The 57,671-nt window shown below is 70.4% G+C and carries 49 protein-coding genes (2 of these 49 running past the window's edge); 30 read left to right on the forward strand and 19 right to left on the reverse strand.

Going from position 1 to position 57,671, the window contains the following annotated elements:
* The 3 genes in view from ORI60_RS27845 to ORI60_RS27855 are tightly spaced (at most 8 nt apart) and all read right to left on the reverse strand, a layout consistent with a single transcriptional unit that may run on beyond the window.
* Positions 1–777, reverse strand: the 5' portion of a protein-coding gene (locus ORI60_RS27845) for an alpha/beta fold hydrolase (RefSeq protein ID WP_266040959.1). It extends 102 nt beyond the left edge of the window; only the first 777 of its 879 coding nucleotides appear in the window; the start codon lies at positions 775–777; the stop codon falls past the left edge of the window.
* An 8-nt stretch (positions 778–785) separates the two neighbouring features.
* Positions 786–2,117: a hypothetical protein gene (locus ORI60_RS27850; protein ID WP_266040960.1), complete on the reverse strand. Its 1,332-nt coding sequence runs from the start codon at positions 2,115–2,117 to the stop codon at positions 786–788.
* A 4-nt stretch (positions 2,118–2,121) separates the two neighbouring features.
* On the reverse strand, positions 2,122–3,750 hold the full coding sequence (locus ORI60_RS27855) for a DEAD/DEAH box helicase (RefSeq protein WP_416234503.1): 1,629 nt from the start codon (positions 3,748–3,750) through the stop codon (positions 2,122–2,124).
* A gap of 214 nt (positions 3,751–3,964) precedes the next feature.
* On the opposite strand from ORI60_RS27855, the gene ORI60_RS27860 reads away from it, so the two are divergent.
* Together ORI60_RS27860 and ORI60_RS27865 are read left to right on the forward strand one after the other, a co-directional pair.
* Positions 3,965–4,606 (forward strand): ferritin-like fold-containing protein, encoded by a 642-nt coding sequence (locus ORI60_RS27860; RefSeq protein ID WP_266040962.1) that lies wholly within the window; start codon positions 3,965–3,967, stop codon positions 4,604–4,606.
* Between the two features lie 43 nt (positions 4,607–4,649).
* Complete coding sequence (locus ORI60_RS27865; RefSeq protein ID WP_189158308.1) at positions 4,650–4,874, forward strand: DUF3107 domain-containing protein; 225 nt, start codon at positions 4,650–4,652, stop codon at positions 4,872–4,874.
* Between the two features lie 58 nt (positions 4,875–4,932).
* Here the strand turns inward: ORI60_RS27865 and ORI60_RS27870 are convergent, their stop codons facing one another.
* Complete coding sequence (locus ORI60_RS27870; RefSeq protein ID WP_266040963.1) at positions 4,933–5,241, reverse strand: DUF4873 domain-containing protein; 309 nt, start codon at positions 5,239–5,241, stop codon at positions 4,933–4,935.
* Entirely contained in the window at positions 5,241–5,924 is a 684-nt protein-coding gene (locus ORI60_RS27875) for a TetR/AcrR family transcriptional regulator (RefSeq protein ID WP_266040964.1), read from the reverse strand. Before ORI60_RS27875 ends, ORI60_RS27870 begins: the two co-directional genes overlap by 1 nt.
* Before the next feature lie 61 nt (positions 5,925–5,985).
* Between ORI60_RS27875 and ORI60_RS27880 the strand changes: the two genes are divergently transcribed.
* On the forward strand, positions 5,986–6,873 hold the full coding sequence (locus tag ORI60_RS27880; RefSeq protein WP_266040965.1) for an AurF N-oxygenase family protein: 888 nt from the start codon (positions 5,986–5,988) through the stop codon (positions 6,871–6,873).
* Positions 6,846–7,625 carry an alpha/beta fold hydrolase gene (locus ORI60_RS27885; protein WP_266040966.1) on the forward strand — a complete coding sequence of 260 codons (780 nt, stop codon included), beginning with the start codon at positions 6,846–6,848 and terminating at the stop codon, positions 7,623–7,625. Before ORI60_RS27880 ends, ORI60_RS27885 begins: the two co-directional genes overlap by 28 nt.
* Positions 7,626–7,662: 37 nt before the next feature.
* On the opposite strand, the gene ORI60_RS27890 is transcribed toward ORI60_RS27885, so the two are convergent.
* Positions 7,663–8,292, reverse strand: a complete 630-nt coding sequence (locus tag ORI60_RS27890; protein WP_030480925.1) for a TetR/AcrR family transcriptional regulator — start codon at positions 8,290–8,292, stop codon at positions 7,663–7,665.
* A 126-nt stretch (positions 8,293–8,418) separates the two neighbouring features.
* Between ORI60_RS27890 and ORI60_RS27895 the strand changes: the two genes are divergently transcribed.
* The 11 genes from ORI60_RS27895 (at position 8,419) to ORI60_RS27945 (ending at position 22,188) form a co-directional block, all read left to right on the forward strand.
* Positions 8,419–9,372 carry an alpha/beta fold hydrolase gene (locus ORI60_RS27895; RefSeq protein ID WP_266040967.1) on the forward strand — a complete coding sequence of 318 codons (954 nt, stop codon included), beginning with the start codon at positions 8,419–8,421 and terminating at the stop codon, positions 9,370–9,372.
* Positions 9,373–9,412: 40 nt separating this feature from the next.
* Complete coding sequence (locus tag ORI60_RS27900; protein ID WP_266040968.1) at positions 9,413–10,408, forward strand: DUF3152 domain-containing protein; 996 nt, start codon at positions 9,413–9,415, stop codon at positions 10,406–10,408.
* 79 nt (positions 10,409–10,487) lie between these two features.
* Entirely contained in the window at positions 10,488–11,660 is a 1,173-nt protein-coding gene (gene moeZ / locus ORI60_RS27905; protein ID WP_090065715.1) for an adenylyltransferase/sulfurtransferase MoeZ, read from the forward strand.
* Positions 11,661–11,903: 243 nt separating this feature from the next.
* A complete protein-coding gene (locus ORI60_RS27910) occupies positions 11,904–12,701 on the forward strand; it encodes a TIGR02569 family protein (protein WP_266040969.1) in 798 nt (265 codons plus the stop codon).
* A 105-nt stretch (positions 12,702–12,806) separates the two neighbouring features.
* The gene (locus tag ORI60_RS27915; RefSeq protein WP_266041063.1) at positions 12,807–14,726 is read left to right on the forward strand and encodes a molybdopterin oxidoreductase family protein; all 1,920 of its coding nucleotides are present in this window, start codon (positions 12,807–12,809) and stop codon (positions 14,724–14,726) included.
* Complete coding sequence (locus ORI60_RS27920) at positions 14,723–16,180, forward strand: FAD-dependent oxidoreductase (protein WP_266040970.1); 1,458 nt, start codon at positions 14,723–14,725, stop codon at positions 16,178–16,180. The genes ORI60_RS27915 and ORI60_RS27920 overlap by 4 nt, the downstream gene beginning before the upstream one ends.
* A gap of 97 nt (positions 16,181–16,277) precedes the next feature.
* Positions 16,278–17,579 carry an MFS transporter gene (locus ORI60_RS27925; RefSeq protein WP_266040971.1) on the forward strand — a complete coding sequence of 434 codons (1,302 nt, stop codon included), beginning with the start codon at positions 16,278–16,280 and terminating at the stop codon, positions 17,577–17,579.
* Positions 17,580–17,691: 112 nt separating this feature from the next.
* Positions 17,692–20,148, forward strand: a complete 2,457-nt coding sequence (gene nirB, locus ORI60_RS27930) for a nitrite reductase large subunit NirB (protein ID WP_266040972.1) — start codon at positions 17,692–17,694, stop codon at positions 20,146–20,148.
* A complete protein-coding gene (nirD, locus tag ORI60_RS27935; protein WP_090065721.1) occupies positions 20,145–20,456 on the forward strand; it encodes a nitrite reductase small subunit NirD in 312 nt (103 codons plus the stop codon). Before nirB ends, nirD begins: the two co-directional genes overlap by 4 nt.
* Entirely contained in the window at positions 20,453–21,544 is a 1,092-nt protein-coding gene (locus ORI60_RS27940) for a uroporphyrinogen-III synthase (protein ID WP_266040973.1), read from the forward strand. The genes nirD and ORI60_RS27940 overlap by 4 nt, the downstream gene beginning before the upstream one ends.
* Positions 21,541–22,188, forward strand: a complete 648-nt coding sequence (locus ORI60_RS27945; protein WP_266040974.1) for a sirohydrochlorin chelatase — start codon at positions 21,541–21,543, stop codon at positions 22,186–22,188. The genes ORI60_RS27940 and ORI60_RS27945 overlap by 4 nt, the downstream gene beginning before the upstream one ends.
* A gap of 405 nt (positions 22,189–22,593) precedes the next feature.
* Here the strand turns inward: ORI60_RS27945 and ORI60_RS27950 are convergent, their stop codons facing one another.
* Genes ORI60_RS27950 through ORI60_RS27960 form a run of 3 tightly spaced genes read right to left on the reverse strand, consistent with a single transcriptional unit; the run spans position 22,594 to position 25,251 of the window.
* Positions 22,594–22,917 carry an MGMT family protein gene (locus ORI60_RS27950; RefSeq protein ID WP_266040975.1) on the reverse strand — a complete coding sequence of 108 codons (324 nt, stop codon included), beginning with the start codon at positions 22,915–22,917 and terminating at the stop codon, positions 22,594–22,596.
* Between the two features lie 13 nt (positions 22,918–22,930).
* On the reverse strand, positions 22,931–23,923 hold the full coding sequence (locus tag ORI60_RS27955; RefSeq protein WP_266040976.1) for an alpha/beta hydrolase: 993 nt from the start codon (positions 23,921–23,923) through the stop codon (positions 22,931–22,933).
* Between the two features lie 17 nt (positions 23,924–23,940).
* Positions 23,941–25,251, reverse strand: coding sequence for a cytochrome P450 (locus ORI60_RS27960; RefSeq protein ID WP_266040977.1), 1,311 nt, complete (start codon positions 25,249–25,251; stop codon positions 23,941–23,943).
* Positions 25,252–25,430: 179 nt separating this feature from the next.
* On the opposite strand from ORI60_RS27960, the gene ORI60_RS27965 reads away from it, so the two are divergent.
* Both ORI60_RS27965 and ORI60_RS27970 read left to right on the forward strand, forming a co-directional pair.
* Positions 25,431–26,249 carry an SAM-dependent methyltransferase gene (locus ORI60_RS27965; protein ID WP_266040978.1) on the forward strand — a complete coding sequence of 273 codons (819 nt, stop codon included), beginning with the start codon at positions 25,431–25,433 and terminating at the stop codon, positions 26,247–26,249.
* 174 nt (positions 26,250–26,423) lie between these two features.
* Positions 26,424–28,436 (forward strand): putative bifunctional diguanylate cyclase/phosphodiesterase, encoded by a 2,013-nt coding sequence (locus ORI60_RS27970; RefSeq protein WP_266040979.1) that lies wholly within the window; start codon positions 26,424–26,426, stop codon positions 28,434–28,436.
* On the opposite strand, the gene ORI60_RS27975 is transcribed toward ORI60_RS27970, so the two are convergent.
* The gene (locus ORI60_RS27975) at positions 28,433–29,431 is read right to left on the reverse strand and encodes an alpha/beta fold hydrolase (protein WP_266040980.1); all 999 of its coding nucleotides are present in this window, start codon (positions 29,429–29,431) and stop codon (positions 28,433–28,435) included. The two genes, ORI60_RS27970 and ORI60_RS27975, sit on opposite strands and share 4 nt — an antisense overlap.
* A gap of 17 nt (positions 29,432–29,448) precedes the next feature.
* Positions 29,449–30,762: a cytochrome P450 gene (locus tag ORI60_RS27980; protein ID WP_266040981.1), complete on the reverse strand. Its 1,314-nt coding sequence runs from the start codon at positions 30,760–30,762 to the stop codon at positions 29,449–29,451.
* 164 nt (positions 30,763–30,926) lie between these two features.
* Between ORI60_RS27980 and ORI60_RS27985 the strand changes: the two genes are divergently transcribed.
* Together ORI60_RS27985 and ORI60_RS27990 are read left to right on the forward strand one after the other, a co-directional pair.
* The gene (locus tag ORI60_RS27985) at positions 30,927–31,742 is read left to right on the forward strand and encodes an SAM-dependent methyltransferase (protein WP_266040982.1); all 816 of its coding nucleotides are present in this window, start codon (positions 30,927–30,929) and stop codon (positions 31,740–31,742) included.
* Positions 31,743–31,847: 105 nt separating this feature from the next.
* On the forward strand, positions 31,848–33,968 hold the full coding sequence (locus tag ORI60_RS27990) for a putative bifunctional diguanylate cyclase/phosphodiesterase (protein ID WP_266040983.1): 2,121 nt from the start codon (positions 31,848–31,850) through the stop codon (positions 33,966–33,968).
* Positions 33,969–34,010: 42 nt separating this feature from the next.
* Here ORI60_RS27990 and ORI60_RS27995 read toward each other — a convergent pair whose 3' ends face one another.
* Positions 34,011–34,958 carry a chitinase gene (locus ORI60_RS27995; RefSeq protein ID WP_266040984.1) on the reverse strand — a complete coding sequence of 316 codons (948 nt, stop codon included), beginning with the start codon at positions 34,956–34,958 and terminating at the stop codon, positions 34,011–34,013.
* Between the two features lie 197 nt (positions 34,959–35,155).
* On the opposite strand from ORI60_RS27995, the gene ORI60_RS28000 reads away from it, so the two are divergent.
* Both ORI60_RS28000 and ORI60_RS28005 read left to right on the forward strand, forming a co-directional pair.
* Positions 35,156–38,293: an ATP-dependent helicase gene (locus ORI60_RS28000; RefSeq protein ID WP_266040985.1), complete on the forward strand. Its 3,138-nt coding sequence runs from the start codon at positions 35,156–35,158 to the stop codon at positions 38,291–38,293.
* Positions 38,294–38,390: 97 nt separating this feature from the next.
* Complete coding sequence (locus ORI60_RS28005) at positions 38,391–41,753, forward strand: ATP-dependent helicase (protein WP_266040986.1); 3,363 nt, start codon at positions 38,391–38,393, stop codon at positions 41,751–41,753.
* A 652-nt stretch (positions 41,754–42,405) separates the two neighbouring features.
* Here ORI60_RS28005 and ORI60_RS28010 read toward each other — a convergent pair.
* Both ORI60_RS28010 and ORI60_RS28015 read right to left on the reverse strand, forming a co-directional pair.
* A complete protein-coding gene (locus tag ORI60_RS28010; RefSeq protein WP_266040987.1) occupies positions 42,406–42,945 on the reverse strand; it encodes a hypothetical protein in 540 nt (179 codons plus the stop codon).
* A 76-nt stretch (positions 42,946–43,021) separates the two neighbouring features.
* Entirely contained in the window at positions 43,022–43,402 is a 381-nt protein-coding gene (locus ORI60_RS28015; RefSeq protein ID WP_266040988.1) for a MauE/DoxX family redox-associated membrane protein, read from the reverse strand.
* Between the two features lie 62 nt (positions 43,403–43,464).
* On the opposite strand from ORI60_RS28015, the gene ORI60_RS28020 reads away from it, so the two are divergent.
* The 3 genes from ORI60_RS28020 (at position 43,465) to ORI60_RS28030 (ending at position 46,651) form a co-directional block, all read left to right on the forward strand.
* The gene (locus ORI60_RS28020) at positions 43,465–44,907 is read left to right on the forward strand and encodes a M20/M25/M40 family metallo-hydrolase (RefSeq protein ID WP_266040989.1); all 1,443 of its coding nucleotides are present in this window, start codon (positions 43,465–43,467) and stop codon (positions 44,905–44,907) included.
* Positions 44,904–45,947, forward strand: a complete 1,044-nt coding sequence (locus tag ORI60_RS28025) for a potassium channel family protein (protein ID WP_266040990.1) — start codon at positions 44,904–44,906, stop codon at positions 45,945–45,947. The genes ORI60_RS28020 and ORI60_RS28025 overlap by 4 nt, the downstream gene beginning before the upstream one ends.
* Positions 45,948–46,015: 68 nt before the next feature.
* Positions 46,016–46,651, forward strand: a complete 636-nt coding sequence (locus ORI60_RS28030; RefSeq protein WP_266040991.1) for a hypothetical protein — start codon at positions 46,016–46,018, stop codon at positions 46,649–46,651.
* Here ORI60_RS28030 and ORI60_RS28035 read toward each other — a convergent pair.
* Positions 46,620–47,075, reverse strand: coding sequence for a hypothetical protein (locus tag ORI60_RS28035; protein ID WP_266040992.1), 456 nt, complete (start codon positions 47,073–47,075; stop codon positions 46,620–46,622). The genes ORI60_RS28030 and ORI60_RS28035 overlap by 32 nt on opposite strands.
* A 43-nt stretch (positions 47,076–47,118) precedes the next feature.
* Positions 47,119–47,700, reverse strand: coding sequence for a hypothetical protein (locus ORI60_RS28040; RefSeq protein WP_266040993.1), 582 nt, complete (start codon positions 47,698–47,700; stop codon positions 47,119–47,121).
* Positions 47,701–47,780: 80 nt separating this feature from the next.
* Here ORI60_RS28040 and ORI60_RS28045 point away from each other — a divergent pair, with 80 nt between their 5' ends.
* From ORI60_RS28045 to ORI60_RS28055, 3 genes are read left to right on the forward strand one after another with little or no spacing between them, the layout of a single operon-like run.
* Positions 47,781–48,449, forward strand: coding sequence for a response regulator transcription factor (locus tag ORI60_RS28045; RefSeq protein ID WP_266040994.1), 669 nt, complete (start codon positions 47,781–47,783; stop codon positions 48,447–48,449).
* Positions 48,446–49,723, forward strand: coding sequence for a sensor histidine kinase (locus ORI60_RS28050; protein ID WP_266040995.1), 1,278 nt, complete (start codon positions 48,446–48,448; stop codon positions 49,721–49,723). The genes ORI60_RS28045 and ORI60_RS28050 overlap by 4 nt, the downstream gene beginning before the upstream one ends.
* Before the next feature lie 12 nt (positions 49,724–49,735).
* The gene (locus ORI60_RS28055; protein ID WP_266040996.1) at positions 49,736–50,215 is read left to right on the forward strand and encodes a hypothetical protein; all 480 of its coding nucleotides are present in this window, start codon (positions 49,736–49,738) and stop codon (positions 50,213–50,215) included.
* On the opposite strand, the gene ORI60_RS28060 is transcribed toward ORI60_RS28055, so the two are convergent.
* From ORI60_RS28060 to ORI60_RS28070, 3 genes are all read right to left on the reverse strand, one after another.
* A complete protein-coding gene (locus ORI60_RS28060; protein WP_266040997.1) occupies positions 50,212–51,105 on the reverse strand; it encodes a neutral zinc metallopeptidase in 894 nt (297 codons plus the stop codon). The two genes, ORI60_RS28055 and ORI60_RS28060, sit on opposite strands and share 4 nt — an antisense overlap.
* Positions 51,106–51,117: 12 nt before the next feature.
* On the reverse strand, positions 51,118–52,326 hold the full coding sequence (locus tag ORI60_RS28065) for a neutral zinc metallopeptidase (RefSeq protein ID WP_266040998.1): 1,209 nt from the start codon (positions 52,324–52,326) through the stop codon (positions 51,118–51,120).
* Positions 52,327–52,453: 127 nt separating this feature from the next.
* Positions 52,454–53,491: a neutral zinc metallopeptidase gene (locus ORI60_RS28070; RefSeq protein WP_266040999.1), complete on the reverse strand. Its 1,038-nt coding sequence runs from the start codon at positions 53,489–53,491 to the stop codon at positions 52,454–52,456.
* 372 nt (positions 53,492–53,863) lie between these two features.
* On the opposite strand from ORI60_RS28070, the gene ORI60_RS28075 reads away from it, so the two are divergent.
* The 3 genes in view from ORI60_RS28075 to ORI60_RS28085 are tightly spaced (at most 9 nt apart) and all read left to right on the forward strand, a layout consistent with a single transcriptional unit that may run on beyond the window.
* Positions 53,864–55,513: a DUF2207 domain-containing protein gene (locus ORI60_RS28075; protein WP_266041000.1), complete on the forward strand. Its 1,650-nt coding sequence runs from the start codon at positions 53,864–53,866 to the stop codon at positions 55,511–55,513.
* A gap of 9 nt (positions 55,514–55,522) precedes the next feature.
* Positions 55,523–56,806, forward strand: coding sequence for a M16 family metallopeptidase (locus ORI60_RS28080; RefSeq protein ID WP_266041001.1), 1,284 nt, complete (start codon positions 55,523–55,525; stop codon positions 56,804–56,806).
* Positions 56,803–57,671, forward strand: the 5' portion of a protein-coding gene (locus ORI60_RS28085) for a M16 family metallopeptidase (protein WP_266041002.1). Its footprint extends 520 nt past the window's final position; 869 of the gene's 1,389 nt are visible here — the first part of the coding sequence; it begins with the start codon at positions 56,803–56,805; its stop codon lies beyond the right edge, outside the window. Before ORI60_RS28080 ends, ORI60_RS28085 begins: the two co-directional genes overlap by 4 nt.

The raw sequence follows: 57,671 nt of genomic DNA on the forward strand, positions 1-57,671 counted from the left end.
GTCCGCGTCCAGCCGCTCCGCCATGTCGCGCTGGGCGGCGGGCGTCCACGCGTCGTCCGCGTCGCCGCACACCACCAGGCAGGGCGTGCCGGACGACCGCAGCGCGCGTGCCAGCTTCGCGACCTGGTCCGGTTCGTAGCGCAGGCCGTTGCCCATGCCGAGCAGCGCCGCGGCCTGCGACTTGAGGAACCTGGTGCGGTAGAAGTCCTTCAGCTCCTGCGGGAGCACCGCGTACGCCGGGTTCTGCTGCGCCCGCAGCTCGTTCAGCCGCTGGGTGCCCTCGACGCCCTGCTCGGCCAGCACGTGCTCGCCGACCTCCAGCACCGTGCGGCGATCTCCCGCGGGCAGTTCCGACGGGCCCGACGACATCAGCGTGAGCCCCGCGATCGGAGCCCCCGCGAACACCGCGGCCCGGGACACCAGTCCGCCGTAGGAGTGGCCGAGCAGCAACACCTTGCGGCCGTCCGCCGCGATCTTGCCGATCAGCTCGGCGAGCACCGAGCCGAGCGGGCCCGGCCGGTACAGCGCCTCGTCGTCCGGGCCCGGCGAGTCCTGCTGGCCCGGCAGGTCGATCGCGACGACCTCGAAACCCGCGTCCGCGATCGGGTCGATCATCGGCGCGAAGTCCTCTTTGGAGCCCGTGTAGCCCGGCACGAGCAGCACGGTCGTGCGCATCGCGTCGTCGCCCATCGCGGGCGCGCGCAGCGCCGCGATCGTGCCGTAGCGGCCCGGGAGGTCGACGCGTTGCGCCCGGTGAGGGCTGATCTGCGAGTGCACGAACTGAACTATCGCAGCGCGACCAGGGTTTCGCCACGCTGCTCGAGCACGACAGGACCGGCTGTGGCGAGTTGCACAGGGCCCGTGTGGCCCTCGCGGTTCAGCTTGATCGTGCCCACGACGGCACCCGTGGCCTGCTCGTACACCCGCAGGCCCTCCTTCACCGGGATGACCGCGCGGCCCGCGAGCGTCGTGCCGGCGCCCAGCGCGCCCTCGGCGGTCCACAGTGGAGTGAGCGTCTCCAGCGACAGCGCGACAGTGCGCGAACCGCTGAACCAGAAGGCGTTCGTCTTCGTCGTGAAGACGCGTGCCACGTGGTTCGGCGGATCGGCGAAGTCCGCCTCGGGGATGTCGAGCGGCGCTTCGCCGACCTGGTTGCCGGTCTCCGCGTCGAAGATCAGCAACCGGCTCGGGCTCGGCACGGCCACCGCGACGAGCTTCTCGGTGACGGCCACGACCTGCGCGTTCTTCGCGCCCGTGAGAGGGCTGCCGAACACCTTCGGCTCGTCGGACTTGTCCGGGTTCGGCTTGAGGATCGTCACCCGGTCCGACGCGTCGTCGGGGCAGCGCTCGATCATCGCGAACCTGCCGGAGGTGACGGCGACCGAGCCGTACGTGCAGCCGACCCTCGGTTGCTTGTTCGGGTTCACGATCGCGCGCAGAGCGCCGTACTCGAGCGAGCGCACCAGGTCGTCACGCCGGTAGACCTCGACGAACTTCGAGCCGGTGGTGATCAGGTGCGAACCCTCGTTGAGCAGTGCCGTGCCCGGTTCCGCGTCGCCGTTGCGCTGCGCCCGCCGCTCGCCGGTCACCCCGTCGAGCGAGGTGAGCTCGGAGCAGTTCGTGCCCTTGGAGTACAGGGCCATCGCCCGGCCCCAGCCCGTGCTCACGACGCACAGCGGCAGGTCGCGCTCGTAGGACCACCGCACGTCACCCGTCAGCGGGTCGCGCCCCTCGACCTTGCCGCCGTCGCCGGTGACGACCGTCGACGGCTTCTCCTCGCCCGTGTCTTTCGACGCGGTCTGCACGACCACGGGGGACAGCGAGGCGCCGCTGCGCGCCCGCCACACCTCGGCGAGCGACGGAGGCAGCGCGGCCACTTCGGGCAGCGGCTCCCACGACGACGGCCCGGTGACCGACGTCGTGGCGCGAGCATCGCTGAACGCCCAGGTCAGCACGGACGCCGTGACCGACACCACCGTGATCACGGCGATCGCGATGAAGTCGGCGCGGGTGCGCCAGGACCGGGCGGGCGGACGTTCTGCGACGGGCGCGGCCTCGTGCGAGGGCTCGTCGAGGACGTCCTCGACATCGGTGACGTCGGAACCGGGGGACGACATGTGATCAGTCTGCCGAAGGAGCGGCCTGTTCGGCAGAGCTTCGGCGACGCCGACGCCTGCGCGGCTTGTCGGAGGCCGACTTCTCGGTGGCCTCGGGGGCCGACTGGGTCTGCTCACCCTCCTGCGTCACGCCGGCGCGGCTGCGCGTGCGCGAACGGGACCGCTTCGGCCTGGTCTCCTCGCCCGGCTCGGGCGCCTGCTCGGCGCCGGCGGGGGAGGAACCCGTGCGACGGCCGGTGCCGCTGCTGCTGCGGCGCTTGCGCTTGCCCGTGTCGAGCTTCTCCTCCTCTTCGGCGTCGAGGCCCGCGCGGGTGCGGTGGCTCAGCGGCAACCGGCCCGTGGAACCGGACGGGATGCCCAGGTCGGCGTAGAGGTGCTCCGACGTGGAGTACGTCTCGACCGGCAACGGCTGGCCGAGGCCCAGCATGTCGTTGACCGACGCCCAGCGGTGCGTCTCGTCCCAGTCGACGAACGTGACGGCGACACCCGTGCGTCCGGCGCGGCCCGTGCGGCCGATGCGGTGCACGTACGTCTTCTCGTCCTCGGGGCACTGGTAGTTGATGACGTGCGTCACGTCGTCGATGTCGATGCCGCGCGCGGCGACATCGGTGGCGACCAGCACGTCGACCTTGCCGGCGCGGAACGCCCGCAGCGCCTTCTCGCGCGCGCCCTGACCCAGGTCGCCGTGGACGGCGGCCGCGGCGAACCCGCGCTCGGTCAGGTCGTCGGCGACCTTCTGCGCGGTCCGCTTGGTCCGCGCGAACACCATCGTGAGACCCCGGTCGCGGGCCTGCAGCGCGCGGGCCAGCATCTCCGGCTTGTCCATCGAGTGCGCCCGGTAGACGAACTGCGAGGTGTTCTCGTGCGTCTGACCTGCGTCGTTCTCCTCGGCACGGATGTGCGTCGGCTGGTTCAGGAACGTGCGCGCCAGCGTGATGATCGGGCCCGGCATGGTCGCCGAGAACAGCATGGTCTGCCGCTCGTCGGGAACCATGTTCAGGATGCGCTCGATGTCGGGCAGGAAGCCCAGGTCGAGCATCTCGTCGGCCTCGTCGAGCACCAGCATGCGGACCTTGCCGAGCACCAGGTGGCGCTGTTCGGCCAGGTCGAGCAGGCGGCCGGGCGTGCCGATGATGACGTCGGCGCCCTTGCGGAGCTGCGCGATCTGCCGCTCGTAGGGGATGCCGCCGTAGATCGCGGCGACCTTCACGCCGAGGTGGCGCGACGCGTCGGTGAGGTCGTGCGAGACCTGGAGGCACAGCTCACGGGTGGGCACGACCACGAGGGCCTGCGGGGTGCCGTCGCCCGGCAGGTCGACGCGGTGCAGCAGCGGCACGCCGAACCCGAGGGTCTTGCCCATGCCGGTGCGCGCCTGGCCGATGAGGTCGTCACCGGCGAGAGCGATGGGGAGCGTCAGCTCCTGGATGGCGAACGTGCGCTCGATGCCGGCTTCGCCGAGCGCCTTGACGATCTCGTGACGGACGCCGAGCTCGGCGAACGTGGGGGATTCCGACTGCACCGGGGCGTCTGCCAGCAACGGGTGCGACGTGTCTTCTTCGGGAACTCCGGCCTCGCTGTGTTCCAGGAGAACCGGGTCCAGATGTGCTTCTACTTCAGCGGTCAGGGTGATCAGCCTCTCTCGTACCAAGCGCGTACGAGCCCTGGCCGGGCCTCTCGACCGCGCTCGATGAGCAGCTGCGGGAAAGGTGTACGCGCACCATTCTGGCGCCAGCCCAAGAAGAAATTGGGCAACTGCGTGGTCGTCACACTCGTCACGCCGGGCGTCCGCCCCCATTCTACCTGGCAAGACACTTTTGACCACCTGGCGCGCACTAGAGTTCGGTCTCATGGGTGTTGCAGAGGGTGTTGTCGATCTTCTGGGAGCGCTTGCATATGGCGAGCTCTCGGCTTTCGACCGGATGACGGAGGACTCGCGCACGGCGCCGACCTTGGCGGGACGTGCCGCTCTCGCGCAGATGGCCGCGGCCGAGATCGGCCACTTCACGCTGCTGCAGAAGCACCTCGCCGCGGAGGGCATCACCGTCGAGGACGCGATGACGCCGTTCGTGAAGGGTTTCGACGCGTTCCACGAGTCGACGAGCCCCAAGTCGTGGCTCGAGTCGCTCGTGAAGGCGTACGTCGGCGACGGCCTCGCGGCCGACTTCTACCGCGAGATCGCGGAGTGGCTCGACGCGCCGACCAAGGAGCTGGTGCTCCACGTGCTCGCCGACACGGGTCACTCGGCGTTCGCTGAACGCGAAGTCCTGGCCGCCGTCGAGTCCGATCCGCGGGTGCGCGACCGGCTCGCGCTGTGGGGCCGGCGGCTGCTCGGAGAAGCGTTGACGCAGGCCCAGTACGTGGTGGCGGAGCGGGACGGCCTCTCCGAGCTCATCATCCGGGGCTCCGGCGACCTCGCCGGGATCGGTCAGCTGTTCCGCCGCCTTCAGCAGTCGCACGCGCGGCGCATGACGCAGCTGGGTCTGGGCTAGGTAGGCTCGGGATCAGATTTTTCTCTTGAGCACGGAGGTCAGCGTGGAGGTCAGGATCGGCGTCGCGGACAGCGGGCGCGAACTCGTCGTGACCAGTGAGCTCAACCCGTCCGAGGTCGAGACTCTGGTTGCGGACGCGGTGTCCGGCAAGTCCAGCGTGCTGTCGCTGGTGGACGTCAAGGGTGCGCGGTTCGTCGTGCCCGCTGGCCGCGTCGCGTACGTGGAGATCGGCCCGCAGGACTCGCGCAAGGTCGGGTTCGGCGCCTGAGTCGTCAGCACTGAGAAGGGCCCCGGTCGCGATGACCGGGGCCCTTCTCGTTGTGTGCCTAGGCCGGTTCCTCGATCTTGTAGGGCGGAGTGGAGATGCCGCCGACCCGGTAGCGGCCCCACGGGTCGGGGTCGGTGAGCGTCCCCTCCGCCTCGCCGGTGGGCGTGCGCAGCACCGCGGTCCGCGCGCCTGCCTCGACCCGGCTGGTGACGTCGTCGTGCTTCTTGATCCGGCCGTACCAGTGGTAGCGGCCGTCGATCGGCTGGAAGTACCCCCGCAGATCGACCTCGACCGCCACCTCGTCGGTTCCGAAGACGAGGGTGGCGGCGCCGCTGTAGCCCTCTTCGTCGTGCTCGTGCTCGCTCATCAGTCCACCAATCGCAGGGGGGAGAGTGGCTTTGCGGGGTCTGCCTGGACGCCCGCCGACCGCAGCAGCCCGTCGATGGCGTGCCAGATCAGCGTGGCCAGGTACTCGCTGAGGTTCGCGCGGGACATCGTTTGGCGGTCGAGCCACCAGTCACCGGCGTTCTGCACCATGCCGACGAGCGCGTGCGCCCACGGCTCGGCGCCGCCGGAGTCCATCTCGAAGGAACGCAGGTAGTCGCCCAGGATCCGGGCCAGCGTCGACGCGATGAGGTTCTTGTCCTCGGCGACGACGTCCTTCTCGACCGGGCGGTCCACGAAGGACCCCTTCACCACGAACCGGTAGAGGTTCGGGTTCTCCTCGATCACCGACAGGTAGGCGTCGACGATCCCCAGGATGCGGCCGCGGATCGGGCCGTCGGCGATCAGCGCCGGTCCCATCCGGTCCATCAGCATTTCGGTGGCCTTCTGGCCCACTGCCAGGTACAGGTCGGACTTGTCGGTGAAGTGCCGGTAGAGCACGGGCTTGCTGACGCCGGCCTCCGCGGCCACGTCGTCCATGCCCACGTCCGGGCCCTTCTTGGCCACGGCGGCGATCGTGGCCTCCACGAACTCCGCCCTGCGCTGCTCGCGATGACCCTTCCACCGCTCACGTCGCGCGTCCGGCCCCTTGACAGTGCGTGCCATGTGACGCACGCTACCAGAAGTAACCGTTACCTCAAGTAACACCTACCGGGGAGGGCAACCGATGAGGGTCGCCGATCGGGAGAAGACAGCGGAGCGGCTGCTCAAGTCGTCCGCCGAGAAGTTCTACGACCCCGAGGTGGACATCGACTGGTCCGCACCTCTGGTCGACGGTCTCTTCTACATCCCTGAACAGCGCATTTCGCTCTACGGCACGCCTCTCTACGACTCGCTCTCGCAGGAGCAGCGCATCGAGCTGTCGAAGCACGAGCTGGCGTCGATCGCGTCCGTCGGCCTGTGGTTCGAGCTGCTGCTCATGCAGATGCTCGTGAAGGTCGTCTACAACGCCGACCCGACCACGCGGCACGCCCAGTACGCGCTGACCGAGGTGGCCGACGAGTGCCGGCACTCGACGATGTTCGCGCGCCTGGTCGAGCGGATCGGCTGCCCGGCCTACGGGCCCACGCGCACCACGCACCGCCTGGGCAAGCTGCTGCCGATCATCGGCTACGGCCCCGCGATGTACGGGTCGATCCTGGTCGCGGAGGAGATCCTCGACCGGCTGCAGCGCGAGGCGATGACCGACGACACCATCCAGCCGCTGGTGCGGATGGTGAACCGGATCCACGTGCTGGAAGAGGCCCGGCACGTGCGGTTCGCGCGCGAGGAGCTGCTGCGCGGCATGTCGGAGCTGAAGGGCTACGAGATGCCGTACCAGAAGTGGCTGGTCGGGTACGTCTCGATGATGATCACGCGCGCGATCATCAACCCCGCCGCGTACGCCGCCGTCGGGCTGGACGTGCGCGAGGCCCACCGCCAGGCGCTGGGCAACGAGCGGTTCCAGGAGACCATTCGCTGGTCCGGTGAGCGGATCATGACGTTCCTGGACGAGGCAGGGCTCGTGGGAAGGCCGGGGATGCGCTCATGGCGTCGCTCGTTCTTGATCGGCTGAACGTCGTCACGTCGGGGTCTTCGTCCTCCGACGTGACGGCGGTCCTGCTGCACGGGTGGACCATGGACCTGACCACCTGGGACCGCGTCGCCGCCGCCCTGCCCGGCCGGGTGGTCCGGTACGACGTGCGCGGGCACGGCGGGTCCTCGGGTGCCGGGACGATCTCGGAGCTGGCCGACGACCTGGCGGCTGTGCTGGAGGAGTGCGTTCCGTCCGGGCGGATCGTGCTCGCCGGCCACTCGCTGGGCGGCATGACGATCATGGCGCTGGCCGAGCAGCGGCCCGAGCTGTTCGAGCGGGTGTCCGGGGTGGCGTTGATCGCCACGTCGTGCGGGAACCTGCCGCGGCAGCTCTGGGTGGAGCGGCTCGCCGGGCGGTGGCTGGGCGGACGGCCCAAGGTCGGGTTCGGCCGCGTGCTCGCGCCGGGGCTGCGGATGACGTTCGGGCGGCGGCCCCGGTGGGCCGACGTGCGCGCGGCCGCGGCGATGGCGGGCAACACGACAGGTGAGGCGTTCGTCGGGATCCGCGAGGAACTGACGCTGCACCAGCGGCGAGAGGCCCTGGCCGTGCTGGCGGACATCCCCGCGGTCGTGATGGCCGGGTCGTGGGACGTGCTCACGCCGATGCGGCACTCACGGGTGCTCGCCGAGGCGTTGCCCAGCGCGCAGTTCGTGATCTACCCGAAGACCGGGCACATGCTGCCGCTGGAACGGTCCGAGGACGTGGCGAGACGAATAGCCGCGCTGATGTGAGAAAAGGGCCCGCACTCGCGGGCCCTTTTTCGTCTGCTCAGTGCTGGAGCGGGAAACCGCCACCGATGCCGCGCCAGGCCAGGTTGGAGATCAGGGCCACGGCGTCCTCCTTGGGCACGCGGCGGTTGTCCGCGAGCCACGACCGCGCCGTGACCTGGGACAGGCCGACCAGACCCACGGCCAGCAGACGCGCCCGCTCCTCGTCGAGGCCCGCGTCCGCGGTGATCGTGTCGGTGATCGCGTCCACGGAGTCGGTGGTCGCGCGTTCCACGGCCGACTGCACGGCCGGTTCGGAGCGCAGGTCCGACTCGAACACCATGCGGAACGCCTGGCCCTCGCCGTCCACGAAGTCGTAGAACGCGGCCACGGCGGCGCGGACGCGGAGCTTGTTGTCCGTGGTGGAACCGATCGCGGTGCGCACGCGGCCGACCAGCTCGTCCACATGGGACTCCAGGAGCGCCATGTAGAGCTCCAGCTTGCCCGGGAAGTGCTGGTACAGCACCGGCTTGGACACGCCCGCGCGCTCGGCGATCTCGTCCATCGCCGCGGCGTGGTAACCGTTGGCGACGAACACGTCCTGCGCCGCTGCCAGCAGTTGCGCGCGGCGGGCGGTGCGCGGCAGTCGAACGCCCCTGCCTGCGGGTGCGCTCTGCGCCGTCTCCGTCATGGTGCCTCCAGCACGAGTGATCCGGCCGTCGGACAGGGGTTGCCAGACCGAGGCTGAGCGCAACCTTACTCGCTGGTAGCGGACTTCCGGGAACCATCTTGCCGTTCTTTCCCGCATCCTGGTCCGGTGAGCGCCTTGATTCCCGCCCCGTTGTCCACGGTCGCGCTGCCACCGCTGGACAAGTCGCAGACGCCGTGGCCCGGTCAGTTCCAGCAGGTCGACGACCACGAGGTGCACGTCAGGATCACACCGGGGGACGGCCCCCCGGCCGTCTACGTGCACGGGCTCGGAGGGTCCGCGACGAACTGGACGGACCTGGCGGCCCAGCTGCGGGAACACGTCCGCGGGTACTCGATCGACCTGCCCGGATTCGGGCGGTCGGAACCGATTCCCGGCTACGACTTCAGTCTCGCCACGCACGCGCGCACGGTGATCAAGTATTTGGAAACGCTCTCACAGCCCGTGCACCTGTTCGGCAACTCCATGGGCGGCGCGATCTCGGTCATGGTGGCCGCCAGCAGGCCGGATCTGGTGAGGACGCTCACGCTCGTCTCGCCGGCCGTGCCCGACCTCCGTCCCCGCCTCGACCGCATGTCCGACCCGCGGATGGCGCTCGCCGTCCTGCCGGTCGTCGGGGCCAGGGTGCGTCGTGAGCTCGCGAAGCTGTCCGCGCACCAGCGCACCCGGCAGATGCTGGAGCTGTGCTTCGCCGACCCGAGCGTGGTGCCGGACCACCGCATCGAGGAGTCGATCAAGGAGAACGAGGAGCGCGCCCGGCAGCGGTGGGCGGGGCAGGCGCTCAACCGCAGCACGTTCGGCCTGATGCAGAGCTGGCTCACGCCCGGCCCGAGGTCGCTGTGGCGGCTGCTGCCGCTGGTCAAGGCGCCGACGCTGGTGCTCTGGGGCGAGAACGACCGGCTCGTCAGCGTGCGCAAGGGGCCGCGGACGGCACGTCTGCTGCCCAAGGGGCGACTGCTGGTGCTCCCCAGGACGGGCCACGTCGCCCAGATGGAACGGCCCGCCACCGTGGCGAGGGCGGTGCTGGGCATGTGGGAGGCGGTCGACCGGCACTCATGGTGATGAACGACGGCCATACGGGGGATGTGGGACCCTGGAGCACGTGAATCGCGCCCCCGAGCGAGGACGTACTGCTCCGCCCGCTGACCGCTACCGTCGGGGCGAGCGCCGGACCAGCGCGGAACCGCTCGCGGCCGCCTGGGAACCCGAGGCCACGCAGGCCCTGCGCAGGCCGCCCAAGCGGCGCGGCGTGAAGAAGCTCGTCGCCAACTACGGCTGGCGGATCTACGCGATCCCGGTCCTGCTCGTGCTGACGGCTCTGGTGGTCCTCGACACGGTGCAGCCGAAGGCGCCCGCGACCGGCGGCGGCACCAGCACGAACGCCGCCGAGACGCCCGCGAGCACGCCGGAGGCGCCCGCGTCCGAGCTGCCGGCCAAGAAGCCCGACCTGAAGATCCCGACCGCCGAGCTCCCTGCCGGTCCGGACTTCTCGCAGGACGGCGTCGGCACGTTCAAGGTGATCGCGGGCAGCGGCCCGCGCGTCGGTGAGGCCAACGCGCCGAAGTTCCGCAAGTACGCGATCGCCGTCGAGGACGGTGTGAAGCCCGCCGACTACAACGACGACCCGGCCGCGTTCGCGCGCACGATCGAGGGAATCCTGTCCGACCCGCGCAGCTGGATCGGCACCAAGCAGGTCGCGCTGCAGCGGGTCGAGGCGAACCAGAACCCGGACTTCGTCGTGGCGCTGACCACGACGAAGACGACCCACACGCTGTGCGGCAAGGAGATCCCGTTCGAGACCTCCTGCTTCAACCCCGCCCAGAAGCGCGTGATCATCAACGTCGCCCGCTGGGTGCGCGGTGCCATGGCCTACGGCCCCGACCTGGCCGGATACCGCACGTACGTGATCAACCACGAGGTCGGTCACGCGCTGGGCAGCGGGCACGCGGCCTGCGCCGAGAACGGCGCGCCCGCCCCCGTGATGATGCAGCAGACGTTCGGCGTCTCGAACGACTTCGTCTCGCAGCTCAACGCGGGCCAGGACGTGGTGCCGGCCGACGGCAAGGTGTGCACGCCGAACGCGTTTCCCGCAGGCTGAGACGGCTTTCCAACGGGGAAGAGTCGAGGCAGGGTAGACGTTGTCTCGGACACGGAGACATTCGTCGAGGAGGACCAGCATGGCGCTTCCGCCGCTCGTTGAGCCAGCCGCGGAGCTGACCAAGGAAGAAGTCGCGCGCTACAGCCGGCACCTGATCATCCCGGACGTCGGGGTGGACGGGCAGAAGCGGCTGAAGAACGCGAAGGTGCTCGTCGTCGGCGCGGGCGGCCTGGGCAGCCCGGCACTGCTGTACCTGGCCGCGGCCGGGGTCGGCACGCTCGGCGTCGTGGACTTCGACGTCGTGGACGAGTCGAACCTGCAGCGCCAGGTGATCCACGGCCAGTCCGACGTCGGCCGCCCGAAGGCGGAGTCGGCGCGCGACTCGGTCGCCGAGATCAACCCGTTCGTCAAGGTGATCCTGCACCAGACGCACCTCAACTCCGAGAACGCGCTGGAGATCTTCCGCGACTACGACCTGATCCTCGACGGCACCGACAACTTCGCCACCAGGTACCTGGTGAACGACGCCGCGGTGCTGCTGGGCAAGCCGTACGTGTGGGGCTCGATCTTCCGGTTCGAGGGCCAGGTCAGCGTCTTCTGGGAGGACGCCCCGAACGGCCAGGGCCTCAACTACCGCGACCTCTACCCGGAGCCGCCGCCTCCCGGCATGGTCCCGTCGTGCGCCGAGGGCGGCGTGCTGGGCGTGCTGTGCGCGTCGATCGGCTCGATCATGGTGACCGAGGCGATCAAGCTGCTCACGGGCATCGGCGACCCGCTGCTGGGCCGCCTGATGGTCTACGACGCGCTGGAGATGTCCTACCGGACGATCAAGATCCGCAAGGACCCGGAGTCGCCGAAGATCACCGAGCTGATCGACTACGAGGCGTTCTGCGGTGTCGTGTCCACGGACGCGCAGCAGGCGGCCGCGGGCAACACGATCACGCCTCTGGAGCTCAAGCACAAGCAGGAGTCCGGTGAGGACTTCCTGCTGGTGGACGTGCGCGAGCCGCACGAGTACGAGATCGTCAAGATCCCGGGCTCGGTGCTGATCCCCAAGGACAAGATCCTGTCCGGCGAGGCGTTCTCGGAGCTGCCGCAGGACAAGCCGCTCGTGCTGCACTGCAAGTCCGGCGCTCGTTCCGCGGAGGCCCTCGCGGCGCTGCACAAGGCGGGCTTCAAGGACGCGGTGCACGTCGGCGGCGGTGTGCTGGCGTGGGCCCGCGAGGTCGACCCCAGCCTGCCGACCTACTAGCAGGGCAACCACAGCTCGCCGACGTACCAACAGGCCGACCCGAGCCAGCCGACGCGCTGACTCGGGCCGGCCCGAGCGAGCGAGGGGTTTTCGCGTGTTCGCGCCGGTCGTCCGGTCGCCCCTTCGTGGTGGATTCGGTGAAGCCCAATCCGGCACGAAGCGGTGGCCGGATGGCCGGCTTCCCGGCGAACACGCCCGGAGTCTGCGGAGCAGCGACCAAAAAACACGGTAGCGTGCCCGACCGTGACCCGGTCCCCCGAACCGCCCCCAGCGCACGTGCGTGCGGCGTTCGGGGCACGTGACGCCGAGCCAGAGCTCATCGACGGCGGCCCCGCCTGGCGGTGCGGCGACGCCACGATCAGGCCCGCGCCCAAGCCCGCCGAGGCCACCTGGATCGCCAAGACCCTCGACGGCCTCGACGTCCACCACCTGCGCATCGGCAGACCGTTGCGGTCCACCGACGGCAGATACGTGGTCGGCGGCTGGTCCGCCACCAAGTTCCTCGCCGGCCGGGCCGAGGCGCGGCACGACGAGGTGATCTCCGTCGCCCAGCGCCTGCACCAGGCCACGGCCGAGCTGCCCAAGCCCCGTTTCCTGGACGCCCGCACGGACGTGTTCGCCGTCGCGGACCGCAAGGCGTGGGGCGAGGAGGACGTGCCGCTCGAGGCCGACCTCGGCGGGCGGCTGTTCGACCTGCTGAAGGAACTGCGCAAGCCGATCAACCTCAAGCCGCAGGTCGTGCACGGTGACCTGTTCGGCAACGTGCTGTTCGCGGGCAACGCGCCGCCGGCCGTCATCGACTTCACCGCCTACTGGCGTCCCGCCGAGTGGGCCGCCGCGGTGATCGCGGTCGACGCCGTGGCGTGGGGTGGCGCGGACTCCGGGCTGTTCCACCGGTGGAGCCACCAGGCCGAGTGGGAGCAGGCGCTGGTGCGCGCGACGCTGTTCCGGCTGGCCGTGCACGCGCTGCACCCGTTGTCAACGCCGCAGTCCTTTGCGGGCTTGGAACGTGCTGCTCACCACGTCACCGCACTGCTCTGAGCGGGCCATTTTCCACCGACGAAACATTGCGGAGCATCGGGTTAACGCGAGCTTCTTAGCGTCAGCGGCGTGACCCATTGCCCCTACTGCGCGCTGCAGTGCTCCATGAGCGTCATCGACGGCCAGGTGACACCTGGTCCCGGTGGGCTGTGCCAGAAGGGCTGGACGGCAGGGGAGCTGCTGCGCCATCCCGGCCGCCTCACCACGCCTCTTCTGCACGGTCAGCCGGTGTCCTGGGACGAGGCCCTCGACTTCGTGGCCGCACGGATCACCTCCTACGAGCCCGACGAGGTCGCCGTGTTCGGCGGCGGCGGGCTGACGAACGAGAAGGCCTACGCGCTCGGCAAGTTCGCGCGCGTCGCCCTGAAGACCTCGCAGATCGACTACAACGGCCGGTTCTGCATGTCGTCGGCCGCGGCCGCGGGCAACAAGGCGTTCGGGCTGGACCGCGGGCTGCCGTTCCCCCTGACCGACCTCCGCGGCGCCGACACCGTGCTGCTGGCGGGCTCGAACCCGGCCGAGACGATGCCGCCGTTCCTGCGGCACCTCGAAGGCGCACGGCTGATCGTCATCGACCCGCGGCGCACGCCGACCGCCGAGCGCGCGACGTTGCACCTGCAGCCCGCGCCGGGCACGGACCTGGCGCTGGCACTGGGACTGCTGCACACGGCGGTCATCGAGGGCGTGATCGACAAGGAGTACGTCAACTCCAGGACCTCGGGTTTCGACGAGGCCTGGCGGGTGGCGGCCGCGTGGTGGCCCGAGCGCGTCGAACGCGTGACGGGCGTGTCCGCCGCCGACCAGCGCGCCGCCGTGCACATGCTGGCCGGGCGGTCGTACGTGCTGACCGGCCGCGGCACCGAGCAGCACGCGTCCGGCACCGACAACGTCTCGGCGTGGATCAACCTGGCTCTGGCGCTGGGACTTCCCGGCCGGGCGGGCTCCGGTTACGGCTGCCTGACCGGGCAGGGCAACGGTCAGGGCGGTCGCGAGCACGGCCAGAAGGCCGACCAGCTGCCCGGCTACCGCAAGATCGACGATCCCGTCGCGCGGCGGCACATCATGGACGTCTGGGACGTGTCGTGGCTGCCCGGACCTGGGCGCAGCGCGTACGAGCTGCTGGTCGCGGAAGACATCAAGGCGATGCTGGTGTTCGGCAGCAATCCGGTGGTGTCGGCGCCGCGGGCGTCCGGTGTCGTCGACCGGTTCAAGGCGCTGGACCTGCTGGTGGTGGCGGACTTCGTGATGTCGGAGACCGCCGCGATGGCCGACGTCGTGTTCCCGGTGACGCAGTGGGCCGAGGAAGACGGCACGATGACCAACCTCGAAGGCCGGATCATCAGGCGCCGCAAGGCACTCGACCCGCCGGCCGGGGTGCGCAGCGACCTGGAGCTGTTGCAGGGCCTCGCTTCGCGGCTCGGTGTGGGCGAGAAGTTCCCGGTGGCACCGGCCGAGGTCTTCGAGGAGCTGCGCCGCGCGTCGGCCGGCGGCCTCTCCGACTACTCCGGCATCACCTACGAGCGGCTGGAGTCCGAGCAGCTGCACTGGCCCGTGCCGTCGGTGGACCACCCCGGCACCCCGAGGCTCTTCCTCGACCGGTTCGCGCACCCCGACGGCCTGGCGCGGTTCATCCCGGTCGACCACCGCGGCCCCGCCGAGCCGCCGGACGAGGAGTTCCCGTTGCAGGCCACCACCGGCCGCGTCCTGCAGCACTACCAGTCGGGAGCGCAGACGCGGCGGATCGGCGAGCTGCTCCAGGCCGTTCCCGAGATGTACGTCGAGGTCCACCCGGACACGGCTTCACGGGCGGGTCTCGCTTCCGGCGAGTCCGCGCACGTCGTGTCCAGGCGGGGAACGGTGACGGCGGTCGTGCGGTGCGTGCCGAGCATGCGCGCCGACGCGGTGTTCCTGCCGTTCCACTTCCCCGGTGACGGGCGGGCGAACCTGCTCACCAACCCCGCGCTCGATCCCACGAGCCGGATGCCCGAGTTCAAGGTCTGCGCGGTTCGATTGGAGCGGGCATGAGGCGAGTCGTGATCGTCGGGTACGGCATGGCAGGTGCGCGGCTGGCGGACGAACTGCGCCGCCGGGACCCCGACATCTCCATCACCGTCGTGGGTGCGGAACCGCACGCCGCGTACAACCGCGTGCTGCTGTCGACGGTGGTGGCGGGCACGATGACGCCCGAGTCGACGCGGCTGCACGACGACAGGTGGGCGGAGGAGCACCGGGTCGACCTGCGGCTGGGCTGGGAGGTGGTCGAGATCGACCGCGCCGCCCGCGCGGTGGTGGTCGGCAGGACTGGCGGTGCCGATTCGGAGTCCGGCACCGAGTCCATCCCCTACGACGCCCTCGTCCTCGCCACCGGCAGCGTTCCCTGGGTCCCACCGGCCGAAGGCCTCACCGAGGACGGCAGGCTCGCCCCCGGCGTCGTCGCCTTCCGCACCCTCGACGACTGCGCCCAGATCGAGGCCAAGGCGGACAAGGGCATGCCCGTCGCCGTCCTCGGCGGCGGCCTGCTCGGCATCGAGGCCGCCCGCGGCCTGGCCGGACGCGGCTGTCTGGTCACCGTCGTCCACCCCGTCGGCCACCTCATGGAACGCCAGCTCGACCCCGGCGCCGGTGGCGTGCTCGCCCGCACGCTCGGCAAGCTCGGCATCGAGTTCCGCCTGAACTCGCTGGCCACCAAGTACCTGCCCGGCGACGGCCTGATCCTCGACGACGGCACGCACGTCCCCGCCGAGCTCGTCGTGGTCTCCGCCGGAGTGCGCGCCGAGACGTCACTGGCGGTGCGGGCCGGCCTGACCGTCGACCGCGGCATCGTCGTGGACGACGCGCTGCGCACCAGCGACCCGCGCGTCCACGCGATCGGCGACTGCGCCCAGCACCCCGGCACGGTGTCGGGCCTGGTGCAGCCCGCGTGGGACCAGGCCACCGTGCTCGCGGACCGCCTGACCGGCGCGGACCCGGCCGCGCGGTACCTGGGCACTTCCGTCGTCACGCGGTTGAAGGCGCGCGACGTCGACCTCGCGGCGCTGGGTGACGTGCACACCGATGTGGACTGCCCGGACTCGGAGGTCCTGTGCTTCCAGGAGCCTTCGCGCGGCCGGTACGCGAAGCTCGTGCTGCGCGACGACCGGGTGACGGGCGCCATCGTGCTCGGTGCGCCGGACGCGGCGGCCACGATCACCCAGCTCTACGACCGCGGCATCCCCGCACCGACCGACCGCCTCGCGTTGCTGCTGGGACGCGCGCTGCCCGCCGAGGCCGCGTCGCCCGCCGATCTGCCGTCCAGCGCGGTGATCTGCCGGTGCAACACCGTCTCCAAGGGACAGATCGTGTCGGCCTGGCGTGCGGGTGCCGAGTCGTTGCCGCAGCTCGCGGAGGCCACCCGCGCGACCACGGGCTGTGGTGGCTGCAAGGACGCCGTGTGCGGGCTGCTCGACTGGCTCGGAGCCTCACAGCCCGCCCCTGCCTGATGTGCGGCGGAGTTGCCTTCGCCGTCACCGCCCAGAACGCCTCGGTAATGCGAGGTTCCTAGTTTTTCGGGCAACGCCGACCCCGCGGAGGACTTCAATGAGCTGGATCGACCACTGGGAGCCGGAGAAGCCCGAGTTCTGGGAGAACAAGGGCAAGCGGATCGCCCGCAAGAACCTCGTGTTCTCCATTCTCGCGGAGAACCTCGGGTTCAGCGTCTGGGTGCTGATGAGCATCGTCGTCGTGAGCCTCGGCTCCGTCGGCTTCGACTTCAGCGTCGGACAGCAGTTCTGGCTGCTGATCGTGCCGAACCTGGTGGGTGCCGCGCTGCGGGTGCCGTACACGTTCGCGGTGCCGCGCTTCGGTGGCCGGGTGTGGACGACGATCAGCGCCGGGTTGCTGCTCATCCCGTGCACGATGCTCGCCTACGCGGTGTCGACGCCGGGCACGCCCTACTGGTTCTTCCTGCTCACCTCGGCCGCGATGGGCCTCGGTGGCGGCAACTTCTCGTCGTCGATGGCGAACATCTCGTTCTTCTACCCCGAGGGCAAGAAGGGCCTGGCGCTCGGCCTGAACGCGGCCGGCGGCAACCTCGGTGTCGCGGTCACGCAGCTCCTCGTGCCGATCGTGATCACCATCGGCACCGGGATCCACCTCGCCTACGCGGCGCTGATCTGGATGCCGTTCATCGTCCTTGCCACGGCGTGCGCGTGGTTCTTCATGGACAGCCTCACCCAGGCCAAGCCGGACGGTCAGTCGTACAAGCTGGCGCTGTCGAACCGGCACACGTGGGTGATGTCCTTCCTGTACATCGGCACGTTCGGCTCGTTCATCGGGTTCTCGTTCGCGTTCCCGTCGCTGATCAAGATCAGTTTCGTGGACTACAAGGGCTGGGTGGCGCTCGCGTTCCTCGGCGCGCTGATCGGCTCGGTGGCCCGCCCGCTCGGTGGCTGGCTGGCCGACCGCGTCGGTGGCGCCAAGGTGACGCTGGGCACGTTCGTCGGCCTCGGCATCGGCACGATCGGCGTCATCGTCAGCGTCGACTCGCGGAACTTCGCGCTGTTCTTCAGCTCGTTCATCGCGCTGTTCGTGCTGGCGGGCGTCGGCAACGGCTCGACGTACCGGATGATCCCGGCCATCTTCCGCACCCAGTCCGACGACGACAAGTCCGCGAAGCGCCAGGCCGCCGCCGTCGTCGGCATCGCGGGTGCGATCGGTGCCGCCGGTGGTGTGCTGGTGAACCTGGTCTTCAAGTTCTCGCTGGAGGGGTCGAAGACCCTGACGCCCGCGCTGACCGCGTTCCTGGTCTTCTACGGGCTCTGCGTCGGCACCACGTGGTGGTTCTACCTGCGACGCAACGTGTTCGCGACGCGTCCGTCGCTCGCCTACGCGGGCGTGTGACGCACACCGCGCTGATCTGCGAAGAGAGTTTCCTTTAACACCCGCGAAATACCGCGGACCTTGGGATGACACGCCGCCCGGTGAGCATACCGGGCGGAAGGAGGAATGCCCGATGACCCAGACTCTGGTCGTAGTTGGCAACGGCATGGTCGGCCACCGGCTCGTCGAGATCCTTCGTGACTCGTCCTGGCGGATCGTGGTTTTCGGCGAGGAGTCCCGTCCCGCCTACGACCGCGTCGCGCTGTCGTCCTATGTGGACAGCTGGACCTTCGCGGACCTGGAGCTGCCCGCGCTGAGCGGCTGCGAGCTCCGGCTCGGCGAGAAGGCCGTGTCCGTGGACCGCGCCCGCAAGGTCGTCGTGGGCGCCTCGGGTGTCGAGGTCTCCTACGACGCTCTCGTGCTGGCCACCGGCTCGGTGCCGTTCGTGCCGCCGGTGCCCGGCCGTGACCTGCCCGGTTGCCACGTCTACCGCACGGTCGACGACCTGGACGAGATCCGGGCGACGGTCGAGGCCGCTGCCCGGCCCGGCCGGCGTTCCGGCATGGTGCTCGGCGGTGGCCTGCTCGGCCTGGAAGCCGCCAACGCGTTGCGCGGCATGGGAGTCTCGCCGCACGTCGTGGAACTGGCGCCGCGGCTGATGCCGATCCAGGTCGACGAAGGTGGTGCCGGGCTGCTGAAGCGGCTCGTCGAGAAGCTCGACCTGACCGTGCACACCGGCACGTCCGCCTCCTCGATCGAACGCGACGGCTCGCGGCTGATCGCGAAGCTGGCCAGCGGGCTCGAGCTCGACCTGGACGTCGTGGTGTTCAGCGCGGGCATCCGGCCGCGCACCGACCTGGACCTGGGGCTCGAACTGGGGCCGCGCGGCGGTTACCTGGTCGACGCGGCCTGCCGCACCGCCGACCCGCACGTCTTCGCGATCGGCGAGTGCGCCGCCGTCGAGGGCGTCACGTACGGCCTGGTGGCCCCCGGCTACTCGATGGCCGAGGTCGTCGCCGACCAGCTCTCCGGTGGTAGCAGGGTGTTCCCCGGTGCCGACGTGTCCACGAAGCTGAAGCTGCTCGGGGTGGACGTGGCGTCGTTCGGCGACGCGCACGCCCAGACCGAGGGCGCGCTGGAAGTCGTGGTGAACAACGCCGTCGCGGGCACCTACAGCAAGCTCGTGGTGTCGGACGACGCCCGCATCCTGCTCGGCGGCGTGCTCGTCGGCGACGCCTCGTCGTACCTGTCGCTGCGGCCGCTGGTGGGCAAGGAGGTTCCGGCCGCGCTGCTGCAGCCGGGCGGGGCCGTCGACGTGGAGATGCCCGCGGACGCGCAGGTCTGCTCCTGTCTCGCGGTGACGAAGCAGACGATCACCGACGCGATCCAGTCCGGTGTCGCGTGCGACGTGGCCGAGCTGAAGGCGTGCACCAAGGCCGGCACGGGCTGCGGCTCGTGCGTGCCGATGCTGAAGAAGCTGCTGACCGAGTGCGGTGTCGAGCAGTCCAAGGCGCTGTGCGAGCACTTCACGTACTCCCGCGCGGAGCTGTTCGAGATCATCCGGGCGACGCGCGTGACGACGTTCTCCGCGCTGATCGAGAAGCACGGCACCGGACGTGGCTGCGACATCTGCAAGCCCGCGGTGGCCTCGATCCTCGCGTCGCTGGGCAACGGGCACATCCTGGGCGAGACGCAGGTCTCGTTGCAGGACACCAACGACAGGTTCCTGGCGAACCTGCAGCGCAACGGCACCTACTCGGTCGTGCCGCGCATCCCCGGCGGGGAGATCACGCCGGAGAAGCTGATCGTCATCGGCGAGGTGGCCCGCGACTACGGCCTGTACACGAAGATCACCGGCGGTCAGCGCATCGACATGTTCGGTGCGACGGTCGACCAGCTGCCGGAGATCTGGCGCCGGCTGGTCGACGCGGGGTTCGAGTCCGGGCACGCGTACGGCAAGTCGTTGCGCACGGTGAAGTCCTGCGTCGGCACGACCTGGTGCCGTTACGGCGTGCAGGACTCCGTCGGCCTCGCGATCGAGCTGGAGCTGCGCTACCGGGGCCTGCGGTCGCCGCACAAGCTCAAGTCGGCGGTGTCCGGCTGCGCCCGCGAGTGCGCGGAGGCGCGCAGCAAGGACTTCGGCATCATCGCCACGGAGAACGGCTGGAACCTCTACGTGGCGGGCAACGGCGGTTTCACGCCGCGGCACGCCGACCTGCTCGTGTCCGATGTGGACACCAAGACGCTGATCCGCGTGATCGACCGTTTCCTGATGTTCTACATCCGCACGGCTGACCGGCTGCAGCGCACCGCCGCGTGGCTGGAAGGGCTCGACGGCGGGCTCGACCACCTGCGCGAGGTGATCGTCGACGACAAGCTCGGCATCTGCGACGAACTGGAGGCCGCGATGGCGTCGCACGTCTCCGACTACGCCGACGAGTGGCGTGGAGTGCTGGAGGACCCGGAGAAGCTGGCGCGGTTCACGTCGTTCGTGAACGCGCCGGGCGTCCCCGACCCCACGATCTCGTTCCGCGCTGAACGCGGTCAGCGCGTCCCCGTTTCCCTGGGCATCCCGGAGGTCGTCAGGTGATCGTCTGTGACTTCGACGTGTTGCGTCCGGAACAAGGTGTCGCCGCGCTGCGGCCCGACGGCTCGCAGGTCGCGGTGTTCCTGACCGCGGACGGCACGGTGCACGCGCTCGACAACATCGACCCGTTCAGCGGCGCCGCGGTGCTCTCGCGCGGCATCGTGGGCGACCGCGGAGGCGTGCCCGTCGTGGTGTCACCTGTCTACAAGCAGGCGTTCGAGCTGGCGACCGGCAAGTGCCTGGACGAACCATCCGTCTCCGTTGCGGTGCATCAAGTCCGCGTGCGTGACGGTGTTGTGGAGCTGACATGACGGGTCCGCTGGCGGGCTTCACGATCGGCGTGACCGCGGCCCGCCGGGCCGACGAGCTCATCGCGATGCTGGAACGCAAGGGCGCCTCGGTGCTGCACGGCCCGGCCCTGCGGATCGTGCCGCTGCCCGACGACGCGACCCTGCACGCCGCCACGCTGGAACTCGTGTCGTCACCCGTGGACGTCGTCGTCGCGACCACGGCGATCGGCTTCCGCGGGTGGTTCGAGGCCGCCGAGGGCTGGGGACTCGCCGCGCGCCTGCACCGTGCGCTGGAAGGTGCCGTGGTCCTGCCACGCGGCCCGAAGGCCAAGGGCGCGGTCCGCGCGGCCGGCCTGGTCGAGGCCTGGTCGCCGTCGTCGGAGTCGAACGCAGAGCTGCTGCAGTACCTGCTGCGGATGGGTGTGTCGGGCAAGCGGGTCGCCGTTCAGCTGCACGGCGAGCCGTTGCCGGACTTCGTGAACACGCTGGAGGCCGCCGGGGCCCTCGTGGTCGAGATCCCGGTCTACCGGTGGGAGCCGCCGGCGGACATGGGTCCGTTGCAGCGGTTGATCGACGCCGTCCTGGCGGGGCAGGTGGACGCGCTGACGTTCACGTCGGCGCCCGCGGCTTCTTCCGTCCTGCGCACGGCTGCGGACCCCGGAGCTCTGATCTCCTGCCTGCGGCGAGATGTTCTCGTCGTCGGGGTCGGCGCGATCACGGCCGGGCCGCTGGTGGCCGCCGGTATTCCCGTCGTGCAGCCCGCCCGGTCGCGGATCGGGTCGATGGTGCGCGAGCTGGCGCTGGAACTGCCGTCACGGGCGTTGCGGTTGCGGATCGCCTCCCGTGACATGGAGATGCGCGCGCAGGCCGTGGTGATCGACGGTGAGCTGCGCCCTGTCGCGCCGGCTCCCATGGCCGTGCTGCGGACCCTGGTGGCCGCTCGTGGCCGGGTGGTGTCGCGCCAGGACCTGTTGGCGGCCTTGCCTTCCGGCGGCGAGGAGCACGCCGTCGAGACGGCGATCGGGCGGTTGCGGACCGCCCTGGGGTCGCCGCAGATGGTGTGCACGGTCGTGAAGCGTGGTTACCGGCTAGCGATGGAGCCTGCATGAAGCTGGTGTTGGCGTTCCACGGGACGTGTGATCCGCGTGGGACCGTGGTGTGCTCGGAGATCGCCGCCGCGGTCCAGGAGTCGGTGGACCTGCCCGTCGAGGTCGCGTACGCCGACGTGCGGCAGCCGGACGTCCGGTCCGTTGTGGACGGACCTTGCGTCGTGGTGCCGGTGTTCCTGGCGGCCGGGTACCACGTTCGGGTGGACATCCCCGAGCAGATCGGGCCCCGGTCCGACGTCGTGCTGACCTCGCCGGTCGGGCTGGACGCGGTGCCCGCGGTGCGGGATCGGTTGCGGGAGGCAGGTTTCCGCCGCGGCGACGCAGTTGTGCTCGCCGCGGCGGGTTCTTCCGATGCGCGGGCTCTGGCCACCGTCCGGCAGGCTGCGGCGTTGCTCGGGGCGGCCGGGGTCGGGTACGTGGCCACCGCCACGCCTCGTGTGGCCGATGTGGTGGCCGGGTTGTCGGGGCGGGGGCGGCGGGTGGCTGTCGCTTCTTGGCTGTTGGCGCCCGGGGTGTTCCACGGGTCGCTTGCGGCCTGTGGTGCGGACGTCGTGGCCGAGCCCATCGGGGCACATCCGCTTGTCGTGGATGTGGTTCTGCGGAAGTACTTCGAGGCTCGGGCCGTGTTGTCGCGATCTGCTTGAGGGCTGCGGCGCGGGCCGGCTTTCGTTGACCTGTTCCCGTTCCAGCGGGGTGGGTCGCGTTCCTGGCGTTCGGTCGCCTTGCGAGGGTGGTCCGTCAGGCAGTGACGGAACTGCGCGGGGTTGCGATTGGGGCTTGACCTCGAGCCTCTGGCGGGATGCTTAGACGGCCGGAAAAGGCCGGGCTGGAAAGCGCCCGGCCGTGCCCGTGAGGGGAGCATCCCGCCCACTCAAGGTAAAGCCCCAATCGCCTTGAAGGGCCCGAACCGCTACCCGGCGGCGCCAGGTTCAGACGGCTCGCTGCGCATCGCCACACCAGGACTCGTACGTGGTCACCTTGCGACAGCGAACGCGTTCATGCGGGCGGTCATCCGGCGCGTGCTGTGTGACGGTCGCGTTTGGCGGCCGTCACCAAAGTCCGGGTACCTCGTCGGCCTCCTTGCGGGCGTCCTCCCAGCGGTACTCCCGCAGGTTCACCTTGCCGTCGAGGTTCGGCACACCCTCCTCGTGCAGCATCTGGAGCTGGGTGTCGCGGAGGTGCGGCGCGCAGGTGCCGTCGGCCTTGAGGACCCGCTGCCACGGCAGGTCGTTGCCGTCCTCGTTGAGGACGCGGCCGACCAGCCGTGGCGACGGGGCCTTCGCGAGATCTGCGATGTCGCCGTAGGTGGCGACTCGTCCGCGCGGGATGGCCTTGATGAACTCGCGGACTCGCTCGTGGATCTCTTCGTCCATGCGCCGAGTCTAGCTAGATGGTCTTCGCCCACTGGGCCACGGCGGCGTGGTAGTCCGGGGCGTTCGGGGCGTAGTTGATGGAGTGGCCGTAGCCGTTGAGGATGTAGGTGTCCAGGCGCGGGACCGCGGGGAAGAACGGGGCCTCGTCCGCCTTCAGCGCGGCGGCGGAGGAGCAGTCGCTGCCCATCAGCGGGACGCCGGAGCTGCAGAAGTGGGTGTCGTTGCCGACGACGATGAAGACCGGGACGGTGATCCTGCTCGAGATCGGGATGACGACCGTGTTGAGCAGGATGGTGTCCACGGCCTCGGTGGCGGCGAAGACGTCCTTGGTGGCCTCGTCGAACGAGATCGAGCCCGGGACCAGCGGACCCGGTGCGTGGAACGCGTCGTAGCGGGTGTTCGGCATCGTGGTGAGGTAGCCGAGGTCCAGGCCCGCCGGGACCATGTTGGCGAGCACGGGGACGACGGTTATGTAGTTCATCTTGTGCGTGAAGCCCGTGACCAGCACGCCGTCCACGTCGTGGTGGGTGCCCGCCTCGATCATCGCCATCGCCGAGCCGATCGAGTGGCCCGCGACGATCACCTTGCTGAAGCGGGGCTTCAGGGTCGTGATGACCTGGTGGACCGCGCTGGCCTGGGTCGAGGCGGTGACCAGGGCGCTCAGCGGCTTGGAGCTCTTGCCCGTGCCCAGGCGGTCCAGCGCGAGCGTGGCGAAGCCCGCCTTGTTCTGCGCCTGGGTGAACGAGTGGGTCGACGGCTCGTAGCCGACGTCCCAGTACGTCCTGTCGTAGGTGCCGCCCGGGATCAGGACCTGCACGGTCGTCGCGCCCGCGGGGACGCACAACCTGCCCGCCATGGTCTCCTGCGAGGTGACCAGCGGGGTCAGGCCGATGCGCACGGGATAGGCGACGTCCTGGCACGCCGCGGTGGCGGCGGAGGCAGGCGGCGGGGCTAACAGGGTTCCGGTGGCGAGCAGCGCGATGGCGCACAGCCGGCGGAAACGCATGGGGGAACTACCTCCAACTAGTTGCGGGGGACGGCCCTCATGAGCAGGCCGTTCGGGTACGGCGCGGAGGTGAACTTCACGCGCGCCGGACGGGTCGGGACGAGACGCCACCGCGCCGCGATGGTCGCGAGCGTGATGACGATCTCGGTCTGGGCGAAGGTGTTGCCGAGGCACTGGCGGTTGCCGCCGCCGAACGGGATGAACGCGCCGCGCGGCAGGCCGGCGGTGAACTCGGGCGTCCAGCGGTCGGGCCAGAAGCGTTCCGGAGACGGGAAGTAGCGCTCGTCGTGGTGCAGCGCGTGCGGGCTGATGATCACCTCGGCGCCGGCGGGCAGTGAGACCTCGCCCAGCTGGACCTCGGTCAGCGTCCGCCGCATCACGAACCAGACCGGGTACTTCCGCAGTGTTTCCTGCACGATCCGCGTGGTGTAGGTCAGCGACCCGACGTCGGCGAACGTCACCGGCCGGTCGCCCACGACCGAGTCGACCTCGGCGTGCAGCCGGCGTTCGACCTCCGGATCGCTGCCCACCTCGTAGAGCGCCCAGGCCAGCGCGATCGCCGTGGTCTCGATGCCCGCGGTGAGCAGGGTCAGGACCTCGTCGTAGGTCTGCTGGTCCGTCATGCCGACGCCGTCCTCCTGCACCAGCAGCAGCATGGACAGGACGTCGCCGTTGTCGGTGCCGTCCGCGCGCCAGCTCTCGATCACCTTCAGCACAACGGCTTTCATGCGCGCGATGGCCGCGTCGAACTCCCGGTTGCCCGGCAGCGGGAGCTTCTCCACGAACGACGGGGAGAGCGCGCGGATCATGCCCTGCTGGATGACCGTGAAGATGGACCGGCGGACCTCCTGGACCGCGCGCTTGCCGATCTCCGTCGAGAAGAGCGTCTCGCCGACGATGGTGACCGCGAGCTCCTGCATGTCGTCCTCGACGACGCGGATCTCGCCGGGGCGCCACCGCGCAGCCAGCGCAGCAGCAGCACGAGCCATCGTCGAGGCATACGCTTCAATCCGTTCCCGATGGAATGCCGGTTGCATCATCCGGCGCTGACGCAGGTGGTACTCGCCGTTCGACAGCAGCAGCCCCGTGCCCAGGTACGGCTGGAACTTGTCGAACATGGCGCCCTTGCGGAACTTCGATCCTTGCGACACAAGCACTTCGTGAGTCAGCGAAGGACTCGTGACGAAGTGCGCGTGCAGCGGGCCGAGGTCGAGACGCACGACGTCGCCGTGTTCGTGCAGCGCGTCGGTGAACTTGGCGCGCTGCACGATCATCGACGGGGTGTGCCCGAGCAACGGCCAGCGGTGGGGAGCCACCGGGACGGGCATTCGGACTCCTGTGGAGTTGGGCCGAATGGGGATGGACCACCCTAGGAGCCGTTTGGGGGAAGACGACAGTGCCTGAACGGGTGGTTCGGCGTCACTCTGATGGTTCAGTGCGCGTGGCGCTCGGGTGACTAAGCTCGTGCCTCTTCCCCGAACCGCCACGAACCGAAGAGGTGTTCCCCGTGGCAGAGCCCCAGAGCTGGGTGCCGCTCGGCATCGACACGAACGTGCCGAGCATGGCCCGCGTCTACGACTACATCCTCGGCGGCGCCCACAACTTCGCCGCCGACCGGCAGGTCGGATCGCAGATCGAGAAGCTGGTGCCAGGCCTGCCCAGCGTCGCCAGACTCAACCGCCGGTTCCTCGGTCGCGCGGTGAACTTCCTGATGGACCAGGGAATTCGCCAGTTCCTCGACATCGGTTCCGGCATCCCGACCGTCGCGAACGTGCACGAGGTCGCCCAGGAACGCGACCCGGCCGCGCGTGTCGTCTACGTCGACAAGGACCCCGTCGCCGTCGCGCACAGTCAACTGATGTTGTCCGACAACAAAAACGCCGCCATCGTGCAGGCCGACATGCGCGACCCCGAGGTCGTGCTGTCGAGTCCCGAGGTCAAAAGGCTGCTGCGCCTCGACGAACCGGTCGGGCTGCTGATGCTGCTCATGATGCACTGGGTGCCCGACGAGGACAGCCCGGACAAGCTCGTCGCCCACTACCGCGACGCGCTGCCCGCCGGCAGCTTCCTGGTGATGACGCACGTGGCCGAGGACCAGATCGACGACACCGTCGGCCAGGCCGCCGAGGTCGTCAACCGCAGCAGGAGCGCCGACCAGATGCACATGCGCAACCACGCGCAGGTCAGTGCGTTGTTCGACGGGTTTTCCCTGGTGGAGCCCGGTCTCGTCGGGTGCGGGGAGTGGCGCCCGGACGGACCCGGCGACTTCGCCGACGAGGCGTCCATGAACATGTTCTTGTACGCTGGGGTCGGTCGTAAGGACTGAAACCACGCTGTAGTGTCGGAGGATCACACGGTTGGCGCAACGGGCGCCGACTGCCGGTGGGTAAACTGCCGGGCACTCTCCAACCCATACAGGGCAACGGGAATGACGAAACCGAGCCGAAGACCCGATGCCGTTCCACGCGAGGACACCGCCGCCGTCCGTGCGCGAGAAGCCTTGTCGCGCAAGTGGAGCTACCTGCTCAGCAGCGTTGTCGTAGTCGCGCTGAGCCGAGACGAGCTGGACGCCGAACTGGGCGCTCAGCTCGACGCATTGTGCGCGGCGCTGCACAGCGAACCGTTCGACCCTGCTCCGTTCGAGGAGGTGGGCGAACGGCTCGTCGCTCTCGGCTACGTCAACGAGCCCGGGCTCAAGCGCACGGTCGACGTGCTCGGCAAGGGCCTGCTGACGCTGGAGGAGTTCAGTTCCAGCGACCAGCACACCGTTCGCGTCGTCGGCGGGATCGGCGCGCTGACGTGCGGCTTCACCGCGGCGCGGGCACGCGCGATCCTGGACCAGCAGGAGAGCATGCAGCGCTCGCTGCTCAAGGCCGCCCACGACGCGCAGCGGGACCAGCGGCACAGCGAGGCGAAGTTCGAGGGCATCGCGTCCTCGTCCACCAACGGCATCCTGATCGTCGGGCTCGACGGCCGCCTCGCCTGGGGCAACGAGTCGATCAGCGTGATCATCGGACGTCAGCCCGAGCCGGGCACCCGTCTCGTCGAGCTCATCGCGCCGAACTCGATCGTGGTGTTCCGCGAGATGATGGAACGGGTCCTGTCCGAGCGCGGCGAGTTCGAGCGGGAACCGATGCAGCTCGTGCGCGGTGACGGCGAGTTCGCCAAGGTGACGCTCACGGCGTCACTGCTGCGCGACGACGACGGCAAGGCGAGCCACGTCCTCGTGATGGCGGACGACGACACGGAACTTGCTTTGTTGCAAGGAGAACTGCGCAGGCAGTCGCTGCACGACGTGCTGACCGGGCTGCCGAACAGGCAGTTCTTCACCACCCACCTCGAAACCGTGCTGCGCAGGGCCGACCCCGAGTTCGGCGTCACCATCTTCCACCTCGACCTCGACGCGTTCGGCCTGGTGTGCAACAGCCTCGGCGCACGGGTCGGCGAGCACCTGCTCCAGCACGTCGCGCGCAGGCTGCGGGCCGTGATGTCGAACGAGAACGCCATGGTCGCGCGGTTCGACGGCGACGAGTTCGGCATCGTCGTGGAGAACACGGCGCTCACACCGGACGTCGCGACCACGATGGCGACGATCAACGCAGACCTGGGCGAACCGACCTATGTGGACGACCACGGTCTCGCCGTGTCGGTGAGCGCGGGCGTCGTGCACAGGCCGTCGCCCGACGTCGACCCGGTCGAGCTGCTCCGCACGGCCGACCTGGCGCTGCGGCAGGCCAAGCGCGACCGCCGCGGGCAGTGGGAGTTGTTCCACACCAACGAGGACGCGGCCGGGCGCCGTGACGCGGCGCTGGCCGTGGTGATGCCGGGAGCGTGGGAGCAGGGCGACATCGGCGTCGTCTACCGGCCCGTCCACGACCTGGCGACCGGCGGTCTGGCCGGCGTCGAGGCCCTGCTGCACTGGGACCTGTCCGACCGCTGCGCCGCACTCGCGGACGAGAGCGGGCTCATCCTGCCGATGGGCGAGTGGCTGATCAGGATCGCCGCCGGCCAGGCGCAGTGGTGGCGCCAGCGCGGCGAGCTCGACCAGCAGTTCGGCGTGCGGCTCACGCACCACCAGTCGACCGACGCGGACCTGGTGTCACGGGTGTCGAAGGTGCTGGAGGAGACCGGGATGCCGGGCGCCAGGCTGACGCTGAGCATGCCGGTCGGCGTGCTGGGCGTGGCCGACGCGGCGGACAACCTCGGCACGCTCGCGGACATGGGCGTCCGGATCGCCATCGACGACTTCGGGCTCGGTCCGCGTGACCTGGCCTGGCTCTCGGCACTGCAGGTGGTGTCCGTGCTGGTGCCGAAGGACCTGGTGCACAGGCAGGATCCCCGCTCCGCCACGTTGATCCCGGCCGTGCACGACCTGGGCGTGAACCTCTGCGTGGACGGGATCGAGACCGCCGAGCAGGAGGCGTGGTGGCGTGAAGCGGGCGCCGACCTCGCGATCGGCGCCCACTACGGCTCCCCGCTGGACGCGGGCGAGTTCCTGCGGAAGCTGGGCTAGACGCCGCGCTGCCAGGCGATGACGGCCGAGTGGTAGCTGGTGGCCGCCTTGGTGTCGAAGTTGAAGACGTGCCCGTAGCCGTTGACGACGAAGCCGTCGACCCGCGGCGCCCTGGGGTAGAACGGTTTCTCGGAGGCGGCCAGTGCCTGGGCCGAGGAGCAGTCGGCGCCGAGCGGCGGCGTTCCGCAGAAGTAGTCGGCCGAGGTCTGGACGGTCATCACCGGCACGTCGATGAGGGCGCTCACCGGCAGCACGAGGTTCGACATCAGCGCCGTGGTGACGAACTCGCCCGCCGACACGACGTCCTTCGTGGCCTCGTCGAGGTCGATCACGCTGGGGACGTTCGGGCCGGGCGCGTGGAACATGTCGTAGCGGGTGCCCGGCGCCGTCGTCAGGTAGCCGACGTCGAGGCCGCGCAGGCTCAGCTTCGGGTCGACCAGCGCGGGGATCAGGTTCGTCAGCGCGGGTACGGCCCTGACGTAGTCCCACTGGTGCGTCATGCCGGTGACCAGGACGCCGTCGACGTCGCGGTACCTGCCCGCCTCGGCCATCGCGATGGCCGAGCCGATCGAGTGCCCGCCGACGAGCACCTTGGCGAACCGGGGCTTCAGGCTCTGGACGACCTGGTGCACCGCCTCGGCCTGGTTGGGCACGTCGACGAGGATGCTCAGCGGCTTCGTGCTCCTGCCGGAGCCGATCCGGTCGACGGCCATGGTGGCGATGCCCGCGCTGTTCATCGCGCGCGTGACCGAACGGGTCTCGCCTTCCACCGGGATGTCCCAGTAGCCGCTGGTGTACGTGCCACCGGGGATGAGGACCTGGACCGTCTTCGCTCCCTGCGGGACGCACAGCCTGCCGTACATCGTCTGCCTGATGAGGCCGAACTGAACGGGCGTGTACACGTCCTGGCAGTTCGTCGCGGCGGCGCTGGCCGGCGTGGGATCCGGTACGAGGGCAGCGAGCAGCACGGCGGCGCAGAGCCGACGGAAACGCATGGGGGAACAACCTCCAGCTAGCGGGGGACGACCTTCATCATCAGGTCGTGGGGGTAGGCCGCGTTCGTGAACGTGGTGCGCACGGGCCGGTCGGGGACCAGCCGGTAGCGCGCGCAGACCGTGGCCACCACGATGGCGATCTCGGTCAGCGCGAAGTGGTTTCCGATGCACTGGTGGATGCCGCCGCCGAACGGCACGAACGCGCCCTTCGGCAGCTGCTTGGCGCGTCCGGGGGCCCAGCGGTCGGGGTCGAAGCGCTCGGGGTCCGGGAAGTTCGCGGGGTCGTGGTGCATCGTGTGCGGGCTGAGGATCACCTCGGTGCCCGCGGGCAGGACGGCGCCGCCGAGCTCGACCTCCACGGCCGTGCGGCGCATGACGAGCCAGAGCGGGTACTTCCGCAGGACCTCGTTCGCCACCTGGCCGACGTAGGTCAGCTCCGGCACGTCGTCGACGGTGACCGGACGGCCGGCCAGCACCTCGTCGACCTCCGCCACGACCCGCCGTTCCACCTCGGGGTTGGCGGCGATCTCGTGGAAGATCCAGGCCAGCGCCAGCGCGGTCGTCTCGATCCCCGCCGTCAGCAGCGTGATGACCTCGTCGAAGACCTGCTCGTCGGTCATGGGTTCGCCGGTCTCGGCGTCCCTGGCCATCAGCAACGTCGACAGCAGGTCGCCGTGGTCGGTCTCGTCGTCACGACGGCTGTCGATCACCTCGTGCACGATCGCGCGCATCCGGGCGATGGCCTCGTCGAACTCGCGGTTGGCCGGGATGGGCAGCTTCTCGACGAACCCCGGTGAGAGGGCGCGCAGGATCCCGTTCCTGATGATCACGAAGACGGACCGGCGTGCCTCGGCGATGGCCTTCTTGCCGATCTCGGTGGAGAAGAGCGCCTCACCGACGATCGTGACGGCGAGGCCCTGCATGTCGGCCTCCAGCTGCCGCACCTCGCCGGGCCGCCAGCCGTCCAGCAGGTCGAGCGTCGCGCGGAGCATGGTGTTCGCGTAACCGGCGATCCGGTCGCGGTGGAACGCGGGCTGCATCATGCGGCGCTGGCGCAGGTGGAACGCTCCGCTCGACACCGCGAGCCCGTTGCCGACGAACGGCCGGAACTTGTCGTACATCCGGCCTTTGTGGAACTTCGGCGCATCGGTGACCAGCACCTGGTGCGTCAGCTTCGGGCTGGCGACGAAATAGGTGCGCATCGGCCCGAGGTGTACTTCGACCAGATCACCCTGGCCACGTAAATTCCCGGTGAATGCGAATCTTTTCCTGAGCATAGGCAACGAATGCCCGAGAAATGGCATCCTTCCGGGTGCCACCGGGACGGACATCATCGCTCCTAGTGAGGCGGAAAGAGATCGAGCCACCCTATGAGTCGTTCGGTCGAGAGTGACAGTGCCCGATCGGGTGGAGTGCGTTCACACTTGCGGCGTAGTCGCTAGCGCTTTGTGCGTGTCTAAGCTAGTGCGTCCGCAACCTGAAGAGGTGGGTAGTCGTGTCCGACGTGCAGAACTGGGTTCCGCAGAGCGTGGATGTTTCCGTGCCGAGCGCGGCGCGCGTCTACGACTACCTGCTGGGGGGTGCGCACAACTTCGCGGTCGACCGCCTGATGGGCGACAAGGCCGAGCAGATGATGCCGAACTCCCGCAACGCGGCCAGGCTCAACAGGGCCTTCCTGCGCCGCGCGGTGCGCTTCATGACCGACCAGGGCGTGCGCCAGTTCCTGGACATCGGCTCGGGCATCCCGACCGTGGCCAACGTGCACGAGGTCGCGCAGGAGGAAGACCCGTCGTGCCGCGTCGTGTACGTGGACCGCGATCCCGTCGCCGTCGCGCACGGTGAGCTGATCGTCGCCGGCAACGACCGCGTCGGCGTGCTGCAGGCCGACATGCGCGACCCGGACAGCATCCTGGACAGCGGCGAGGTGAAGCGGCTGCTCGACTTCGACCAGCCCATCGGCCTGCTGATGCTGTTCATGGTGCACTGGGTGCCCGACGAGGCCGACCCGCAGAGCCTGCTCAAGCGCTACCGCGAGGCGTTGCCCAGCGGGAGCTACCTCGCGATCTCGCACATGGCCGGCGACCACGTGAACGACGACGCCCGGTCGGTCACCGACAGGATGGCCAAGGCGGGCGGCGGCGACGTCGCCTATCGTGACCGCGCCGAGGTCGAGGCGTTCTTCGGTGATTTCGAACTCGTCGAGCCCGGACTCGTCAAATTCGCCGAATGGCGACCCTCCGGTCCCGGTGACGTCTCGGATGATCCGGCGGTGAACAGGATCGCCTTCGCCGGGGTCGGCCGGAAGCCGTAGCGATTACCGATGGTGTGATGCCGATTCACGCGACCGGTTGAGGCGGGGCCGACTCTGCGTGGGTAAACTGCCGGACCTCAGAGCCATTGCGAGGCGGCCACCAGAATGACCAACCCGAGCCGAATACCAGACGTACCGCCTTCGCCCCAGGACAATGCGAAGGCGCGGAAGACGCTCGCCCGCAAATGGTCGTACCGCCTGCTCGGAGCAGTCGCGATTCCCCTGGGCCGAGACGATCTCGACGAGGAACTGGGCATCCGGCTCGACGAGTTGTGCTCGATGCTGCACGAGGAACCGTTCGCGACCGCCTCGGTCGAGGCGGTCGGCGCGGACCTCGCGACGCTGGGACATCTGGGCCGGCTCGGGCTGAGGTGCACCACCGAGGTCCTCGGCAGGGGTCTGCTCGCGCTGCCGGAGTTCCAGCCCGTCGAGCGGTACGCGGAACGGATCGCGCTCGCGATGGGCGCGCTCGGCGCCGGGTTCACCGCGGCGAACGCGGAGTCCGTGCTGGCGCAGCAGGAGAGCATGCAGCGGTCGTTGCTCAAGGCGGTCCGCGACGCGAACTGGAACCTCAGGGAGAGCCAGGCCCGCTTCGACGAGGTCGTCACGTCGTCCACCAACGGCGTGCTGATCGTCGACCTCGAGGGCCGGCTGCTCCAGGTGAACGCCGCCACCGGTCAGATCCTCGGCCGCACGTCGGACGAGCTCACCGGCACGCCGCTGCTCGACCTGGTCGAGCCCACCTTCACCGAGATCCTGCGCGACGCGATGACCGACCTCGCCGCCGGCACCATCGACCGCTTCCGGCAGTCGCAGCGGTTGCTGCGCGAGGACGGCGACTCCGCGCCGGTGACGCTGGCCGCGTCGCTGCTGCGCGGTGCCGACGACAAGCCCATGCACTTCGTCGTCGTGATCGAGGACGGCACCGAGCTGGCGCTGCTGCAGAACGAGCTCAAGCGGCAGTCGCTGCACGACGTGCTGACCGGGCTGCCGAACCGCCAGTTCTTCACCACCCAGCTGGAGATCGCGCTGCGCAAGGCCGATCCCGAGTACGGCATCACCGTCTTCCACCTCGACCTCGACGCGTTCGGGATGCTGCGCGACAGCTTCGGCGGCCGGGTCGTCGAGCGGTACCTGCAGCACGTCACCGGCCGGCTGAAGACGTTGCTGGCGGGGGAGAAGGTCATGATCGCCCGGTTCGGCGGCGACGAGTTCGGCGTCCTGCTGGAGAACTCGGCGACGACTCCGGGCATCGACGCGATCATGAGGGGCATCAACGACGACCTGATGCTCGAACCGACCTTCGTGGACGGTCACGGTGTGTCGGCGTCGATGAGCGCGGGCGTCGTGCACCGGCCAGGCCCCGGCGAGGAACCGGTCGACGTGCTGCGCTCGGCGGAACGGTCGTTGCGGCGCGCCAAGAAGGGCAGGCGCGGGCAGTGGGAGCTGTACCACGCCGGTCAGGACGCCGAGGAGCTCCGGGACGACGCGCTGGCCGTGGAGATGCCGGCCGCGTGGGAGAACGGCGAGATCACCGTGCGGTACCGGCCGGTCGTGCGGCTCGCGGACGGCGCGGTCAGCGGTGTCGAGGCGGAGTTCCACTGGGACAGCCCGGAGTCCGGCGTGCAGTCCCACGACCGGTGCGCGTACCTGGCCGAGCAGACCGGCCTGATCCTGCCGCTCGGCGGATGGCTGCTGAAGGTCGCCGGCGGCCAGTCGGCGTGGTGGCGGCAGCGCGGGCAGTCGGACAGGACGCTGGCCGTGCGGCTCACCGCGCACCAGTCGTCCGACGCGGACCTGGTCTCGCGGGTCGTGGAGGTGCTCGACGAGATCGGCGTGCCCGCCGACAAGCTGATGATCAGCATGCCCGGCGGCGTGCTGGCCGTGGCCGACGCGGCGGACAACCTGGCCGTGCTGGCCCGCATGGGCGTGCTGACCGCGATCGACGACTTCGGGATGGGGCCGCTGGACTTCGGTCTGCTCGCGTCCGACCTGCCGGTGCGGGCGGTGCGGGTGGCGCCCGGCCTGGTGACGAGCCGCTCCCCGTACGTGGCGGCGCTGCTGCCGTTGTTGCGGGAGCGGGGTGTGGCGGTCGCCGTGGAGGGGATCGACAGCGCCGAGCAGGCCGAGTGGTGGCGCGCGGCCGGAGCGGACTTCGCGACCGGCGACCACTTCGGGGTGGCGCGGGAGCCGGGCGAGTTCCTGGAGACGCTGGAACCCCGGTGACCGGACGGGGTCGGGGTCACGTCCGGCCACCGGAGAAGTCTTCTACCCGGTGAACTTCGCCAGGGCCTTGGTGAACTCGTAGGTCTGCTGGTTGATGCCGCTGCACGAGGAGCTCATGGCCCCGCAGTTGCCGCGGTCCCGGTTCACGGCCCAGAACGACACCCGTGACAGGTGCCTGGAGTTGGACCAGGCGACGATGTCGCGGAAGTTCTGCGGGGTGACGGTCTCGCCGGTGTCGGTCTTGCCGTTCATCGACGACAGGCCGCTGCGCCGGTACGCCGCGTCGTCGGTGAGGCCGTACGTCGACTTGACGTGGTTCTTCAGGCCGTCGACCGCGCTCTTGGTGTACGCGACCATGTCCCCGCCGCTGCCCCAGTCGAACGGCATGACGGCCCACGTGTCGATCGGTGCGCCGAGTTCCTTGGCGCGCGTGATCAGGCGCTTGCCCCAGGAGTTCGGGCCGGTGCGGTCGGTCGGCATGGTGACGACCGTCTTCACGCCGGGGTTGTTCTGCTTGATGATCTTCAGTGCGCCGAGGACGCGGTCCTGCGTGGTGTTGTTCTCGAACTCGGCGGCCTCGATGTCGATGTCGATCGCCTTGAGCGCGTAGGCGTCGATCACCTTCTGGTAGGCGCCGGCGAGCGCGGCCGGCGAACTGCAGAACTGGCCCAGCTTGTTGCCGGACCAGCCGCCGATCGACGGCACGGCGTCACCGCCGGCCGCGCGGATCGAGTTGATCAGGGTCTTGTCCGATCCGGTCAGCGAGCGGGAGCCGTCCCACTTCGGGTTGCACGTGCCGTCGCTGAGGATGAACGCGAGGGTGAACGACCTGATGCCCGTCTGCTGCATCACTGTGGCGGGATCGGGCTGGCCGCCCCACTGGTAGAGGTAGGGCGCCGCGAGCACGGGGTTGACGGCCGCCTGTGCGGTCGTGGGCAGCATGATCGCCGCGCACGTGGCGGCGACTGCGCCGACGAGGAACCGCTTCATCAGTCCTCCAGAGACTGCTCGGTCCAGGGCGGCGGAGCTGGCAGTGAGGGGGCTCACAACGTCTTCAAAAATGGACTAGACCACCGCTCTCTGTCAAGAAGGTAGACGGAATCGGCTCCTGGATCGTCGGGCCCTGTTTCGCGCTGGTCCCGGCAGGCTCTGACGATCTTGTCGGTGCCGCGTGGTGCAATCGGGTCGTGGCACTTGCACCCCAGCTGGTCCGCCGGAAGCCGGAGACGCGCCCGCGTCCCCGGTGGGACGCCGCTGCCCAGCGGGTCTTCGAGCACGAGGGCTTCGTCCGGGTGCTCGGCGGCCCCGGCACCGGCAAGACGACGCTGCTCGCCGAGCTGGCCGCGCACGTCGTGCTGGAGCGCGGGGCCGATCCGGAGAACGTGCTCGTGCTGACGGCGAACAGGCGCGCGTCGGTGGCGTTGCGCGCGCGGATCACGCAGTTGCTGACGGGCCGGTTGTCGGCGATCCGCGAACCGCTCGTGCGGACCGTGCACTCCTACGCGTTCGCGGTACTGCGCACCCAGGCGGTGCTGCTGGGCGAGCCGCCGCCGCGGTTGCTGTCGGGCCCGGACCAGGACGCGATGGTGCGCGAACTGCTCGCCGGTGACGTGGAGCTGGGCGCGTTGAAGTGGCCGGAACGGCTGCGGCCCGCGCTGGAGCTGCCCGGGTTCGCGCACGAGCTGCGGGATCTGCTGCTGCGCGCGGCGGAACGCGGGCTGGGGCCGGAGGACCTGATCGAGCTCGGCGAGCAGCACGGGCGCGACGAATGGGTCGCGGCCGGGCGGTTCGGGGCGCAGTACGAGGCGGTGAACCTGCTGTCCGGGATGGACTCCGCGACGGCGTACGCCCCCGCCTACGACGCGGCCGAGCTGGTGTCGTCGGCCTACGCGGCGTTCGTGAACGACGAGGACCTGCTGTTCGCCGAACGGCGGCGCGTGCGGTACCTGCTGGTCGACGACGCGCAGCACCTCGACCCGATGCAGTACTCGCTGATCCGCTCGCTCGGGTCGGGGGCCGCGCGGTTCGTGCTGGCCGGTGATCCGGACCAGGCGATCTTCACGTTCCGCGGCGCCGATCCGGAGATCCTGCGCGACGCCGACGGCGAGACGGTCGTACTGCGGCAGTCGCACCGGATGATGCCCGAGGTCCGGGACGCGGTGGCCCGGCTGGCTGCCCGCCTGCCCGGCGCCTCACCTGCCCGCGCGGTCGATCCGGTCGACGGCGAGGGCTCCGTGCAGGTGCGGCTGCTCGCGTCGTCCGCGCAGGAGGCGGCCTGGGTGGCGGACCAGCTGCGGCGTTCGCACCTGGCGGACGAGGTGCCGTGGTCGCAGATGGCCGTGGTGGTGCGGTCGGCGACGTTGTCCCTGCCGGTGCTGCAACGGGCCCTGCTCGCCGCCGGTGTGCCGGTGTCCGTCGCGTCGGACGAGCTGCCGCTGGCGCAGCAGCCGTCCGTGCGTCCGTTGCTCGCTCTCGTCCGTGCCGCCGCCTCGCCGGGCTCGCTGGACGAGGACACGGCGGCGATGCTGCTGTCCTCCTCGTACGGTGGCGCGGATCCGTTGGCGCTGCGGCGGTTGCGGCGTGGTCTGCGGCGCCTGGAGATGGCCGCGGGAGGTGACCGGCCGAGCGGTGACCTGCTGGTCGAGGTCGTGGAGACCGGGGACAGGCTGGCCGCCCTGGAGGACGCGGAGTCGTTGCCCGCGCGGCGGATCGGGCACCTGCTGGCGTTGGCGCGCAAGGCGATCGAGGCGGGCAAGTCCGTCGAGGTCGTGCTGTGGGACCTGTGGACGGCCACAGGTCTGCAGGAGCGCTGGGTGGCGCAGTCGGCCCGGCGCGGGCTGCTCGGCATGCAGGCGGACCGCGATCTCGACGCGATCGTGGCGTTGTTCGAGGCGGCCGCGAAGTACGTCGACCGGTTGCCGGGGTCGGGTGTCGCCGGGTTCGCGGACTACCTGGAGTCGCAACGGATCGTCGGCGACACGCTGGCCGCCTCGGCCCCGACCGGCGAGGCGGTGTCCGTGCTGACGGCGCATTCGGCCGCCGGGCGCGAGTGGGAGGTCGTCGCGGTCCCCGGCGTCCAGGAGGGCAGCTGGCCGGACCTGAGGCTGCGCGGCACGGTGCTCGGCGTCGAACGCATGGTGGACGTGCTGGCCGGGCTGGAGCCCTCGGTGTCGGCGGTGGCGCCGATCCTCGCAGAGGAACGCCGGCTGCTGCTGGTCGCCGCCTCGCGGGCGCGGTCGAAGCTGCTGATCAGCGCCGTGCGGGGGGAGGACGAGCAGCCGTCGCGGTTCCTCGACGAGATCGAGTCGTCCGCCGAGGACGAGCGGAAGCTGCACCGGCCGCAGCGCGGCCTGGTGCTCGGCGAACTGGTCGGCGAGCTGCGCCGGGTCGTGTGCTCGGACTCCGAGGACCCCGACCGGCGTGCGCGTGCCGCCGAGCAGCTGGCCCGGCTCGCCGAGGCGGGCGTGCCCGGCGCGCACCCGGAGTCCTGGTACGGCCTCGCGGAAGTGTCCGTCGACGCTCCACTGTGGACCGAAGAGCAGAAGGTCAGCGTGACGCCGTCGACCATCGAGGTGATCACGAAGTGCCCGCTGCGCTGGGTCGTCGAGCGGCACGGCGGGCAGGACCCGGCCGAGCTCGCCTCGGTGACGGGCACGCTCGTCCACGCACTGGCACAGGCGGCGTCGTCCGGTGCCGACGCCCAACAGCTCAGGGCGAAGCTCGACGAGGCGTGGGCCGCCGTGGACGCCGGCGCCCCGTGGTTCTCCCGCCGCGAACGCATGCGGGTGGAGAAGATGCTCGACACGTTCCTCGCGTGGCTGGCCATGAGCCGCAGCCAGCTCACGCAGGTCGCGGTCGAGGAGGAGATGGTCGTCGACGTGCCCAAGCGCGACGGCGGGCCGTGGCTGCAGGTCAGGGGCCGGGTCGACCGTCTCGAGAAGGACGAGGACGGCCGCCCGGTGGTGATCGACCTCAAGACCGGCAAGAGCCCGGTGTCGCGCGAGGCGTCGCAGGAACACCCGCAGCTGGCCGTCTACCAGCTCGCGTCGTCGCTGGGCGGCTTCACCCACATCGGACTCGGAACCGAGCCAGGCGGTGCCCGCCTGCTCTACGTCGCGAAGGAGGACAAGAAGACAGGAGCCGTCGAACGCACCCAGGCGCCGCTGGACGAGCAGGGCGTGCAGGCGTGGCTGGAGGTCGTGCAGGGCGCCGCGGAGTCCGTGCTCGGGCCGAACTACACGGCGCGGGAGAACGCCGACTGCGACCGCTGCCCGGCCCGCACGACGTGCCCGGTCCACCCGTCCGGCCGGCAGGTCAGCGAGTAAGTACTGTTGACCTGCGTGTTTCACACGCTCGAACTGTCGGCGAACACACCGTCCCGGGTGGTGCGGACGCGTCCGGCCCGGGTAGGAAGATGTACTGGTGACCGTCAGCCCGTTTGAGATCGCTGAGGCGCTCGGGCTGAACAAGCCGACTCCCGAGCAGGCCGAGGTGATCGCCGCACCAGCGCAGCCCGCGCTGGTCATCGCGGGCGCCGGAGCCGGCAAGACCGAGACCATGGCCGCGCGCGTCGTGTGGCTGGTGGCCAACGGGCTTGTACTGCCCGATCGCGTGCTCGGCCTCACGTTCACGCGCAAGGCCGCGCGCCAGCTCGCCGACCGGGTGCGTGCCCGGCTGCGCAGGCTGGCCGGATCGTCCCTCCTGGACGATCTCGACCCCAGCGGCGAGCGCAAGATGGCCGTGCTGACCGGCGAGCCCGTGGTGCTGACGTACCACGCCTACGCGGGACGCCTGGTCACCGAGCACGGGCTCCGGTTGCCGGTGGAGCCCGGCGTGCGGCTGCTGACGCAGACGGCGTCGTGGCAGCTCGCGCACCGGGTGGTGTCGACGTGGGCCCGCGACCTGGACACGGACAAGGTGCCGGCGACGATCACCGGGTACCTGCTGTCCCTGGCCGGGGAACTGGGCGAGCACCTGGTGACACCCGAGGCGTTGGAAGCGCACGCCCTGGAGTTCTGCGCGCTGGTCGAGAACGCGCCGCGCGCGCCCCGCCAGCGGGACGCGTTGCCGGAGAAGCTGCGCGAGATCGTTGCGGCACAACGGCTGCGGATCGCGATGCTGCCGTTGCTGGACGCGTACCAGCAGCGCAAGCGCAAGGAAGCCGCGCTGGACTTCGCGGACCAGATGTCGCTGGCAGCGCAGCTGGCCGCCTTCGACGAGGTGTCCACCGGGGAACGCGAGCGGTACGGCGCCGTCCTGCTGGACGAGTACCAGGACACCGGGCACGCGCAACGCGTGTTGCTGCGGTCGTTGTTCGGCGAGGGAAAGCCGATGCCGGTGACGTCCGTGGGCGACCCTGCACAGGCCATCTACGGCTGGCGCGGGGCGTCGGCCGCGAACCTCCCGCGCTTCGCCGACGACTTCCCGCCGACGAAGAAGTTCGGGCTGCTGACCAGTTTCCGCAACCCGCCCGAGGTCCTCGAGCTCGCCAACGCCGTCTCGCTGCCGTTGCGGGAGGCCGGACTGGACGTCGAGGAGCTGCGCGCGAGGCCCGGTGCCGGACCGGGCGACGTCCGGCTGGCGTTGCACGCCGACATCCGCCAGGAGCTCGACTGGATGGCGGACAACGTCGCGGCGCAATGGGAAGCGCACCTCGACACCGAGGGCGTGCCACCGACCGCCGCCGTGCTGGTGCGCCGCCGTTCGGACATGTCCGCCATCGCCGCGGCCCTGCGCGAACGCGGCCTGCCGGTCGAGGTCGTCGGCCTCGGCGGCCTGCTGGACGAACCCGAGGTGCGCGACCTGGTGTCGGCCCTGAGGGTGCTCGTCGACCCCCTGGCGGGCACCGCCGCCGCCCGCCTCCTGACCGGCTCGCGCTGGCGCCTGGCGGCCGTCGACCTGGCCGCCCTGTGGTCCCGCGCCCGCGACCTGGCGGGCGTCGCACCGCGACAGTCCGTTGTGGACGATCCACTGCTGGTGCTGGCGGACGCGTTGCCCGGCGAACACGCCGAACAGGCGGGCCTGGCCGACGCCCTCGACGACCCAGGCGACCCGGACGCCTACTCCACCGACGGCTACCGGCGAATCCGGCGGCTCGGCGGCGAGCTCGCGGCGTTGCGGCGCAGGCTCGACCAGCCGCTGCCCGAACTCGTGGCCGACGTCGAACGCACCCTGCTGCTGGACATCGAGTCGATGTCGCGCCCCGGCATGGTCGGCCGCGCCCACCTGGACGCCTTCGCCGACGTCGTGACGGACTTCGCCGCCGCCTCCCCGTCCGCCACGCTCCCGTCGCTGCTCGACTACCTCTACACGGCGGAGCACGCCGAAGACGGCCTCGAACCCGGCGAGGTCGAGGTCTCCGAAGACCGCGTGCAGATCCTCACCGTCCACTCCGCGAAGGGCCTGGAGTGGCACATCGTCGCGCTGCCGCACCTGGTCCGCGACGTGTTCCCGGGCCGCAAGAAGTCCTCGTGCTGGCTCAAGTCCGTGACCGAACTGCCCGCCCCGCTGCGCGGCGACGCGGCCGACCTGCCCACGTTGAAGCTGTCCGCCGGCTACAACCGCAAGGAGGTCGACGAGGCGCTCACCATCCACGCCGAGGAGTTCGAAGAGCGCCGCCTCGTCGAGGAACGCCGCCTCTTCTACGTGGGCGTCACCCGAGCCGAACACAGCCTGCTGATGTCGGGCCACTGGTGGGCCGAGGCAGGCGACAAGCCCAAGGGCCCGTCGGTCTTCCTGCAGGAGATGCACGAGGTCCTGCAACGCGACAACCCGCCCGGCGACGTGTCCTGCTGGGCACCCGAGCCGGACGCGGACACCCCGAACCCGCTAGCCGAGGACGTGAAGTCCTCGATCTGGCCGTCCGACCCCCTGGGCAAACGCCGCGACGCCGTGGTCGAGGGAGCCCAGATGGTCCTGACCGCCCTGGACGCCCTGCGCAACGCACCACCACAACCACTACCGCTGATCTTCGAAGAGCCCCCGGCCGAAGTGCTCGACGAGGACTACCCGCCCCCCACCGACGAGCCCCCGGACGAGGACTTCCCGCCGGAGCCCGAACCACTCCCGGACGACGTCGTACCCGACGACCCGGAACTCCCCCTGGACGACGACCCGGAAGGCTGGGCGAAGGACGTGGACGTCCTCCTGGCCGAACGCGCCGCCTCCCAGAACCGCCGAGAACAGGTGGCCCTCCCAGACCACCTCTCGGTCTCACAACTGGTGGAACTGGCGAAGGACCCGGACCTCCTGGCCCGCCGCCTGCGCCGCCCGCTCCCGTTCCCCCCGAACCCCCTGGCCCGCAGGGGCACGGCCTTCCACACGTGGCTGGAAAACCGCTTCGGCGCCACCCGCCTCCTGGACATAGACGAACTACCAGGCGCAGGCGACGCCGACGCAGCCCCGGACGCGGACCTGGAACGCCTGAAGGAGTCGTTCCTGGCCAGCGCCTGGTCAGACCGCACCCCGCACGACGTGGAAGTGCCGTTCGAGGCGGAGTTCGACGGCATCTCGGTCCGCGGCCGCATGGACGCCGTGTACCGCGACCCCGACGGCTGGACCGTCGTGGACTGGAAGACGGGCGCGGTCCCGGACGCCGAGGCCCTGCCCGCCCTGTCCGTGCAGCTGGCGGCATACCGCCTGGCATGGGCGGCCCTGTCCGGCGCGCCGCTGGAGCAGGTGCGGGCCGCTTTCCACTACGTGCGGCACGACCACACGGTGCGGCCGGCGGACCTGCTGGACGAGGACGGCCTGAAGGACCTGATCCGGTCGGTGGAGACGACCTGATCCGCTCTCTGGGGGCTGACTGTGGAGCGAACCTGATCTTCTCGGAGTCATGATCGCGAGTTGTCCACAGGTTGCGACTTTCTGACCTGCGGTTATCGGCTGCTGGGTAGCCTGTGGATAGACGGGAACCCAAAGCGCGTTTCACTCGTTGCGTGACAAGGAAGCGCGCGGGGGCAGCAGCGGCTCGGCCTCCGTCGGGTCCGGCCGCCGTCATGATGGTGTGCGAGGGCTGTGGCGTCCGGAAGAGCTGTGGCGTCGTAGACCGCGCGCGAGGGGCGGCAGCGGCCGTTGGCCTGGATGCGGTGGCTCGGACCGGCTCAGTTCTGCGGGCAGCTGTCAGTTGCGGCGCAGCGGCCCTGCGGTGGGTTCAGCTCCGCGGCTGCTGCCATCCAGTGCGCGCGGCGGGCCCCACAGCCCAGCCCTGCAACCAGCCAGCGTGCGGCTACTCAGCCCTGCGGGCAACGCAGCCCTGCGGCCTGCCGCCAGTCGGTACGTGCGGCCACTCAGCCCTGCGGGCAACGCAGTCCTACGGCCTGCCGCCAGTTAGTGCGTGCGGCCACCCAGCCCCGCGGCCGACCCAGTCCTGCGGCCTGCCGCCAGTCGGTACGTGCGGCCGACCCAACCCTCCCGCCAACCAGCGCGTGCAGCCGCCTCAACCCTGCGGGCTACTCCCAGCAGGCGCGTGCGAAGCCTTCAACACCCGCTCATACAAAACCTCAAGCAACCACCGCCCGAACAACGAAGGCCCGAACTCAGGCGACCGGTCCTCAGGCGGCACCATCAACTCGGCCACGCTGTCGTCACCCACGACGACACCGATCCCGTAGTAGTCGAGCTCGATGAACGACCAGGCCTGCGACTCATCGGTGCGGGGCAGCATCACCGCGCACGGCGCCAGGGTCAGGAGGGTGCCGCAAGACTGGAGAGCCCGGTCCGTAGTGGACTCGCTCACCAGCACGCCGACCAGTTCCACGGCGGCCACGGGGAGGCGGTCGTGTGCTTCTGGCTCGAACCACGAGCGGAACCACGACGGGTCGGCTCGCGGGGGCCAGCCGTTCTCGGTTCTCCACTCGTGCACGTCGGGCAGCAAACGCACTACCGCGGACACCTGCTGGCCCAGGACGGCGACGTCGGGAACGACGACTCCGTCCCAGCCGAGTGCGGTCGCGGCGCGCTGAAGGAGCGTTTGCACAGGGCGCATCCTAAGGTTCCTCGCGCAGAAAATGACAGCGCTTGCGGGATACTTGGTTAAGGATTACCCAGGGTGGTCATGGTGAGGCTTTCGCCACTTTCCAGGCCCATGCGACAAGTGGGATCTGCAGAGGCAGGCGGCCGTAGGCGATGGCGCGGGCTTTGGGCGACTTGTCCCGGAAATCCAGAGCCATTTTCACGTTCGCTGGGAACACGGCCACGAAGAGTGCGGCCGCCGCGAAAGCGCCGAGACGGCGGGTTCGGGGCGCTGCCACTGCGGCGGCCACGGCCAGTTCGGCTGCGCCTGACGCGTACGTCCACTGCCTCGGGGTGCCGGGCAGCGTGCGCGGGACGATCGCGTCGTAGTACTTCGGCCTGGTGAAGTGGGTTGCTCCCGCCAGGCCCAGCAGTGCGGCGAGCGCCAGCGCCGACCGCGCTCGGGAACGGGTTGGTTCCATGGCGTCACCCTGTCATGCCTACGCCGCGTAGGCGAGACGGGGCTGCCCTATTCTCCACGGCCGTGGCAGGTGATTCTCGTCATTCCGAACGCACCGCAAGCACCGAACGCGCCGCTGTCGCCGCGCTGACCGATTCCTTCGTGGCCGGGCTCTGCGAGTGGATCAGGATTCCGAGCATCGGAGTCGACCCCGCGCACCACGCTGACGTGCGGAGATCCGCCGAGTGGCTGGCGGACGCCCTCAGGGAGGACGGCTGGCCGGAGGTCGAGATCTGGGGCGACGGGCCGGCGTTGCCCGCCGTGTTCGCCTGCTGGCCCTCCGCCGATCCGGACGCGCCCACCGTGCTCGTCTACGGGCATCACGACGTCCAGCCCGTCGATCCGCTCGAGAGGTGGGAGCATCCGCCGTTCGAGCCGGTGATCAGCGGCGATGAGATCCGGGGGCGCGGCGCCAGTGACGACAAGGGGCAGGTCGCGATGCACCTGCTCGCGGTCAAAGCGCATCTTGCGGCCACCGGGCAGAATGCGCCGAGCGTCACGCTGAAACTCTTCGTCGAAGGCGAGGAGGAATCGGGATCGCCGCATCTGCGAAAGCTGCTCGAAGATCACGAAGGTGAACTCGGATGTGATCTTGTGGTGTTCACCGACACCGCATTGCACGAACGGGACGCGCCGACGGTCACCACTGGGCAAAGAGGTGTTCTCGGCGCGGAAATCACGTTCGAAGGCGGCACGGACGACGTGCATTCCGGGCGCGCGGGCGGTGCGATTCCGAACCCGGCGACGGCGCTCGCGAAACTGATCGCCGCGCTGCACGACGACGACAGCCGGGTGCGGCTCGAAGGCTTCTACGACGACGTCCTGGAACCGTCCACAAAGGAGCGCGAGGACTACGCCGCGCTGCCGTTCGACGAGCTGAAGTGGCTCCAGGGCAACGGTGGTGGCGCGCAGGGCACCCACGGCGAGACCGGTTACAGCACTCTCGAACGGATCTGGGTGCGGCCCACGGCCGAGGTCAACGGCATCAGCGCCGGCTACACCGGTCCCGGCCTGAAGACGATCATCCCCGCGAGCGCCACCGCGAAGGTCAGCTTCCGGCTCGTGCCCGACCAGCACCCGGAGAAGGTCGCGCGGCAGCTCAGCCGGTTCGTCGCCGAGCACACCCCGCCGGGCATCAGGGCGCGGGTCGGCTTCCGGGGCGAGGGGGTGCCGCCGTACGCGATCAGCCCCGACGACCCGGCCAACGACGCGGTCAAGCGGGCGGTGGAACTCGCGTTCGACCAGCCCGTCCGGTTCGCGCGGGCCGGCGGGTCCGGGCCCGCGGCGGTGCTCCAGCAACGGCTGGGGGTGCCCCTCGTGTACCTCGGCGCGACCTTGCCGGATGATCGCGTCCACGCGCCGAACGAGCGCGTAGTGGTGCCGTTGCTCCTCAAAGGCGCGGAGGCGGCCGCTCACCTGTGGCGGATGCTTGCCCAAGCGGAGATCGCGAAGAGGTTGTCCCGATGAGCCTGTCTGATGAAGCGTCGCACTCGCTCGTCGGCGTGATCAGGATGCCGGACAAGGTCGAGAGCCCTGTCCGCGCGATCCTGAAGCGCGTCATCGGCGCGATGGGGGCGCTGCTGCTCGCGGTGATGATCGTCTACCTGGACCGCGACGGCTACCGCGACGTGAACGAGGACGGCGTCTCACTGCTCGACGCGTTCTACTACGCGACGGTGTCCCTCTCGACGACCGGCTACGGCGACATCACGCCCGCGTCGTCGTCGGCCCGTCTGATCAACGTCCTGGTCATCACGCCGTTGCGGGTGCTGTTCCTGATCGTGCTGGTCGGCACGACACTCGAAGTTCTCACCGAGCGCTCCCGTCAGGCGTTGCGCATTCAGAAGTGGAGGCGGGTCGTGCGGGACCACGTTGTGGTCGTCGGTTACGGCACCAAGGGGCGGTCCGCGGTCGCGGCCCTGCTCGGCGACGGTGTCGACCCCGGCTCGATCGTCGTCGTCGACACCGTGCAGGAGTCGCTGGACGCGGCGTCCGCCAAGGGATTGGTCGTGGTGCACGGGTCCGGTACGCGCAACGACGTGCTGAAGGTCGCCGGTGCGGCCCGTGCGCGCGCGATCGTCGTCGCGCCGAACCGGGACGACACGGCGGTGCTGGTGACGTTGACCGCCCGCGAACTCGCCCCCAAGGCGCAGATCGTGGCGTCCGTGCGGGAACGCGAGAACGAGCACCTGCTCAAGCAGTCCGGTGCGGACTCGGTCGTCGTGTCGTCCGAGACGGCCGGCCGCCTGCTCGGCATGGCCACGGCGACGCCGTCCGTCGTGGCGATGGTGGAGGACCTGCTCACGCCCGACGCGGGGCTGGCCATCGCCGAGCGGGACGTCGAGAAGAACGAGATCGGCGGATCGCCGCGGCACCTGCCCGACATCGTGCTCGGCGTGGTGCGGGACGGGACGCTGTACCGGGTGGACGCTCCGGAGGCCGACGCGATCGAGCCGGGAGACCGGCTGCTCTACGTCAAGAAGGTGACTCCACCCGGAGAAGAGTGAATCGGCGCGCGCCGCGTAGTCCAATGAGGGGCTTCCCGCCACCGGGGAGCCGTGCCCCTGGAGGACGTGTGGATCTGCCGCTGGTCCTGACCCTGATCGGCCTTGTCGTGCTGGTCGTGGTCGTGGTGCTCTCGATCGTGAACACCGGGGAGGAGAGCGGGAGGCTCCGCTCCGCCACGGCGGCCATCCGTTCGCTCGAGCGCCTGGCGGGTGCACCGGGATGGACGAAGGTGTCCGACCAGGAGGACATGCCGGCCGGGCGGATGAGCGGCCTGCCCGGGTTGGGGCGGGGCGGCACCGTGGCGGGAGTCCGCGAGGGGCGTGCCGTCCGGGTCGCCGTCTTCTCCTCGACGACTTCCGGCGGGCTCGGCACCACCGGTCACTCCCACGTCGGGAGAACCGTCCCGGCGCTCGTGGTGGTGCTGGACACACCGGAACTCACCGAAGACCTGCGGATGGACCCACCCCGGGGCTCCCGCGGCTACGAGATCTCGGCCGATCTGGCGCCGGACGCGGAACGCAGGGTCATCGCCCAGCTCAAGTCGTACGAACCGCCCGCCGTGGACATCGCCGACGGCGTCGCGTGCTTCACCTTCACCGACATGGACCTGGCTGAGCAGATCGACGACGTTGCCGCCATGGCGTGCGACGTGGTCGAGATCCTCGTGAACGCTAAGAGGCCGGTTCCGCCCGGCGAGGAGTAGGCATCACGGCCGGTGCGCGCAGAGGCGCGTAGCGGAAGAGGAACGCGTAGAAGCCGCCCGCCAGCGCTGCCATGCACAGCAGCAGCGCGGTGAGGCGGCGCCCGACCGGGAGCCCGACGGGCAGAGAGGCGGCGGAGGACACCATGTCGCCGCCGGTGTTGACGATCTCGACGGTCTCGCCCTTGGTGTGACCGCAGCCGTCGAGCTTGGCCTGCTTCTTCTCACCGCCGGCGTCCCATTCGACGGTGTCCATGCCTTTGCCGCACGAACCGCTCTCGACGACTGTCGCCGTCACGGGTCTAGGGGGTTCCTCGGCGCCCAGCACCCTGGCAGGCACCAAGAGCGCGACCGCGACCCCTATCCCGACCAGTCCGACGACCAGCAGGATGAACACCCATCTGTCCGGGCTTCGCGGAACCGCCACACTGCGATGTTCGCAGACGCGGCGGCCCGCGTGGAGCCCAGGTTTACTTCGGCAGCTGACGCAGCTGCTCCACCTTGATGGTCCTGCCGTCGGTCACCGAGCCCTTCACGGCGACGAGATCGCCGTTCTTCGGCTTCTCGGTCACCGAGGACAGGTCCAGCGGCGTCTGCAGCCCGTCGACCTGGATCAACGTGGCGTTGTCGCCGTTGACGTCCTTGACGGTGCCGCGCGCCTGGGCCTTCGCCAGCGCCACGTTCAGCGCCTTGCCGTCCTTCACGCGCACGGTCACGCGCTGGTCGGCCTTGAGCCCGGCGAGGTCGCCCCCGCGCAACCGGGTGGAACCGTCGGTGGTCAGCGACACCTCGCTGCCGTCGTCCTTGGTGATCGTGAGCTTGCCGGTCTCGACCGACTTGACCCGTCCGACGACGAGAGTGCTGTCCTTGAGCTTGGCCTTGTCCGGACGGCCGGGCTTGCCGGGGCCGCCGGGTGCGCCGAGGTGGCGCTCCGCGAACGCCGCGTTCGGTGGGCGGTCGGGGCCTTCGGCCGCCGTCGCGACCGCGATGCCGCCGACCGTGAGGCCGACGGCCGCGACGATGGCACCGGCCCACGCTGATTTCTTCGACATGCGCACCAGCGTGCGCGCGCATGCTGAGCGCAAGCTGAAGGCGAGTCGCCCGAAGTCCCGATGATCAGCAGAATGGTGAGGTGTCCGCCAGGGTGTTGGTGATCGAGGACGCCGAGGCGATCGGTGCCGCGGTGTCGTCCGCGCTGCGCGAGTCCGGGTACGACGTGCAGCACCGCCTGGACGGGCGCCAGCTGGAGGCCGACCTCGGTCGCTTCCGCCCCGACCTGGTCGTGCTCGACGTGATGCTGCCCGGCCGCGACGGCTTCCAGTTGCTCGAGGTCATCCGCCGCTCGTCCGGCGCCGGCGTGGTCATGCTGACCGCGCGCGACGGCGTCCCGGACCGGCTGCGCGGACTCTCCGGCGGCGCCGACGACTACGTGGGCAAGCCGTTCGTGCTGGCCGAGCTCGTGGCACGGGTCTCGGCGGTGCTGCGCCGCCTCGGCCGCACGCCGTCGACCGTGCAGGTCGGCGACCTGGTCGTCGACGCCGACGCCGGTGTCGTCATGCGCGCCGACCGGCCGATCGACCTGACCGCGACCGAACTGCGGCTGCTCGTGTACCTGGCGGCCCAGCGCGGACGCGTGGTGTCCAAGACGCAGATCCTCACGGCCGTGTGGGGTTACGAGGACTACGACCCGAACCTGGTCGAGGTCCACGTCAGCGCCGTGCGCCGCAAGATCGAGGAGCACGGCACCAGGCTCGTCCACACCGTGCGCGGCCTGGGGTACGTGCTGCGGGCCGACGAATGAACCTCCGCACGGTCTCGTTGCGCCGGCGGGTGGCGGTGTCCGTGCTGCTCGTGCTGTTCCTGGTGCTCGTGGCGCTGGTGATCTCGGTCGACCGCACGTTCGCCGGGCAGTCCTCCAAGGACGTCGACGGCGTGCTGAACAACGCCGGGGCGCGCGCGGTGGAGATGCTGAGGAACGGCAGGCGTCCGGCCGAGGTCGTCAACGTGCTGACGAAGCGGAACATCCACGTCACCATCGAGCTGCCCAACGGCACGACCGTCGGCAGCGCGCCCGAAGAGGGGCAGTTCGAGCGCCAGGTCCGCACCGTCCAGCGCAACAAGGTCACCCTCTACGCCGACACCGAGGCGATCTCGCAGGCACAGCACCGGCTGCGGAAACTGCTGCTGATCCTGGGACTCGCGGCGATCGGCATCACCGGCGTGCTGATAGTCGTGGTGGTGCGCAAGGCATTGGCGCCGCTGGACGCCATGACCTCGCTGGCCCAGGCCATCGCCGCCGGGCACCGGGGCGGAAGGCTCAATCCGTCCAGGACCGACACCGAACTGGGACGGACCGCCGCCGCGTTCGACGGCATGCTCGACTCGCTGGAGGGCTCCGAGCAGCGCACCCGGCGGTTCGTCGCCGACGCCGCGCACGAGCTGCGCACGCCGATCACCGGCGTGCAGGCCGTCGCCGAGGCGCTCGTGCAGGCCCCCGTCGACTCACCCGACCGGGACCAGATGTCGTTCCTGCTGGTCAGGGAGGCCAGAAGGGCGGGACGGCTGGTGGACGACCTGCTCGCGCTCGCCCAGCTCGACGCCGGGTACGAGATGCAGCGCGAGTCGGTGGACCTGCTGGCACTGGCCGAGGCCGAGGTCGCACGCACCCGGTTCGTCGCGCCGGACTTCGACATCGCCGCGGAGGGCGTCCCGGTCGCCGTGGTCGGGGACGGGCAACGGCTCGCGCAGGTGCTCGCCAACCTGGTCGACAACGCCCGGCAGGCGACCGGTCCACAGGGGACCGTCCGGATCCGGGTCGACCTCACGGGGTTCACCGTGTCCGACGACGGGCCCGGCGTGCCCGAGGCCGAACGCGAGCGGATCTTCGACCGGCTGGTGCGGCTCGACGACGCCCGCGACCGGCGGTCCGGCGGGTCCGGGCTGGGCCTCGCGATCGCACGCGGCGTGATCCGGGCGCACGGCGGAGACCTGACCTGCGAACCGTCCGAGCGGGGAGCCGTGTTCCGGGTGGTGCTGCCCTCCGTAAATCCGGTCGCCGAGCCGAGCCGCGTTTGATTCCATCGGCGTGTGGACGCGGACGTGGTGGTGCAGTGGGTGAGGACCGAGTGGACCAAGCAGTCCCGCGGTGAGCCCGGCGCGACCCGGCGCAACGCCGTGCCGGTCGGGTTCGCGCTGCCGCACCTGAAGCCCGCCGTGCACGAGGTGCGCCTGCGCGAGTGGGAGGACTTCGCCCCCGTGTGGTCGAAGGAGAGCGACGAGATCGACCGGCTCGCGCTCACCCTCCGCGAGGACGGCGACGTGCTGTCCGTGCAGCTGCAGGACACCATGCACGCGACGCCGCGGCGGTGGAACCGGCCTTCGCCGGTCAGGCTGGCCCGCGGCGAGTGGGTCCGGTGGCAGCTCAACCACCGCTGGCAGCGGCCGCGCGACGGCGGCTACAACTACCTGCTGACCACGCTCAACCTGGCCTACGGCTCACCGGGTGACGCGAAGGTGTTCCTCGGAACGCCCACGCGTCACGTCGACGAGCAGACCCATCTCCGCTAGCCGACCTCAGCCGCGGACGCCGTGAAGGTGTTGCAGGCGTCCGTCGAGTTCGCCTTGAAACCGGCGGCCGCCCACTGCGCCTGGTTCTTCGCGGAACCGTGCGCGTTGTTCTCCGGCTTCTCCTCGATCGCGAACTGGAAGTCCTCCTGCGCCTGCCGCGCGAGGCCCGCCGTCAGCGAACCGCGCCCGGCCGCCGAGCTCAGGAACATGCCCGCGAAGCAGTTCGCCTGCAGCTCGATCCGCCGCGACATCTCCAGGCCCGCCGGGGTCTTCTCGCCCGCGTCGGTGATCTTCAGGTCCGCCGCCCGCAGCAGGCCCGTCAGCGCCTGGACGTGGTGGCCGTACTCGTGCGACAGCGTGGCCAGGTGCGTCGCCGGGGCGTCGCCGCCGCCGTTGTCGCGCAGCCGGGACGTCGGCATGTAGATCGTGCGGTTGCGGCCGCAGTAGTAGGCCACCGCGTGGTCGGACTCCGGCGCCTCGCCGCACGGGCCGTCCTTGAGCACCGGCGAGGCGTCCAGCACGGGCTTGTCGAACGGCAGGTTCGCCGCCGTCAGCAGCGGGCCCCAGGCGGTGTCCAGGCACTCGACGCCGGCCGCGTAGTAGGCGGCCAGCTGGCCGTCCGAGGTGCCGAACTGCGGCAACGCGCAGGTCACCGGGGTCAGCGAGGCCGGCTTCACCAGCAACGGGTGGTCGGCCAGGCGGAAGACGGCCCGCGGTCGGATCGCGGTCGACGGCTCGCCGGGAGGGGTCGACGCCGGGCGCGCACCGGCCAGGGCGTGGCCGGTGACGACTCTGGGACGGCTCAGTTGACCGATTCCGAGGACGAACGCGACCACCAGCACGAACACTCCCGCGAACAGGACAGGGTTGTTCTTGGCTGGTCGGGTCACGTTCTCCCCTTCCTAGGAGACGGCGCCTGGATCGGCTGCCCAGGTGTTGCAGTCGGACGCCTTGTTCGACTTGTAACCGCGGTCCACCCAGATCGCGTTGTTCTGCGGGGTGCCGTGGTCCTTCGTCGGGTAGATGTCGTAGTCACCCCGGTTGCCCGCGTCGGTCAGGGCCACCCGGATCACCTCGATCGGAATCGCTCCGTGCGACAAAGGGGCCAGCGACATGCCTCCGAAGCAGGTCGCCTGCAGCTCCATCCGGCGGTTCAGGTCGAGGCCCTTCGGAGTATCCCACCCGCCCGCGTCGTACTGCGCGCGGTCCGAGGCTTTGAGCATTCCGGTGAGCCACTGGATGTGGTGGCCGTACTCGTGGGCGAGCTGGCCCAGGTACTTGCCGGGGTGGTTGGGGTTGTTCGGGTTGCGTTCGGCGGCGTAGGCGTTCGCCGTCCAGTAGATGCCGCCCTGGCAGTACCGCGCCGTCTGGTCCGGGCGGACCGTGCCGCACGGGTACTGCGCGGTCTCGGTGATGACGTGCAGCTCGACCGGCTGGTACGGCAGGTTCGCGGCGTTCAGCGCCGGCTTCCACATGCTCTCGATGCACGGCAGCGCGGCGCGCAGGAATCGGTCCTGGCCCGCCGGGGAGTAGTCCATCGGCGGCAGCGCGCAGCCGGAGATCGTGTTCGCGCCGAAGCCCGGCTTGAGGAACGGGTGGTCCGCCAGCGCGTAGACGGCCTTCGGGCCGGCCGGGGTCGCCGGGGCGGACGGCGTGCGCGACGCCGGGGCGCGCGGGGCGCTGCTCGTCGCCGGCGGGGCCTCCGTCGTCGTCGGGAGGGTGAACGTCGGGCTGTACGTCGTGTAGTTCGAGTAGCCCGCGTCCTCCACCTTCTTGTTCAGGGTCGCCGCGAAGACGCCGACCGCGCCGAGGCCGAGGACCACGACACCGCCCAGGATCAGGGCGATCAACGGGCCGTTGTTCCTGCGGCGCGGCGGCATCGGCGGATACGGGCCGTAGCCGGGAGGCGGGCCCCACGACGGCTGCGGCGGCGGCATGACCTGGCCGGGAGGCGGCGGAGGGCCGTAGTAGCCGGGCGGCGGGCCCTGCGGCGGCATGCCGTACGGGGGCGGAGGGCCCTGTGGCGGACGCTGCCCGAGCGGTGCGGGCATCGGTGGCGGCCCGACCGGGCGAGGCGGCGGCCAGTTGCCCGGTGGCGGTGGTTGCGTCATCGCCGGAGGTCCCCCCAATGGTCATCCTGGGTCGGGTACGAGCATAGGCGGACCGGGATCGCTCGTCCCCCGACCGGGCTAAGGCGTCCCCTCCACCTCCTTGAGACGCACGGGCCGGGGGATCGGTTCACGAGACGTCCGCGGGGCTCGCCGCCCACGTGTTGCACGCGTTGATCTTGTTCTGCCGGTGGCCGTGCATCACCCAGCGGTCGTTGTTCGGCGCGCTGCCGTGGTCCGGCCTGCGGTTGTAGTCACCGCGCTTGCCCGCGTCGCTCAGACCGGTGTTCACGACCTCCATCGGCACGACGTTCCTGTGCGAGAACGGTGCCAGCGTCATGCCGCCGAGGCAGGTGGCCTGCAGCTCCAGCCTGCGGTTGAGCTCCAGGCCCTTCGGGGTGTCGAAGCCGCCGACGTCGTACTGGGCCTGGTCGGCGGCGCGCAGCATTCCGGTGAGCCACTGGACGTGGTGGCCGTACTCGTGGCTGAGCTGCCCCAGGTAGACGCCGGGGTGCCGGACCGTGGAGCCGCCCTCGTTCGCGTAGAAGCCGCCGGGCCAGTAGATGACACCGCGGCAGAACATCGCCGTCGTGTTGTTCTGCCGCGAACCGCACGGCGTCTGCGTGGTGCCGGTGAACACCTGCAGCTCGGCCGGCTGGTACGGCAGGTTGGCGGCCTTGAGCGCCGGCTGCCACGCCTTCTCGATGCACGGCAGCGCGGCCTCGAGGAACCGCTTCTCGCCCGCGGGGCTGTATTCCATCTGCGGCAACGGGCACGAGTCGAAGTCGTTCGCGCCGATGCCGGTGCTGAAGATCGGGTGGTCGGCGAGCTTGTAGACCGCCTTCGGGCCCACCGGGGTCTGCTGCGTGCTCGGCGAGCGGGTCGACGAGGTGCGCGTGGACGTCGTCGTGGTGGTCGTCGTCGTGGTCGACGTGTAGGTGTAGGTCGGGCTGTACGTCGTGTAGTTCGAGTAGCCCGCGTCCTTCACCTTGTTGTTCAGCACCGCCGAGAAGACACCGATCGCGCCCAGGCCGAGGACCACGACGCCGCCGAGGACGAGCGCCAGGACCGGCCCGCCGCTGCTCCGGCGGGGCGGCGCCATCGGGTGGGGCGGTGGTGCGAACCCGCCGGGGTGCGGGTGGCCCCACGTCGGACGCGGTGGGGGCATGACCGGACGCGGCGGCGGCATCATCGGGCGCGGCGGGGGAAGCGGCATGCGGCCGGGCGGCGGGCCGTACGGGGGAGGCGAGCCCATCGGCGGGCCGTAAGGGGGAGGCGGCCCCATCGGTGGCGGGCCTGCCTGAGGCCGGTGTCCCGGCGGCGCACCGTGCGGAGGCGGCGGTCCCATCGGCGCACGCGCGCCGGGCGGAGGTCCCTGGACGGGGCGGGGAGGCATCGGCGGCCCGTACGGCGGTGCGGCCGGCACGGGCGGCGGGCCCACCGGCCGCGGCGGTGGCTGTGTCATCGCCGAAGATCCCCCAGATGGCGTCTGTTCCAAAGTCCGCCGGAGCATATGAGGACTCCGCTATTGTCCGCAGCCGTGTCGAAGAACTGGGGTGCGGCGATCTTCGTCGCCGTCGCGCTGACGTCCGTCACGTCTCCCGGGACGGCGGCCGGCGCGCTCGCGCAGCCGCTTCCCGGCACCGTCAGCACCGAGGTGCGGATGAAGCTGGAGCGCGACGCCCGGCTCTCCGTCACCGAGACCGTCCAGGTGCCCGACGGCAGGACCGTCAAGCGGACCGTCCCCTTGCGACTCGCGGCAGGCGACGACCTGGAGCGCCAGTACCAGGTCACCGACGCGAAGGTCGAGGGCAAGGGCAGCACCTCCACGAACGACGACAGCTTCTCCGTCACCCTCGAGGGCGGCCAGTCCACGCTGACCTACACGGTCGTCGGCGCCGTCGCCCCCGTCGGTGACGCGCTGGAGGTCCGCTGGCAGGTCGCGGGCGGCTGGGACACCGAGCTCGACAAGGTCTCCGTCTCCTTCTCCGCACCCGACTCCCCGACGTCGGTGAACTGCCTCGCGGGCCCGGTCGGCTCGTCGCAGCCGTGCACGAGCGCGGACCTCGCGGACGGCAAGGGCGTGCGCGCGCAGGAGATCAAGCTCGGCGCCGGCGAACGCGTCGACGTCGCGATCGGACTGTCCGCCGGGGTCGTGCCCCCCAACGCCGTCGTGGTCGAGCAGTCCGGCCTCGCGGCCGCGTTCGCGCTCACGCCGGCCAGCGGTGCCGCGCTCGGCGGGCTGCTGGTGCTGCTCCTCGGCGGTGTCGCGCTGCTGTGGTACCTGCGCGGCCGGGACGCGGCGGCGCTCGCCAGCGAGGTCGGCGCGGTCTCCGTGCTGGTCCGCGACCAGGACGACCGGGTCGCCTTCGCCTCCCCGGACGGCGTGCTGCCCGGGCAGGTCGGCACCGTCGTCGACGAGCACGTGGACGTCGTCGACGTGACCGCCACGGTCATCGACCTCGCCGTCCGCAACTACCTGTGGATCGCGGAGATCGGCCAGGAGGGTGGTTTCGGCCACGACTGGCAGATCGTGCGCCGCAACCCCGTGGACGACTCGCTGTCCGGCTACGAGAAGGCCGTCTGCGAGGCGCTGCTGCCCCGGGGCGTGGACGCGGTGAGCGTGTCGGCGCTGCGCGGCAGGCAGATCGACCTCGCGCAGGTCCGCGACCGGCTCTACGCCGACGTCGTGGAGAAGCGCTGGTTCGTGCGCCGCCCGGACGCCGAGCGCAACCTGTTCTGGTGGGCTGGAATCGTGATCGCGGTGCTCGGCGTGACCGCCACGGTCGTGCTGGCGCTGACGGTCGGCAACGCCCTGTTCGGACTCGTCGTCGCGGCCGGGGGTGTCGCGCTCGCGTTCGGGGCGCGGTCGATGCCCGCCCGCACCAAGCGCGGCAGCGAGTTGCTGGAGCACGTCCGCGGCCTGCGCGGCTACCTCGCCGGGGTGACGCCGGACGACGTCCCGGAGGCCGACCGCGAGCTCGTGTTCTCCCGGTCGCTGCCGTACGCGGTGGTGCTCGGCGAGACCGAGCGCTGGATCGGCACGTTCGGCCGGCAGGACCTCTACTGGTACGGCAACTCGGGAACCGGCTCGGACTTCCGGCGCAGCTTCCCGGCGTTCCTCGGGGCTCTCGACGGCGTGCTCGCCCAGGCGGGCCACCTGCGATCGCTCCGGACGCCGAACCCGTAGTCTTGCTCCATGGCCTCACCCGAACTGCACAGGTTCACGTTGCCCAACGGCCTGCGGGTGGTGCTCGCCCCCGACGCCAGCGCACCGGTCGTCGGCGTCAGCGTGCACTACGACGTCGGCTTCCGTTCCGAGCCGGAGGGGCGCACCGGGTTCGCGCACCTGTTCGAGCATCTGATGTTCCAGGGCAGCGAGAGCCTGGAGAAGCTCGCCCACTTCCGGCACGTGCAGTCGTCGGGCGGCACGTTCAACGGGTCCACGCACCCCGACTACACCGACTACTACCAGGTGCTGCCGTCCGCGGCCCTGGAGCGGGCGCTGTTCCTCGAAGCGGACCGCATGCGCGCGCCGAAGCTCACCGAGGAGAACCTCCGCAACCAGATCGACGTGGTGAAGGAGGAGATCCGGCTCAACGTGCTGAACCGCCCGTACGGCGGGTTCCCCTGGATCCTCCTGCCCGCGGTGCTGTTCAAGACGTTCGCCAACGCGCACAACGGCTACGGCGACTTCGTCGACCTGGAGAGCGCGACGGTCGACGACTGCGCGGAGTTCTTCGACACCTACTACAGCCCGGCGAACGCGGTGCTGACGGTGGCGGGCGACCTCGACGTCGAGACCACGAAGACGTTGGTGGAGAAGCACTTCGGTGACGTGCCCGCGCGGCCGCGCCCGGAGCGCCCCTCGTTCGCCGAGCCCGCCCCGCAGGGCGAGGTGCGCCACGAGCACGGCGACGCGCTGGCCCCGCTGCCCGCGATCGCGATCGGCTACCGCGTGCCCGACCCGGTCACCGACATCGACGGCTACCTCTCGTACCTCGTCCTCGCCGGCGTGCTCGCGGACGGCGACGGCTCGCGCCTGCAGCAGCGCCTCGTGCACCGCGAGGGCATCGTGATCGACCTGAACGCCGGCTGCGGCCTGTTCGGCCCGCTCGAGGCCCGCGACCCCGACACGTTCAGCATCACCGCGATCCACGCCGCCGAGGTCTCCGCCGACCAGGTCGTCGCGGCCATCGACGAGGAACTGCAGAAGCTCGCGCAGGAGCCGCCGTCGGCCGAGGAGCTCGCGAAGGTCACCGCCCGCTGGGCGTCGACCATGCACAAGGAGCACGACCGGCTCACGAACCGCACGCTGGGCCTCGGCTCGGCGGAGCTGTTGTTCGGCCGTGCCGAGCTGATCTACGAACTGCCGGAGCGGATCGCCTCGGTGACCGTCGACGAGGTGTCGGCCGCGGCCAAGGCGCTGCGTCCCGACTCCCGCGCCCTTCTCTTCGTCAAGCCCACCGGAGGAGCTCAGTGACCGCCGCCAAGACCCATCGCTCGGCAGACGAGATCGGCCGCACCGAGGCCGGTCCCCGTCCGCTGCCGGAGCTGGGATCGCAGAAGGTGGCCGCCGAGCTGTCCACTGTGGACACCACGCTGCCGAACGGCCTGCGCGTCATCGCCGTGCGCCGCGCCACGGTGCCGATGGTCGAGGTGCGGCTGCGCGTCCCGTTCGCGGACCCGGCCGGCACCAGCACCGGCTCCCGGCACGCCGCGGTGGCCGAGATCCTCGCGAACACCGTGCTGACCGGCACCGAGAAGCGGTCGCGCGTGCAGATCGACACCGAACTGGCGCTGGTCGGCGGCGAGCTCGACGCCGTGGTCGACCCGGAGCGCCTGAGCTTCACCGGCAACGCCCTGGCCTCGGGCCTCGGCACGGTGCTGGAGGTGCTGGCCGACGTCCTGACCGGTGCCTCCTACCCGGCCGAGGAGCTGGAGCGCGAGGGCGCCCGCCTGGTCGAGCGCATCACGATCGCCCGCTCGCAGCCGAGCGTCATCGCGCGCGAGGCGTTGCAGAAGGTCCTGTACGGCGACCACCCGTACGCGAAGGAGATGCCGGAGGCCGACGAGGTCGCCGCCGTCACCCGCGACGACGTGGTGGCGTTGCACGCCAAGGCTCTGCTGCCGCGCGGCTCGGTCCTGGTCGTCGTCGGCGACGTCGAGCCCGCCGACGCCGTGGCGCAGATCGGCGAGGCGCTGGCGGCGTGGCAGGGCGACGGCGAGGCCGTCCAGCTGCCGCCGCTGCCGCAGGTGTCCGGTGGCGACGTGGTGCTCGTGCACCGCGCCGGCGCCGTGCAGTCGCAGATCCGCCTCGCGGCGCAGGCGATCCCGCGCACCGACGA

Origin of the sequence: Lentzea sp. NEAU-D7 (assembly GCF_026242055.1) — a bacterium.
Taxonomy (GTDB): domain Bacteria; phylum Actinomycetota; class Actinomycetes; order Mycobacteriales; family Pseudonocardiaceae; genus Lentzea.

Excerpts from the sequence above, each read along its gene's own strand:
- ORI60_RS27890 (WP_030480925.1), bottom strand. The coding sequence starts at position 8,292 with ATGACGGAGACGGCGCAGAGCGCACCCGCAGGCAGGGGCGTTCGACTG.
- ORI60_RS27980 (WP_266040981.1), bottom strand. The coding sequence starts at position 30,762 with ATGTCCGTCCCGGTGGCACCCGGAAGGATGCCATTTCTCGGGCATTCG.
- ORI60_RS27875 (WP_266040964.1), bottom strand. The coding sequence starts at position 5,924 with ATGGCACGCACTGTCAAGGGGCCGGACGCGCGACGTGAGCGGTGGAAG.
- ORI60_RS27915 (WP_266041063.1), top strand. The coding sequence starts at position 12,807 with ATGAGCGTCATCGACGGCCAGGTGACACCTGGTCCCGGTGGGCTGTGC.
- ORI60_RS28040 (WP_266040993.1), bottom strand. The coding sequence starts at position 47,700 with ATGTCGAAGAAATCAGCGTGGGCCGGTGCCATCGTCGCGGCCGTCGGC.
- ORI60_RS27945 (WP_266040974.1), top strand. The coding sequence starts at position 21,541 with ATGAAGCTGGTGTTGGCGTTCCACGGGACGTGTGATCCGCGTGGGACC.
- moeZ (WP_090065715.1), top strand. The coding sequence starts at position 10,488 with ATGGCGCTTCCGCCGCTCGTTGAGCCAGCCGCGGAGCTGACCAAGGAA.
- ORI60_RS27920 (WP_266040970.1), top strand. The coding sequence starts at position 14,723 with ATGAGGCGAGTCGTGATCGTCGGGTACGGCATGGCAGGTGCGCGGCTG.
- ORI60_RS27885 (WP_266040966.1), top strand. The coding sequence starts at position 6,846 with ATGGCGTCGCTCGTTCTTGATCGGCTGAACGTCGTCACGTCGGGGTCT.
- ORI60_RS28015 (WP_266040988.1), bottom strand. The coding sequence starts at position 43,402 with ATGGAACCAACCCGTTCCCGAGCGCGGTCGGCGCTGGCGCTCGCCGCA.
- ORI60_RS28080 (WP_266041001.1), top strand. The coding sequence starts at position 55,523 with ATGGCCTCACCCGAACTGCACAGGTTCACGTTGCCCAACGGCCTGCGG.
- ORI60_RS27925 (WP_266040971.1), top strand. The coding sequence starts at position 16,278 with ATGAGCTGGATCGACCACTGGGAGCCGGAGAAGCCCGAGTTCTGGGAG.
- ORI60_RS27955 (WP_266040976.1), bottom strand. The coding sequence starts at position 23,923 with ATGCGTTTCCGCCGGCTGTGCGCCATCGCGCTGCTCGCCACCGGAACC.
- ORI60_RS27960 (WP_266040977.1), bottom strand. The coding sequence starts at position 25,251 with ATGCCCGTCCCGGTGGCTCCCCACCGCTGGCCGTTGCTCGGGCACACC.
- ORI60_RS28065 (WP_266040998.1), bottom strand. The coding sequence starts at position 52,326 with ATGACGCAACCACCGCCACCGGGCAACTGGCCGCCGCCTCGCCCGGTC.
- ORI60_RS27850 (WP_266040960.1), bottom strand. The coding sequence starts at position 2,117 with ATGTCGTCCCCCGGTTCCGACGTCACCGATGTCGAGGACGTCCTCGAC.
- ORI60_RS27880 (WP_266040965.1), top strand. The coding sequence starts at position 5,986 with ATGAGGGTCGCCGATCGGGAGAAGACAGCGGAGCGGCTGCTCAAGTCG.
- ORI60_RS27975 (WP_266040980.1), bottom strand. The coding sequence starts at position 29,431 with ATGCGTTTCCGTCGGCTCTGCGCCGCCGTGCTGCTCGCTGCCCTCGTA.
- ORI60_RS28025 (WP_266040990.1), top strand. The coding sequence starts at position 44,904 with ATGAGCCTGTCTGATGAAGCGTCGCACTCGCTCGTCGGCGTGATCAGG.
- ORI60_RS27940 (WP_266040973.1), top strand. The coding sequence starts at position 20,453 with ATGACGGGTCCGCTGGCGGGCTTCACGATCGGCGTGACCGCGGCCCGC.
- nirB (WP_266040972.1), top strand. The coding sequence starts at position 17,692 with ATGACCCAGACTCTGGTCGTAGTTGGCAACGGCATGGTCGGCCACCGG.
- ORI60_RS27870 (WP_266040963.1), bottom strand. The coding sequence starts at position 5,241 with ATGAGCGAGCACGAGCACGACGAAGAGGGCTACAGCGGCGCCGCCACC.
- ORI60_RS28050 (WP_266040995.1), top strand. The coding sequence starts at position 48,446 with ATGAACCTCCGCACGGTCTCGTTGCGCCGGCGGGTGGCGGTGTCCGTG.
- ORI60_RS28070 (WP_266040999.1), bottom strand. The coding sequence starts at position 53,491 with ATGCCCCCACCGCGTCCGACGTGGGGCCACCCGCACCCCGGCGGGTTC.
- ORI60_RS27995 (WP_266040984.1), bottom strand. The coding sequence starts at position 34,958 with ATGAAGCGGTTCCTCGTCGGCGCAGTCGCCGCCACGTGCGCGGCGATC.
- ORI60_RS27950 (WP_266040975.1), bottom strand. The coding sequence starts at position 22,917 with ATGGACGAAGAGATCCACGAGCGAGTCCGCGAGTTCATCAAGGCCATC.
- ORI60_RS27860 (WP_266040962.1), top strand. The coding sequence starts at position 3,965 with ATGGGTGTTGCAGAGGGTGTTGTCGATCTTCTGGGAGCGCTTGCATAT.
- ORI60_RS27990 (WP_266040983.1), top strand. The coding sequence starts at position 31,848 with ATGACCAACCCGAGCCGAATACCAGACGTACCGCCTTCGCCCCAGGAC.